This window comes from Pseudoclavibacter sp. Marseille-Q434 (assembly GCF_050315415.1).
In the GTDB taxonomy this organism is placed as follows: domain Bacteria; phylum Actinomycetota; class Actinomycetes; order Actinomycetales; family Microbacteriaceae; genus Pseudoclavibacter.
Map to the genome: position 1 here is coordinate 56,609 of NZ_JBNPQH010000006.1, position 56,180 is coordinate 112,788.

Genomic DNA, 56,180 nt, shown 5'->3' on the forward strand with positions numbered 1-56,180 from the left:
GTCTTCGCGACGAAGAACGGCGTCCGCAACATGCGCCGCTGGTACACCGAGATCCCCGCGCTCCGTGCCGCCTACCCGGAGCTGCAGATCCTCTCCTGCCACGACGAGTACCTGCTGCCCACGATGTTCGACGTCGACGGCCTGCTCGTCGGCTACGGCAACATCGCTCCCGAGGCGCTCGTCGAGCTCATCGAGGCCGGCAAGGCGCACGACTACGACCGGGCGCACGAGATCCACGAGCGCCTGCTCCCCGTCACGAAGAACGTGTACCACCGCGGCTCGCACATGGAGGGCACGGTCGCACTCAAGTGGGGCCTCGTGCACCGCGGCATCCTCGACCACGCGACCGTCCGCACCCCGCTCCTGCCACTCGCGGACGGCGCGGACCGCGAGATCGCCGAGGCGTTCGCCATCGCAGGGCTCGACCGCGTGACGGTCGCCTCCTAGCAGGCAGGGGCAGCGACAACAGGGTCGCTGCCCCATACGCTTGACGTCGACTGCTCGAAGATCGACGACACACGCCGCCACGCACGCCACGGAAGCGGCACCGGTCGCGCCGGTTCCCCCAACCTGCGCGACCCCCAAGTCAATGACGACTTCGCGGCCGGATGCCCCGCATCCGATCAGCCGCACTCCCCGAAGGAGACCCCCATGGGCGACACCCGCCTCCACTCGACGCCGGGCACCGGCCACGCACGCATCTCGACCGAAGCAGTCCGCACGATCGTCGAATCCCGCCGCACTCGCCGCCGCTTCTGGCAGCAGCTGGCCCTCATCGGACCCGCGTTCGTCGCGGGCGCCTGGCAGTTCGGGCCCGGCAACCTCACCACGGCCGTCCAGGCCGGAAGCTCGTACCAGTACGCCCTCATCTGGGTCATCGCCGTCTCGACGGTGCTCATGATCTTCCTCACCGACATGAGCGTGCGACTCGGCATCAAATCGCCCGTGTCCCTCATCGCCTCCATCAAGGACCACCTCGGGAAGCCGCTCGGGGTCGTCGCCGGCGTCGGCGTCTTCCTCATCACGCTGTGCTTCTCCGTGGGAAACGCGGTCGGCTCGGGCCTCGGACTCTCGATGCTCGTCGAGGGCTCGTCGCCCGTCATGTGGACCGCCATCTGCACCCTCGGCGTCGCGGCCGTGCTCTTCATCCGCAGCATCTACAACGTCATCGAGAAGGTGCTCATCGGCATCGTCGCCCTCATGGCGATCTGCTTCGTCGTGAGCGCGTTCGTCGTCAACCCCGACTGGGCGGAGGCGGGCCGCGGGCTCATCCCGACCGCACCCGAGGGCTCCTGGCTGCTCATCGTGGCGCTCGTCGGCACGAACTTCTCCATCAACGCCGCCTTCTACACCTCCTACGGCACGAAGGAGCGCGGCCGCACGGAGGAGGACTACCGCGACGTGACGCTGGTCGACACGATCCCAGGCATCATCGCGCCTGGCATCATGACGGGGCTCGTCATCGTCGTCGCGGCGGGCGCCCTGGGCAAGACCGCCGAGACCGCGACCTCGATCACCGGCCTGGCGGCGATCTTCGAACCGCTCGCGGGACCCGTCGGCGGCTTCATCTTCGCCCTCGGCTTCGCGGGAGCGGCGTTCTCCTCGATGATCCCCAACGCGATCGCCGGCGGCACGATGCTGTCCGACGCGTTCGGCAGGGGTGGATCCGCGAACACCATCACGGCCCGCGTCACGAGCGGCTTCATCCTCGCCTTCGGTCTGGCGGTGACGCTCATCTTCCAGACCTCGCCCGTCGAGCTCATCGTGCTCGCCCAGGCCCTCACCATCCTGGTCGCGCCCATCCTGGCGGCACTCATCATCATCATGGCGAACCGCCGCTCGCTCATGGGCGAGATGCGCAACAAGTGGTGGCAGAACCTGTTCGGCATCTTCGGCCTCGTCGCGGTGCTCGCGCTCTCCGTGCGGCTGCTCATGAGCTTCATCGGCGGGTAGGCGGCGCAGGCGAAGCGCCTCGGCGGCTTGGGCCGACGATCAGGGCCCGTGCTCAGCTCTCTGCTGGGCGCGGGCCCTGACCGATTTCCGTGATGAAACGGGCTCGGATGCGTCCCCGGTGGCCGGTGGGGCGCATCCATCACGGAAGTCGGACAGCGCCAGCCTGTCCGACGGCCTCCTAGGATGACGGCATGGTGAGCTTTGCCGACAAACCCATCCACGAGTTCACGATCGAGCAGTGGGAGGCGTTTCTCGCTGCCGACCCCGACGACGGCGGCGTGCGGCTGAAGCTGCGCAAGAAGCTCTCGAAGGCGCCGGGCATCACCTGGCAGGAGGCGCTCGAAGTGGCGCTCTGCTACGGGTGGATCGACGGCCAGTCGGCGCGATTCGACGACGACTACATGCTGCAGGCGTTCACGCCACGGCGGAAGAACAGCCCGTGGTCGCAGATCAACGTCGGGCACGTGGCCCGCCTCATCGAAGAGGGGCGGATGCAGCCGGGCGGCCTCGCGGAGATCGAGCGGGCGAAGGCCGACGGCCGGTGGGACGCCGCCTACCGGGTCAAGGACGCAGTGGTGCCCGCCGACCTGCAGGCGGCACTCGACGCGAACCCAGCCGCCCTCGCCTTCTTCGAGGCGATGAAGAAGCAGGAGCGCTTCCAGGTCATCTTCCGCATCACCGGCATCAAGACGCCAGCGATCCGCGCCGCGCGCATCCAGGACGTCGTCGAGAAGGCCGCCCGCGCGGAGCACCACTACAAGTAGGCGGCTCGCGGGCGCCCCCGCGCGCGACTGCCTCCCGCACCCGCCCGCTGCGGCGCAGACCTACGAAAAATGCATGCTCCCGGTGCAAGGAGCATGCATTTTCCATACGTGTACGCCCGGATGGGGCTGGGCGTTAGCGCAGCACGCGCTCCGCGATGAAGTCGCGCAGGAGCTGCTCGTCGTCGTCGAGCTCGACGACCCGCTGGGGCGCGTCGAGGAGCGCCCGCGTCTCCGCGTCGACCTCGACCTCGGCGCCGAGCGCCTCGGAGATCGTGTCGGCGAACTTCTGCGGCTTCGCGGTCTCGAGCACGAGCATGGGAACGCCGTCCTCGAGGTGCTCGCGCGCGACCTTCACGCCGTCGGCTGTGTGCGGGTCGATCGTGACACCGGATGCGTCGTGCACGCTGCGGATCGTCGCGAGACGGTCGGCGTGGGTGCTCGTTCCGCTGACGATGCCGAAGAGCGGCTCGAACGTGTGCTGCGCCACCGACAGGTCGATCTCGCCCGTCTCGGCCAGCTCGCTCCACGCGGCTGCCGTGCCCCCGCCGTCGCGACCGAGCAGCTCGAACACGAAGCGCTCGAGGTTCGACGCGCGCGACACGTCCATCGAGGGGCTCGACGTGGCGAGCGTATTCTCGGCGTTGCGCGGGCGGTAGAAGCCCGTGCGGAAGAACTCGTCGAGCACGTTGTTCTCGTTGACGGCGAGCACGAGCTTGCGCACGGGCAGGCCCATGAGCTTCGCGTACAGGCCGGAGAGGATGTTGCCGAAGTTGCCGGACGGCACCGCGAACGACACCTCGAAGCCGTCGCGAGCATCCGCCGACAGCTCGTCGGTGGCTCGCAGCCACGCCCACACGTAGTAGGCGATCTGGGCCGAGATGCGGCCGAAGTTGATGGAGTTGACGGCGCCGATGTTGTTGCCGCGCTTGAAGTCGATGTCTTCAGCGAGGCGCTTCACGAGGTTCTGGCAGTCGTCGAAGACGCCCTTGACGGCGATGTTGTGCACGTTCTCGTCCTGCAGCGAGTACATCTGCGCGCGCTGGAACGCGCTCATGCGGCCCTGCGGGGAGAGCATGAAGACGGAGACGCGCTCGCGTCCGCGCAGGGCGTGCTCCGCGGCCGAGCCGGTGTCGCCCGAGGTCGCGCCGAGCACGTTGAGCACGCGGTCGCGCTTGGCGAGCACGTAGTCGAGGGTCTGGCCCAGGTACTGCATGGCCATGTCCTTGAACGCGAGGGTCGGCCCCTCGGACAGGCCCACGAGCGTGAGCTGCGCATCCAGCTTCTGCAGCGGGACGACATCCTCGGAGGCGAAGCGGCCCTCGCCGTAGGCGTGCGCCGTCAGCTGCTCGAGGTCTTCGCGGGGGATGTCGGTCGCGAACAGCGCGAGCACCTCGGTCGCGAGACCGGCGTAGTCGAGCGGCCGCCACCGCTCGAGGTCGTCGTTCGTGAACTGCGGCAGCAGCTCCGGGACGGCGAGCCCGCCGTTCGGGGCGAGGCCCTCGAGGAGAACGTCGGAGTATGCGCCGAGCGTGCCGCCGCGTGTTGAGATGAATTGCAAGATCTGGCGCCTCAGTCGTCTGTCGTGCCGGGAGTGTGCGTCCCCATCGTATCGGGGCGGGTCAGTCGCGCGGGGTGCCCTTGACTTGCGGCGTAGGCCCGCCGGCCTGCACCTCCACTGCTCGCGTCTCGTCGACGAGGTCGGCGCGGCGCTTGCCGGCCGTGCCGACGGCGAACTGGTAGGCGACGAGCAGCAGCGCCAACCAGACGGCTCCGACCACGAGGGCGACGCGCGTGTTCTCGAACCAGCCGAGCACGCCGAGCACGAACACGAGGAACCCGAGCGTCGCCCACGATGCGTACGGCCACAGCGGCACGGGGAACTCGGATGCGCTGCGGCCGCCGCGTGCGATGTCCCGCTTCATCGCGATGTGCGAGCAGACGATCATGATCCACACCCACACCGTCGCGAACGTCGCGATGGACGCGATCACAAGGAACACGTCCTCGGGGATCACGGCGTTCATCCACGCGCCGACCGCGAGCGCCGCGACCATGAGCGCGACCGTCGCCCACGGCACGCCGTTCCTCGAGACGCGCAGGAACACGCGCGGCGCCTGCCCCTGCTCGGCGAGGCCGTAGATCATGCGGCCGGCCCCGAACACGTCCGAGTTGATGGCCGAGAGCGCTGCCGTGATGACCACGAAGTTCAGGATGTGCGGGGCCGCGGGGATCCCGAGGCCGTCGAAGATCGAGACGAACGGGCTCGCGTCTCCCGTGATCGTGTTCCACGGCGCGAGCATCATGATGACCGCGAGCGCGCCCACGTAGAAGAGGAGGATGCGCAGCGGCACGCTGTTGATGGCCTTCGGGATGACGCGCTTCGGGTCCTGCGCTTCACCCGCCGTGATGCCGATGATCTCGATGCCGCCGAACGCGAAGACCACGATCGCGAAGGAGGCGATGACTCCCTCGATGCCCATCGGGAAGAAGCCGCCCGTCGCCGGGTTGAAGAGCGCGCCGATGCCGGACGCATCCGGTGACTGGTTGCTGAAGCCGAAGATGATGATCGCGATGCCACCCGCGATCATGGCGATGATCGCCGTGACCTTGACGAGGGCGAGCCAGAACTCGAGCTCCCCGAATGCGCGCACGCCGAGCAGGTTGATGGCGGCGATGAAGAGGATGACGGCGACGATCCACACCCAGCGCGCGACGTCCGGGTACCAGAAGCCCATGTAGACGCCGAAGGCGGTGACGTCGGCGATCGCGACGACGATCATCTCGAACGCGTACGTCCAGCCGGTGATGAAGCCCCAGCGCGCGCCGAGGTAGCGGTTCGCGAACTGCCCGAACGAGCCGGTCACGGGGTGACGCACGGTCATCTCGCCGAGCGCACGCATCACCATGAAGACGGCGGCGCCGGCGATCATGTACGCGAGCAGCACGGCGGGGCCTGCGGCCTGGATCGCGGCCGACGAGCCGTAGAAGAGGCCCGTTCCGATCGCCGAGCCGAGCGCCATGAAGCGGATGTGCCGGGCCGTGAGCGCCCGCGCAAGCGGCCGCTTCTGCGTCGCCCCGGTGTCGATGCCGTTGTTCTCGACGGTGTTCATGCGCAGCTCGTGTCTCTCGTGGTTCCGGTGGCGCATCCACCCGACCGTCTCCTGCACCGGCGCGTCACCTGCGCGATCGTAGCGCCTCGGCCGCGCACCGAGCGCGTCGAGTTCCGGTCCTTGTGGAGAAGTTCCCGCGAGAACACCGAACCTGGCGTCGGCATACGGCTGCTTGCCCTAGGTTGGCGTCAAGCATCTGCTCCCGCCTGAGCGGGACGTCGAGGAGGACACCATGCCAGAGACACTTCCGCTGCCCGAATCGCCCCGCCAAGGCGTCGAGCGCTTCGAGCTGACCGCCGTCCCCCTGGCGGTCGCGCGCTACGACAACGTCAGCATGGGCGACCTGCGCGCGCTCTTCGACACGACGTTCCAGGCGATGGGCGCAGCGATCGGGGCCGACAAAGTGCATCCGGCGGGGCCCGCGCTGGCCGTCTACCACGGCGACCCGTCGCAGACCTTCGACGTGGAGATCGGCTTCCCCGTCACCGAGTCGGTGCGGGAGAAGATCATCGTCGGCGACATCGCCATCCAGAATTCCTGGTTGCCAGCCGGTCCGGCGGCCGGTGCCACGCACCTCGGCTCGTTCGATGGCCTCGGCGAATCATGGGGTCGCCTGATGCAGGATGTCGCCGACTCCGGCGAGGCCCCCGGTTCGATGGTGGAGATCTACGTCACCGAGCCGAGCCCCGACATGAACCCCGACGACCTGCGCACCGACCTCATCGTGTCGCTCGCCCCGCGCGAGTAACAGCGGGCGCCCGAGCCGCAGACCTGGGCCGCGCGCATCCGCTTTCCGGCGAGCGGATGCGCGAGCCCGACGTCTGCGCCGAGAAGTCCCGGCAAGGCATCAGACCTGTGGCAAGCGCAGCCGCTCAACCTGCAGCGGATGCGCAAGGCCCAGGTCTGGCAAGCGGCTCCGCTAGACGAGCTGGAGCGGAGGAGCCAGCCGGGCAGGAGCCAGCGGGCGTCGGGGCGCGGCTCAGACGCGGGTAGCGCCCTGGGAGGGGAGCACCTCGAACGTCGCCGGCTCCGTGAACCCCGCGGCGGCAAAGGCCTCGTGGATGCGCTGCGAGATGGAGGCGAGGTCGTCGCGTTCCACGAGCGCGATGGCCGCTCCCCCGAAGCCGCCGCCCGTCATGCGCGAGCCGATGGCACCTGCAGCGACGGCCGTCGATACCGCGAGGTCGAGTTCCGGCACGGAGATCTCGAAATCGTCGCGCATCGATGCGTGGGACTCGGCGAGCAGCGGGCCGATGCTGCGCGGGCCACTGTCGCGGAGCGCGTCCACGACGGCAAGAACCCTTGCGTTCTCGGTGACGATGTGGCGCACCCGGCGGAACGTCTCCTCATCCAGGACCTGCTCGGCGCGCTCCAGGTCGTCGACGGCCACGTCGCGCAGCGATGAGACGCCCAGCCCCGCAGCCCCGCGCTCGCACGAGGCTCGCCGTTCGGCGTAGCCGCCGTTCGCGTGGGCATGCTCGACGCGGGTGTCGATGACGAGCACCGCGAGCCCCTGCGCCTCGAACGCGAGCGGCACGATGGTCGACTCGAGCGAACGGCAGTCGAGCAGCACACCCGAGTCGCGCTGGCCGAGCAGCACCGCCGACTGGTCCATGATCCCGGTCGGGGCGCCGACGGCCTCGTTCTCGGCGAGGCGCCCGATGCGAGCGAGTGTCCGGCGGTCGAGCCCGAGGCCCCACAGCTCGTCGATCGCGACCGCAACGGCCCCCTCGAGGGCGGCGGATGAGGACAGCCCTGCCCCGAGGGGCACATCCGACTCGACGTGCAGGTCGAGCCCCCGGGCTTCGCTGAGGTCTGCGCCCAGCTGGCCCGCGGCCCAGATGACCCCGAGCGCGTACGCGGACCAGCCGCCGAGCGCATCCGGCGCCAGATCGTCGATGGCGACCTCCTCGACGCCGTCGCGGAGGCCGCTCGAGACGCGGACGATCCGGTCGTCGCGCAGCCTCGCGGCGACCACCGTGTGCCGGTTGATCGCGAACGGGAACACGAAGCCCTCGTTGTAGTCGGTGTGCTCGCCGATCAGGTTCACTCGGCCCGGCGACGACCACAGGCCGTCTGGCGCGCCGCCGTGGATGCGCGCGAACGCATCCGTCGCCGCCGTCGCCAGCTCTGGCCGGGTCACGCTGCGTCCACCTTCGCGAGCGCCGCGCGCAGGAGGCCCGCCGTGGCTTCAGGCGGGACGTCGCCGATGAAGGCCCCCATCGCCGACTCGGAACCGGCGAGGAACTTGAGCTTGTCCTCCGCACGCCGAGGCGAGGTGATCTGCAGCATGAGCCTGACGTCATCCCGATGCGAGTTGACGGGCGCCTGGTGCCACGCGGCGATGTAGGGGGTCGGGGTGTCGTAGATCGCGTCGAGGGCGCGCAGCACGCGGCGGTACTCGCGGGCGATCTCGTCGCGCTCCTCTGGCGTCGTCTCGGCGAGGTCGGCGACGTGGCGGTGCGGGAGCATGTGCACCTCCAGCGGCCACCGCGCGGCGAAGGGCACGAAGAACGTGACGTGCTCGCCGCGGATGAGCATCCGCTCGGAGGCCTGCTCGAAGTCGAGGATGTCCTGGAAGAGCGTCGGCCCGTACTTCTCGACAGAGCGGATGAGCGCAGCAGTGCGCGGCGTGACGTAGGGGTACGAGTAGATCTGGCCGTGCGGGTGGTGCAGCGTGACGCCGATGTCCTTGCCGCGGTTCTCGAACGGGAAGACCTGCTGCACGCCGGGCAGCTGCGAGAGCGCGGCGGTGCGGTCAGCCCATGCCTCGACGACCGTGCGAGCGCGCGAGAGCGAGAGCGAGGCGAACGACCCCTCTGATTCGGGGCTGAAGCAGACGACCTCGCATCGGCCGATCGACGGCTTCGTGCGGCCGAGGCCAAGGGATGCGAGTTCCTCGAGCTCGCCCTCGGGGCTGAAGCCGTCGCCGGCGAGCGTCGGGCCGAAGGAGGGCGACTTGTTCTCGAACACGGCCACGTCGTAGTTGCTCGGCACCTCGGTGAGGTTCGCCGGGCTCGAAGGCGCCAGGGGGTCGAGGTGCTTGGGCGGCAGCATGACGCGGTTCTGGCGCGCCGCGGCGATCGAGATCCACTCACCGGTGAGCGGGTCCTGGCGCATCTCGGCGACCGGCGGACGATCGGCAGGGATGCGACTGTCGAGCGCGCGCTCGGGGTCGAGGGTCGTGTCGGCGTCGTCGAAGTAGATGAGCTCGCGACCGTCGGAGAGGAGCGTCTCGCGCTTGACGATGTTGTTGGTGAGGGAGTGCACGCTCCGATTACGCCACTTTCGTTTTCGAAAGTCAAGCGTGAATCTGCTTGCGAAGGCGTAAGCTGTGGATCGTGGTGAACAACGAGACGACCCCAGACCGCCCCGCGGAGGCGCGCAGAGCCGACGTGGTCGCGCTCGTCAAACGTACCGGCTTCGCCAGGGTCGCTGACCTGAGCCGCGAGCTCGGCGTCTCGGAGGTCACCGTTCGCTCCGACCTCACGGCGCTCGAGCGCGCGGGGGTCCTCGGGCGGGTCCACGGCGGTGCGATCTTCGGCCACGGGCCCGCCGGCCTCGAGACCTCCTTCGAGACCGCGCAGCAGAGTGCCGCAGACGAGAAGCGCCGCATCGGCGCCGCCGCGGCAGCGCTCGTCACGAGCGGCTCGAGCGTGCTCCTCGATGTCGGGACGACGACCACGGCCGTCGCCGAGGCCCTGCTCGTGCGGGAGGATCTCGACGACGTCGTCATCATCACGAACGGCCTCTCGATCGCGCTCGCCCTCGAGTCGGCCATCCCCCGCTTCACGGTCGTCGTGACCGGCGGCACCCTGCGCCCGCTGCAGCACTCGCTCGTCGCGCCCTACGCGTCCGCGATGCTCGAGCGCATCCACACCGACCTGGCCGTCATCGGCTGCACGGGCGTGCAGGTCGGCGCGGGCGTCACCAACGTGAACCTGCCGGAGTCCGAGCTCAAGCGGGCCATGCTCCACGCAGCCGACCGCTCGGTGGTCGTCGCCGACGCCAGCAAGCTCGGCCGCGCCCACGTCGGCGTGATCGGCGCCCTCGACGAGTTCGAGAGCCTCATCACGGGCACCGAGGCAGACGCGCGCGAAGTCGAGGCACTGCGCGCTGCCGGCTGCGACGTGCGGCTGGTTTAGCAGCCCCGCGCTCGGTCCGCGCCGCCAGCGTCCATCCACACCCCTTCGCGCGGGCGCCCCCGAACGCCGTAGACTCGTCCGGTGCGGACACGCCCCGACTTCTCCGCATCGCGCCGCCAGAAGGAGCCTCGCCAGTGAGCAGCCAGACCACCCACGTGCCAGACACCGTCGACAACGCGAAGGCGACTCCCGAGAAGGAACAGCCGTACGGCGCCCTCGGACTGAAGCCTGACGAGTACGACAAGATCCGCGAGATCCTCGGCCGCCGCCCCACGTCGGGCGAGCTGGCCATGTACTCGGTCATGTGGTCGGAGCACTGCTCCTACAAGTCCTCGAAGAACTACCTGCGCCAGTTCGGCCAGAAGGTCTCCGACGAGATGAAGAAGAACCTCATGGTCGGCATGGGCGAGAACGCGGGCGTCATCGACGCCGGCGAGGGCTGGGCGGTGACCTTCAAGGTCGAGTCGCACAACCACCCCTCCTACATCGAGCCGTTCCAGGGAGCCGCGACCGGTGTCGGCGGCATCGTCCGCGACATCATCTCGATGGGTGCCCGCCCGGTCGCGGTCATGGATGCGCTGCGCTTCGGCGCCATCGACGAGGCCGACACGGCGCGGGTCGTGCATGGCGTCACGAGCGGCATCTCCTTCTACGGCAACTGCCTCGGCCTGCCGAACATCGGCGGCGAGACGTGGTTCGACAGCGTCTACCAGGCGAACCCGCTCGTCAACGCCCTCGCGGTCGGCGTGCTCCGCCACGAGGACCTGCACCTCGCGAACGCGCGCGGTGCAGGCAACAAGGTGGTGCTCTTCGGCGCCCGCACGGGTGGCGACGGCATCGGCGGCGCCTCCATCCTCGCCTCCGACTCGTTCGACGAGAAGGGCCCCACGAAGCGCCCCGCCGTCCAGGTCGGCGACCCGTTCGCCGAGAAGGTGCTCATCGAGTGCTGCCTCGAGCTGTTCCGCGAGAAGGTCGTCGAGGGCATCCAGGACCTGGGCGCCGCCGGCATCTCCTGCGCGACGAGCGAGCTCGCCGCGGCCGGCGACGGCGGCATGTACATCGAGCTCGACAAGGTGCTGCTGCGTGACCCGAACCTGACGGCTGAGGAGATCCTCATGTCGGAGAGCCAGGAGCGCATGATGGCGGTCGTCGCGCCCGACAAGCTCGACGCGTTCATGGCGATCGTCGACAAGTGGGACGTCGAGACGAGCGTCCTCGGCGAGGTCACCGACACCGGCCGCCTCGTCATCAACTGGCGCGGCGTGGAGATCGTGAACGTCGACCCGCGCACCGTCGCGATCGACGGCCCCGTCTACGACCGCCCCGTCGCCTACCCGGCATGGATCGACGCGCTGCAGGCTGACACCGCATCCGCACTCCCCCGCCCGCAGTCGGGCGAGGAGCTCCGCGAGCAGGTGCTCGCCCTCATCTCGTCGGCGAACCTCGCCGACCCCGAGTGGATCACGCAGCAGTACGACCGCTACGTGCTCGGCAACACGGCCTTCGGCACGCCAGAGGACGCCGGCATGGTGCGCATCGACGAGGAGTCCGGACTCGGCTTCGCGATCAGCCTCGACGCCAACGGCCGCTACGCGCAGCTCGACCCGTCCGCGGGCGCCAAGCTCGCCCTCGCCGAGGCGTACCGCAACGTCGCAGCCACGGGTGCACGCCCGGCCGCCGTCTCCGACTGCCTCAACTTCGGCAGCCCCGAGAACCCCGAGGTCATGTGGCAGTTCGCGCAGGCCGTCGAGGGCCTCGCCGACGCGTGCCTCGAGCTCGGCATCCCCGTCACGGGCGGCAACGTGTCGTTCTACAACCAGACCGGCGACGTGCCCATCCACCCGACGCCTGTCGTCGCCGTGCTCGGCCTCATCGACGACGTGGCCCGCCGCGTCCCGTCCGGCTGGCAGGAGGAGGGCGACAACCTCTACCTCCTCGGCACGACGCTCGAAGAGCTGTCCGGCTCCATCTGGGCCGACGTCGTGCACGGTCACCTCGGCGGGCTGCCCCCGCAGGTCGACCTCGAGCGCGAGAAGGCACTCGCCGACCTCGTCATCGGAGCAGGCCAGCAGGGCCTCCTCACCTCGGCGCACGACCTCTCCGAGGGCGGCCTCGCGGCGGCGATCGTCGAGTCTTCGACCCGCTTCGGCGTCGGCGCGCGCATCGTGCTCGACGGCCTCATGCAGAAGGAGGGGGTGGATGCGGCTACCGCGCTGTTCAGCGAGTCGGCCGGGCGCATCCTCGTCTCCGTCCCGCACGACGACGACGTGCGCTTCCAGGCGATGTGCGAGGCGCGCGACTTCCCCGTCACCCGCGTCGGCGTGAGCGACGGCATGGGTGCCGACGCGAAGCTCGAGGTCCAGGGCCTCTTCGAGTTCACGCTTGCCGAGCTCTCCGAGGCGCGCGGCGCCACGTTGCCGAAGCGCTTCGGCGACGTCGTCGGACCGAACTCCGCGCCGATCTCCGCCGCCGTCGCGGCTGCGATCTCCTGAGGACCGCCGCGCTGTGAGTCTTGGGATGGGTTCCTCGCTTCGGGATGGGTTGCTTCCCATCCCGAAGCGAGAAGCCCATCCCGAAACTGTTGAGGCGGGAGCGAGGCAAGCGGCGGCCGGAGTCTTTGAAGCGGTCGTCGCCTCAGCCGCATCGGCCGGCTTCGCGCTTGACGATGGGCAGCGGATGGTCGCCCTACGTCTCGCGGGCCTCGGCGCGCAGATCGTCGAGCGCGAGGCGCGTGCGGCCGGGGAGACCCATCCCGGTGAGGACGAGGCAGATCACGCCACCACCGCTCCTCCCCATTCGGCGCCCCCGCGCGGGCTCTACCTGTGGGGGCCGGCGGGCCGCGGCAAGTCGTGGCTGCTGGATGCCTTCTACGACGCGGTCCCGATCGAGCGGAAGCTGCGCGTCCACTTCCACTCGTTCTTCAACGAGCTGCACTCCCGCATCTTCGCGAACCGCGGCTCGGACAGCGTCTTCGCGAATGCTGTCGAAGAACTGATCGGCGATGCTCACCTGCTGCTGTTCGACGAGTTCCACGTGCACGACCCCGGCCACGCGACGCTGCTCACCGGCCTGCTGCGGTATGCGCTCGAGCACGGCATCACGGTCGTCGCGACCTCAAACTACCCGCCGCACGGCCTCCTCCCGAGCCCCGTCTACCACCACATCTTCGAGCCGGGCATCGAGCTCATCGAGCGTGAGCTCGACGTCGTCGAGCTGACTGGCGACGTCGACTACCGCCGCTCGCGAGCGGCAACGGTCGAGCGCCGGGGATTCGCGACCGGGTCGTGGACTCACGTGCCGAGCGCCGCATCCACCGCTACCCGCCCGTCGACCGCCGAGGCGACGAGCCTCGAACTCGGGGGCCGAACCTTCGAGGTCACCGCCGTGCGCGGGCGCGAGCTCTGGGCGACGTTCGCGGAGCTGTTCGTCGCGAAGACGTCGTCGCTCGAGTACCTGCAGTGGGCGCGCGACTTCGACACGTGGCACGTGCTCGACGTCCCGCTCCTCGCCTCGGTCGGCCGCGATCCACAGCAGCGCTTCGTCACTGCGATCGACGTGCTCGTCGACTACGACATCGAGGCGCACTTCTCCGCGGATGCGTCGTTCGAGGAGTTCGTGGCCGCCGCCGCGGGCCGCGCCGACGCGTTCCGCATGGTGAGCCGCCTGCACCTCCTGGAGCGCTAGGGCCCGACGTTCGGAGAGTTCCGCGCCCGTCGCGAATCACGATTCGATGCCGGGCCTGCGAGGTGCACCTCGAATTCACTAGGCTCGTCGGGCAAGCAGAGCGCTTGTCGTCGCACGCGCACCCGCTCACGACGCTCTTGGGGGATTCTCAATGACGACATCCACAACAACCGAGGTCAAGCCTCGCGAGCAATGGACCGGCCAGACCGGGTTCATCCTCGCCGCCATCGGCTCCGCCGTCGGGCTCGGCAACATCTGGCGCTTCCCGGGGGTGGCGTATGAGAACGGCGGGGGCGCGTTCCTCATCCCGTACCTCGTCGCGCTCATCACCGCGGGCATCCCGATCCTCTTCCTCGACTATGCGATCGGCCACCGGATGCGCGGGGCCGCACCGACCGCCTTCCGTCGCGTCGCGAAGTGGATGGAGAGCCTCGGCTGGTTCCAGGTCTTCATCTGCTTCGTGATCGGCCTGTACTACACGGCGATCATCGCCTGGGCGCTGAGCTTCTTCGTGCTCTCGTTCAACCTCGGCTGGGGCGACGACCCGGCGGCGTTCTTCACCGGCGACTTCCTGCAGCTCAGCGACCCCGGGGTCTCGATGCAGTTCGTGCCCTCGGTCCTGATCCCCCTCGTCGCCGTCTGGGGAGTGACGATCTTCGTGCTCGCGGCGGGCATCGCGAAGGGTGTCGAACGCACGAACTTCATCTTCCTGCCGCTACTGCTCGTCTCGTTCCTCATCCTCGTGGTCCGGGCGCTCTTCCTGGACGGCGCGGCAGATGGGCTCAACGCACTGTTCACACCCGATTGGGTCGCGCTCGGCGACCCGAGCGTCTGGATCGCCGCGTACAGCCAGATCTTCTTCTCGCTGTCCATCGCCTACGGCATCATGGTGACCTACTCGTCCTACCGGAACCGTCGCTCGAACATGACGTCCCCGGGACTCGTCGTCGCCTTCTCGAACTCGTCGTTCGAGATCCTGGCGGGCATCGGCGTCTTCGCGACGCTCGGTTTCATGGCGCATCAGCAGAACGTCGCGGTGGGCGAGCTGGAGGGGCTGACCGGCCCGATCCTGTCGTTCGTGACCTTCCCGGCCATCATCTCGGAGATGCCAGGCGGGCAGATCTTCGGGGCGCTGTTCTTCGGGTCGCTCGTCATGGCGGGATTCACTTCACTGCTGTCGATCCTGCAGGTCGTCTCGTCAGCGTTCCAGGACAAGTTCGGCTGGTCGCCTCGCAAGGCGGCGGTCATTCTCGGCAGCGTGAGCGCCGTCATCTCGATCCTCCTCTTCTCGACGACGACGGGCCTCATCGCCCTGGACACGGTCGACATGTGGACGAACAACATCGGCATCATCGCGTCCGCCATCGCCACCTGCGTCGGCGTCATCTGGGTCGCCCGCCGCGGCGAGGAGATGCGGCTGCACCTCAACTCCGTGTCGACGTTCCAGGTCGGCAAGTGGTGGCTCGTGCTGACGGGCATCATCGCGCCGGTCGTCCTCACGTACATGCTCATCGAGCAGATCAGGACGCTCATCGTCGACGGCTACGAGGGCTACCCGCTCTGGTACATCGGCGTGTTCGGCTGGGGCGCTGTGCTCGTGATGCTGCTCGCGAGCGCGGTCATGACGTTGATCCGCTGGCGCAACAGCCCAGACAAGTTCACCGCCTGGCCGACGTCGGCTGAGCTGCGCGAGAAGGAGACGGCCCGATGACCCCAGAAGCCATCACGATGCTCATCGTCGCGATCGGGATCGTATGGGGCGGATGCGCCGCCTCCGTCATCGCGCTCCGTCGGCACCCGGAACGCGCCGACTATCCGTCGGGTGGTCACGACGACGGCCGAGCCGAACACGCCCCGGTCACGCACGACACCTGATCGGCGAGCCTCGGTTCTTCTCAGCACCGAGAGAACCCCGCCCGCGAGTCTCTCGCGGGCGGGGTTCTGCTTGTACGACCGCGCCGCTCAGCCCTGCGCCTTGCGCTGCCAGACGCCGAAGCGGTTGCCGAGCGGGTCGCGGAGGTGCGCGAACTTGATGGTGCCGTTGTCGACCAGCGGCATGACGGTCTCCCCGCCGTTGGCGGCCGCCTGCTCGAGCTTCGCCTCGATGTCGTCGACCTCGACGTAGAAGACCGCCCAGCTGCCACCGACGACGGTGCTCGAGTCCCAGAGGCCGCCACCGTTGCCAGCACCGTCGACCATGCCGTAACCGCCCGGCTCGAGCGAGCCGAACGTCCAGCCGAAGGTGTCGCCATAGAAGGCCTTCGCGGCCTCTGGGTCGGTGGTGCCGATCTCGAAGTAGTTCACAGTGTTCGACATGGTCGTTGTCCTCTCGTCCGGATCAGCCGCCGCGCCCTTGCGCTGCGGCGCCGGCCTCGTGCGCCGGTGATCCGATGGTGAGGTCTCACACAGTGTGAGAGTCAAACCGCGATCGGCACGTTCACCTCGGTGACCCAGTTCTCGGGGTTCGGGTCGCGGCCGGGGCCGCGCACGTAGACGTTGAAGATCGGCCCGACTCTCGTGCGCTGCTGATCGGCAACCCAGGCACCCGCGGTGGCAGTCGCCTCGTTGATCGTCTCGAAGCCGCCCCGATGTGTGACCGTCGCGACGCGCTGCTCGGGAAGCTCGACGACCTCATACCCATCCGGCACGGAGGCGCCGCGGTACTCGCGCCAGATCGCCATCTCGACGTCGGCATCGCGGTACTCATCGTCGAAGTAGGTGGCACCGCCCACGTCGCCGAAGGCCTCCGGGTCGCGGGAGGTGAGCTCGGCGACCGGGCCGCGGAAGTTGCCCCAGAGTGACCCCTCAGACGGGTAGTCGGCGACGGTCCGCCGCAGGTAGAGCACGCGCAACGCCGGGAACGTGCGCTCGACGACGTCCAGCCGCCGCGCTCGCGCCTCGAGCTCCCCAAGCAGGTTCACTGCGAGCGCCTGCTGCTCGGCCACCCGTCGTGCCTCTGCCTTCAGCTCGTCGAGGTGCGATTGCAGCCGAAGCCGCAGCAGGTCAGGCGAGTCGAAGAGCGGCAGGAGCTCGGCGATCGCCGGGATCCCGCACCCCGAGTCGCGGAGCATCCGCACCCGCCCCGCGTCCCGCAGCTGACCGGGTGCGTAGCGTCGGTACCCGCTGAACTCGTCGACCTCGGCCGGCGCAAGCACGCCCCGCTCCGCATAATGCCGAAGCATGCGCACGCTCAACCCCGAGTAGCGCGAGAACTCGCCGATGCTCATCAGGGTTCCGGGAAGCTCACGGTTCATGCGCCAAGTCTGGCACCGGGTTCCATCTGCCGCCGATCACTGTCCAACATCAGTGCGATATCTGGCCCCCGGCCCGGTTTCTGCCCCGGATGGGCCAATTCTGCACTCATGTTGGACACGGATCGCGGGTCACCGCACCACCGCTGCCGCCCCGGAACAGATCGCCGCCGCCGCACCAGCGTCCGCAGCCCTCGCCCACCGACCAACATCCGTGACGAACGCCCCGCCGGACGCGGTTTCGGCCCTGGATGCGCCCATCCATCACGCAAGGCGGCCACGATGCGCCAGCCCGCCACGCCTTGCGGCCGCGGTCCCTCGCGGCGACGATCTCGCCGCGCGACCGCGACCCGCTGCGGACGCGCGTCCTACTTCCGCGCGGCCTGCGCGGCCCGTGCCGCTTCGCGTCTGAGGTCGCGCGCAGCGTCGGCCGCGGCGGCTTCCTCCGGCGTGGGGGCCGTGCCGCCGAGCGCGCGCGGCTGCCACCACTTGCCGGTTCCGTCTTCCGGGTAGCTCGACTGGAGCTCGCTCAGCAATCCCTCCATGGTCGTCTTGAGCTTCGCCGTGGAGACGGCGGCGTCATCACCGGCAGTGACGTGGATGGGCGCGCCGAATGAGAAGTGCACGGGAATGCCGAGGCGCTCCCTCAAGCTGATCTTGCGGTTCTTCGTGAGCAGCCGATGCCCGCCCCACACCGCGACGGGGATGATGGGAACCCCGGCCTGCGCCGCGAGGCGCACCGCCCCGGTCTTGAAGTCGCGGATCGTGAACGACGCACTGACGCCCGCCTCGGGGAACACCCCGATGAGCTCGCCGTCGCGCAACGAGGTCGCGGCCGCCGCGAACGCGTCGGCACCCGCCTTCATGTTCACGGGGATGTGCCGCATGCTCCGCATGAGCCTGCCGACGACGGGCTTCTCGAAGACGCTCTGCTTCGCCATGAAGCGGATGCGCCGTCGGTTGTGCATCCACGTGGCGCATTCGACGAGGGCGAACTCCAGGTACCCGAAGTGGGTCATCGCGATGACGGCGCCGCCGGTGTCCGGGATGTGCTGCGCGCCGTGGACCGTCTGGCGAACGCGAAGCGCGGCGAACACCGTGCGGCCGACCCCGATCGCAAATGAGTAGACGGGTTCGCGAGTCATGTGGCTCCCTGATCCAAGTGTGAGGGGCCAGCATATTCGCGGCAGCTGAGACGAAATCGGTGCGAACGGCGCTGCTCGCGAGGTCCGGCATCCGAAGCCTTGCCAGTTTCGTTCCGCGGATGCGATACTTGCCTAACTGCACGTTCGTACGATTCACAGTGCAACTTTGTGCATTCATCCGCTAGGAGCAACTGACAATGGCTGTCCCCATCCCTGTACGGAGCCCGTTTCTCATCGTCAACCCGAAGGCCTACCTGACGGGCAGCGAGCTCATGAAGCTGGCCCACCTCACCGACGAGCTGGCCGGCGCGTTCGACATCGACGTCGTCTTCACCGCGCAGCACATCGACCTGCGGTCCGTCGTCGCCGAGACGACGAACCTCTGCGTCACGGCCCAGCACGTCGACCCGATCGTGCCGGGCCGCGGCATGGGCCACATCCTCGCCGAAGGCCTCGCGGAGGCCGGCGTCAAGGCCGTCGTGCTCAACCACGCCGAGCACCCCCTCACCTTGGCCGACCTCGACGCCACGATGCGCCGTTGCGAAGAGGTCGGTCTTGCAACCATCGTCTGCGCCGACTCCGACCTGCAGTGCCGGGCCGTCGCCGACCTCGACCCGTCGGGCATGATCTGCGAGCCGACCGCGAACATCGGCACCGGGCAGATGGATGCGGGCGACTACATCGAGCGCACCACCCAGATCGTGAAGAACGTCGACCCGTCGATCCTCGTCGTGCAGGCCGCCGGCGTGAGCCGCGGCGCCGACATCACGCGCGTCCTCCAGCAGGGCGCCGACTGCTCGGGCGGCACAAGCGGCATCATCAAGCACCCCGACTGGCGCGAGATCCTCACCGAGATGTTCCAGGCGCTCGCCGACCACCGCGACTCGCAGGCCACCGGCACCAACTCATCCGCTGCCGCACCGGCCAGCTGACTCACCCTCCCAGAGAGAAGAACACCAATGCTCATCGGACTCGACGAAGCGCTCCGCTACGCACAGAAGAACAACATCGCCATCGCGGCGGTCAACACCCCCTACTTCGAGGGGCTGCTCGGCACCATCGCGGCAGCCGAGAAGGCCGGCGTTCCCGTCATCCTGCAGCACGCGCAGGTGCACGAGAGCACCCTCTCCATCGACGACATCGGCCCCGCCATGCTCGCGCTCGCGACGCGCAGCGAAGCCCCGTTCGTGCTGCACGTCGACCACGGCGAGGACATCGACTACATCGCCCGCGGCCTCGACATCGGCTTCAACTCGGTCATGATCGACGGCTCCACGCTCCCCTACGAGGAGAACGTCGCCCGCACAACCGAGGTCGTGAAGCTCGCGAAGGAACGCGGTGTCGGCGTCGAGGGCGAGCTCGGCGTCATGACGGGCAACGAGAACGGCGACCCGAGCCAGGGCATCGCCGACGAGACCCTCTACACCGAGCCGACCCAGGCGAAGGAGTTCGTCGAGCGCACCGGTGTCACGGCGCTCGCCGCCTCGTTCGGCACGGTGCACGGCATGTACCACCAGGAGCCGAAGCTCAACTACGCGCTCATCGAGCAGCTCCGCGACGCGACGGGCGTGCCCATCGTCATGCACGGCGGTTCCGGCCTCACCCTCGACGAGTACCACCGCTCCATCACCCGCGGCGTCCGCAAGATCAACTACTACACGTACGCGGCGAAGGCGGCACTGGATGCTGCGCTCCGGGCCGCAGACGAGCCCAACACGATCCTGTTCCCCAAGGTCGCGAAGGCCGTGTCGGCGCAGGTCGAGAGTGACGTCGCCGAGTTCATCCAGGCGCTGCGACCGGGCGCCTGAGCGACGCCGCGCATCCGCTCACCCACCGCATCCACCGACATCCGCGCGTTCGTCGAAGCACGCGCATCCACGACCACGAAGGAACACCGATGACCGTCACCCAGACCACCCTCCAGCTGCAGTCACACGGCGGCACCCCCAGCTACATCGACGTCACCGCAGAGGTGAAGGAGGCGATCGCGGCGAGTGGCATCACGACCGGCACCGTCACCGTCATCTCGCCCCACACGACGTGCGCCGTCTTCTTCGAGGAGTTCGTGCACGACCGCCTTGACGACGGCACCGAGTTCCTGCAGGCCGACCTCGATGACGTCCTGAACCGCATCGCCCCGAACCAGACGGCCGTACCCCCCGAGGGCGAGTACCGCTACCCGGGGCCCGAGCACTACGCGGACGTCGAGTCGTGGCCGGACGCCGAGGTGTACCTGCCCGGCGGCGACAAGACGGCGCTGCTCAACGCGGAGGCCCACATCAAGGCGACGATCCTCGGCTCGAGCGAGGTGTTCGCCGTCATCGACGGCAAGCTCGGCGTCGGCGTCACCGGCTACATCTACTTCGTCGACTTCGACCGCACCCGCGCCCGCGCGCGCAAATGCCAGGTCGTCGTCATGGGCGAGTAGGCCCCGGCTTCCTCGCTCCTGAACGCCGCCGACGATGTCGGCGCACCAACACCACCGGTCGATCTCGCCCTGACTCCCCCGTCAGCGGCGCGATCGGCCGGCGTCGTTCTGCATCCTGGGCTCTTGGCTCTGCGATCTGCGATCTGCGCTCTGTGCTCTGTGCTCTGCCACGAGCCCCGACTCCGCGCGACTCCGCAGCCTGCGCGCTGGACGCTGCCAGTCGAATGGCCCAAAAGCCCGCGCGAAAAGGGCCACATCGCTGGCAGCGATGGCAGCCAGGCCGCGCAAAAGGGCTACTTGACTGGCAGCGTTCGCACCGAACCCGGAACCGCAGCCACCAGCGCAGATCGACCCGGCAACACTGGCAACCGCAATGCGGTAGCGGCAGCGGCGGCGCGGCAGCGCGGCGCGGCGGCGCGGCAGCGCGGCAGCGCGGCGCGGCGGCGCGGCAGCGCGGCAGCGCGGCGCGGCGGCGCGGCAGCGCGGCAGCGCGGCGCGGCGGCGCGGCAGCGCGGCAGCGCGGCGCGGCGGCGCGGCAGCGCGGCAGCGCGGCGCGGCGGCGCGGCAGCGCGGCAGCGCGGCGCGGCGGCGCGGCAGCGCGGCAGCGCGGCGCGGCGGCGCGGCAGCGCGGCAGCGCGGCAGCGCGGCAGCGCGGCAGCGCGGCAGCAGTAGCGCGGTGCGGCAGCGCGGCAGCAGTAGCGCGGTGCGGCAGCGCTGCTGCGGCCGCTCGCTTACACGAGTTCGACGAGGGCGCGGGCGAGGTCTTCGTCGAGGATGACGCTGTCGAGGGCGCCTGTGTGCAGGGATCCCGCGACACCCGGGGCTTTCTCGGCGCCGGCCGCGAAGCCGACGACCTCGGGGATGGCGGCGAGCTGCTCGAGCGTGATGCCGATGACGCGCTCCGAGACGGGCGAGCCGAGGGCGCGACCGGATGCGTCGAAGAAGCGGCCGCAGATGTCGCCGACCGGCTGCTGCGCGTCGAGGTCCGCACGCTCGTCGTCGCTGAGGCGCATGGCGGAGACGATGTGCCGCGACGCGTGGAGGCCGTACGAGCCGATGCCGACGAACGCGAGCTGCACATCCGTCGCCCGCTTGATCGCGGACGAGATCGACGACTCGCGCGTGAGGGCCGCCCAGGTCTGCGGCGACTCGACGACGGCTGGCGATTCGAAGCGGAACGCCTTCGCACCCGACTTCTGCGACAGGCGCTCGAGGGCGGTGTTGCCGGCGGGCCCGGAGTCGAAGGGCATGCCGCCCACCAGCGGGCACAGGGTCAGCGCGCGCCCCGTGGATTCGACGTGGATCTGCTCGACGAACGCGTCGATCGACTTGCCCCAGCTGAGGCCCACCGAACCGACGGATGGCACTCGTTCCGCGAAGTAGTCGGCGGCCGCGCCAGCTACCACGTCGAGCGGATGCCGGCCGGGCAGGTTCGCGACGACGACGGCGGCGCCCACGCCGAACGCGTCAACGATCTGCTGCTCGAGCTCGCTCACGCGGCCGACGACGTGCGGGTCGTGGATGCGGATCTCGACGATGCCCTGGTCGCGGGCTGCCGAGAGGATGCGGGAGACGCTCGCCCGGGAGACGCCGAGGGCGTTCGCGACGTCGCTCTGGGAGAGCCCGTCGAGGTAGTAGAGGCGCGCCGCTCGGACGAGGGTCTCGGCGTTGCGAGGTGCTGGCATCTCGTCTGCTCCTTCGTCGTGGTGCGGCGGTTCGTGCGGCGTGCGGCGTGCGGCGGCCCGCGCCGGTCCGGCTGCGGAGCGATGCGCGACGCTGCTCGCTCCCGTTCCGCCTGCCCCGGTCTCGTGGTCGACCCGCGTCCTGCGTGCGGGCGGGGCCGGACGACCACGGCTCCCGAGCCGTGCATCCGCACCGTTCGGGAGCCGTCCCGGTGCCGCACGCGAGGCGCGGCACCGGTGGTCCGGTTCACATGATCCTACCGAGCGGCAACGGCGCGGCAGGATGAGGAAGCCTTCAGACGCCGATGACTCCGGCGGCGACGAGCGAGTCCTGCAGGCGGCGCATCGCGATGAGCGGGCGGGTCTCGTCGAGCTCGACGTCGTCGTAGGAGACGATCTCGCCCGCCTTGATGTCGCGCTTCAGGATGCCGCCGGAGATGAGACCGATCGGGATGGAGTTGTTGGCGCGCGCCTCGTCGGCGTCGACGGCCCAGCCGTGCACGTGGTGTCCGCCCATGCCCTCGAGCTTCGTGCCGGCCGTGAGGTCGAACTTCGCCTTCGAGGCGACCTCGGTGCGCCAGGTGATGGTCTGGAAGTCGGCGCGGCGCTCGAGCACGGCCTCGCTGATCGAGAGGATCGCCTCGACGGACGCGAGGTGGTACGGGCGGTAGAGCGCGTAGTAGGGGCCCTTGCCGAGCTTCAGGTAGTCGAGCTCGTGCGTGACGACGTCGTCTTCCGACTTCACGACGACGAAGACGCCTGGTGCGACGTCGCCCTCGACGGTGTACTCGACGGCTGGGGTGGAGGTGAGCACGCCGCCGTCCTCGACGGGGATGAGGGTCGTCGCGAGGGTCGCGATGTCGGCGGCGGGGCCGTGCATGCCCGGCTTGTTGACGGGGAAGCCGGTGGCGTTCGACAGCGACGCCATCTCGATCTGCGTCTTGGTGCCGTCGGTGAACTCGCACAGGATGCGCGGGTTCATGTTCTTCGCCTTCGCCTCTTCCATGACGTCTTCCGGCACGTCGGTGGGGCGGTTGGGGTTGTTCTTGCCCTTGCCCGCTGCGACGACGGTGAGGCCGAGGTCAGTGGCGTGCTCGACGAGCTTGAGCGCTTCGACGGGCTCGTCGCCGCGGCAGATCGTGTAGACCTGCTCGCCGGCGTTGGCGATGCTCGCGAGGAACAGGCCGACGGTCACGTCGGCCTCGACGGTCATGAGCGCGACGTCCTTCTTGCCGAGGAGCGACGCGTAGGCGACCTGCGCGGCGATCTCGGTGACGCCGGAGACCTCGAGGACGACGTCGACGGGGAGCTTCGGGATGAGCAGGCCGTCGTTGATGACGACGGGGCGGCGGGCCTCGATGTGCTCGGCGACGACGGCGAGGTCGTTCTCGACCTGCACGTCGGTGCGGCCGGCGCGAGTGTACGCATCCACACCGCGCTCGACGGCGATGTCGGCGACGACGGCGACTTCCATGCCCTTGGCGCGTTCGATCTGGGCGATGAGGCCTGAGCCCATCTGACCTGCCCCGACCACGCCGACGCGGATGGGTCGGCCAAGCTCGGCTTCGCGCTGGATGAGGCGCTGCGTGTAGTTCATGTGCGTTCCTTTGGTGCTTGGGTCGTGGGCCTGGTGGCTGATACGGGGCTAGTTGCTGACGCGGGAGAGGCCGGCGAATTGCTTCGGCGCCGCGCCCTTGATGGCGGTCGGCTGACCGCGCTTGGCCTTGCCCTTCACGGGCGGCAGCTGGACCTGCGCGCGCACCTGGTGGGGCAGCATGCTGATGGCCTGGCGCACGGCCGTTCCGAGGTGCTTGTGGCGGGCCGCCGCACGGTCGAAGACCGTCTTCAGCGGGCCCTCGAGGTCGGGAGCCGGCTTCAGGCGGCCGAAGACGCTGATGCCGACGAGCGCGCGGGCCTCGACGACCTCAAGGGTCGTGGGGTCGACGAGCAGCACGGCGATCGCGCCGCGGAAGGCGCCCTTGCCGCGGCCGCTCACGAGGTTCAGGTTCTTGCCTGCGTTGGCCTTCGCGATCTCGTTGACCTGCCGCATGTAGGCGCGCATCTGCACGCCGGACATGACCATGCTCAGGACCAGTGCGAGCACGAGGACGGCGGGGAATCTCCAGTCCATGATCTAGGCCTCGTTCCGGCGCACGCTGACGAATGCGCCCTCGGTGGGTGTGGAGAGGGAGCCGGTCGCCTGGATGGCACCGGGGAGGAGCGCGGTGTCGTCCGCGTTCAGGTAGAGCACGACGTGGCCGAGCTCCTGCAGGTTCGGGTTGGCGAGGTCGCCGACCGCGGTGACCGTGACCGCCTCGTCGCCGATCACGAACTCGTCACCCGCCTGCACGGGCACGAACTCTCCCGTGTGCCCCTTGTGCACAAGGCTGACCTCGGCGAGGGCGTCCGGCACGGGTTCGCCGAAGAGGATGTAGACGCCGCCCTCGAACATGTCGTTCGCGTCGGGTCCGATGCGGGCGATTTCTGACTGCCAGATGGTCGTGGACACGTTGTGGTCCCTTTCTTGGTTCAGGGGTGCAGCGGATGCGCGGGCGGGCCGGGTCTCGGCCCGCCCGGCGCCACCTAGACGAGGAGGAAGGAGGCGAAGTAGGCGAGCACGACCGCGAGGGGCGACGTGATCTGCCTGGAGAAGAGCACGGCGGGGACACCGACCGCGACCGTCTCGGGCTCTGCCTCACCGAGGGAGAGGCCGACGGGTATGAAGTCACAGCCGACCTGGCCGTTGACCGCGAAGAGCGTCGGCAGCGCGTACTGCACCGGCAGCGCGCCGGCCGCGATCTGCGTACCCATGAGGACACCGACGACCTGGGCGATCGCGGCACCTGGGCCGAGGATCGGCGACAGGAACGGGAGGCCCGTGATGACGCCGAGCAGGATCAGGCCGATCGGGTTCGACGCGAGCGGGGACACCGCGTTGGCGATGAAGTCCGAGGCACCCGTGTACGTGACGACTCCGATGAGGAGCGAGACGTACGCCATGAACGGCAGGATCGTGTTGAGCGTCAGCTTGATCGCCTGGCGGCCCGAGGAGAGCAGCGTGTTGATGAAGTAGCCGATGGCGTTGCCGAACTTCACGACGAAGCCCGTGAATCCGCTTCCCTGAGCCGCGACCCTGGCGCGTGCATCCGCCTTGGCCTTCGCTGCGATCTCCTCCGGGCTCTGCGCCGGAGCCGCTGCCGCGGCGGGTGCGCCAGCCGCTGCGGTTGCCTCGGCATCGAGCGCGACCACGTCCCGGGGCGCGACGTCGGAGACGAAGATGTCCTCGGTGATGAACTGGGCGAGCGGGCCGCCCGGTTCGCCGGGGTACACATCCACGGTCGGGATGCGCTTCTTCGGGTAGACGCCGATGCGCGCCGTGCCGCCGCAGTTGATGACCGCGCAGAGCACGTTCGCGTCCGGCACGTTGTTCTTGAAGCCGTCGACCGCCTCGGCGCCGGTCAGCTCCGCGATCTTCTGCGCGACGGGGTGGATGCCGCCGCCGGTGACCGAGAGGACGATGTTCTTCTCGGCGTTCGGAACGAGGGTCAGACCGTCGCCCCAGCCGCCGCGACCGCGGTTGACCTTGACGCCCTTGTAGTCGGCCGTGCCCGCGCCACCCTTGTCGGCAGCGCCTGCGTTCGTGTTGTCAGCGTCTGTGCTCACAGGACACCACCTTCGGTCTTGGAGCCCTGGAGGTGGCCCTCGGCGTACATCTCGTCGAAGCGAGCGAACGCCGCCTCGTGGCCACCGCGCTTGATGAGCACCTTCGTGATCCACTGCGTGGTTATGCCGCGGATGAAGATGACGACGATGCCGACCATGAAGTAGAGGGCGGCGAGGGTCGCGTACTTGTCGGGCGCGATCGAGAGGACTCCGGCGGAGATGCCGGTCCAGACGAACAGCTCACCGACGTTGGCGTGCGGCAGGAACGCCGTGACGGGGTGCACGAACGACACCGCGGAGTCGTAGAACGCCGGCTTGTAGCGTTCGGGGAGGAAGCGACCGAACGTGTACGCCATGGGGTTGGTCAGCATGATCACGGCGATGATCGGCATGACCGTGTAGCGCGTGATCGCGTACTTGCCTGCCCAGCGGACAGCGCGCGTGACGCGCTCTTCGCCGATCCACGTGGTGACGGCGTACATTGCCGTGAGCAGCACGAGGAGCAGGGGGAGGATGCCGGTGATGAGACCCATGAGGCTCTCGGCGGAGGCATTGAAGAGGCCGATGAAGTTCTCGGCGATCCAGGTGATTACTTCCATGCCGGCTTCCCTCCCGACGTGTTCGCCGAGCTGTGCTCGGCGGTGCTGGCCGCGAGGGCGGCGAGCGGCGACTTAGACCGCATGTTCTGACTCCTTTGTCGGGGTGTGCACGAAGTTGCAAATAGATCTGATCGTTTGTGCACCTGCCGAAAGTGTAGGCACGAGCGCCCCCATGCGCAAGAGGAGATTTACTGCCGTTCGAAACGGCTTCGATTCCCCTGACGGGCCCTGACAGAACCCTGTCTCCCATCAGCCCCGCGACGTAGCGTTTCCAGCATGAGCACCACGAACCTGACCCTCAACAACGGCGTCGAACTGCCCACGATCGGCTTCGGCGTGTACCAGTCAGCGCCAGAGGAGACGGCGGCCGCAGTCGCCGAAGCCCTGCGCGTCGGCTACCGACACATCGACACGGCCGCCGCCTACGGGAACGAGCGGGAAGTCGGTCAGGCGATCGCCGCGTCCGGTCTCCCCCGCGACGAGATCTTCATCGAGACCAAGATCTGGATCAGCGACTACGGCTTCGAAGAGACGCTGCACGCCTTCGAGAAGTCGGCCCGCAAGCTGGGTGTCGAGCAGATCGACCTCCTGATCCTCCACCAGCCGCTCCCAACCGCCTGGGAGAAGACGGTTGGCGCCTACCGGGCCCTCGAACGCCTCCTGGCCGACGGCAAGGTGCGCGCCATCGGCGTGAGCAACTTCATGCCCGACCACCTCGCGGCGCTGCTCGAGGCGACCGACGTCGTTCCAGCCCTCAACCAGATCGAGCTGCACCCCTACTTCCAGCAGCGGGACGTCCAGGACGCGGATGCGCGCCACGGCATCCTCGACCAGGCCTGGTCGCCCATCGGCGGCATCACGTTCTACCGCGACGGGGACGGCGCAAGCACCCTCGAGGACACGACCATCGGCGCCATCGCCGACGCTCACGGCAAGAGCCCGGCGCAGGTCATGCTGCGCTGGCACGTGCAGGAGGGCCGCTCGGTGATCCCGAAGTCGGTCAAGCCGCACCGGATCGCCGAGAACTTCGACATCTTCGACTTCGAGCTCACCGCCGACGAGGTCGCCCAGATCGACGCCCTCGACAAGGCAGTGCGCCGCGGGCCGGAACCGGAGTCGCTGACTCTCGAGGCGTACGGGATGCCCATCCCCGAGGCCTGACCGGCTGCGGCACGCGCCTGAACCCGGGGCGCGGCGCTGGCTCCTCCGCGGGGGTCCAGCTTCCGGGACGAGACCTCAAGAACATGCCCGAACCCTGCGCCTGCACCGGTCTAGTCCCGGAAGTTGGCCAGCAAGCGTGGCCCCCGTCAGCCCGACCTCGACCCCGTCTTCGCAGCCTTGCAGGCAGACGCCGAAGGCGCGCTCGACGCAGCCCTCGACCCCGACACGCTCCCCCTCGACCGGGAGCCTGCCGCCTTCCCGGCGGAAATCGCCGAGGTCGCACGCCGCGGGCAGTCAGCTTCCGCGAACTGACGCTCAGGGCGTGCCTTGAAGGCGAGAGTTCCACGAGGCTGCTCCGCGGCGGCCTCGCTCCTGACACTTACGGGCCGACAGGTGCGCACAAGTGCAGCACCTTTCGCAGTGCGGGCCGCAGTTCGATGCGGCCCGCACTGATTCGTTGTCGCTGCTGAGTTCCCCCGTTGCCGAGTTCACGCACTGTTGCGTTTACGCACTGTTGCGTTCCCATACTGCTGACGGTCAAGGTGACGTGAGCGAAGGCATGCGCAGCTGCCTGGCCGCACGCAGACCCACGTCACCCTGGCTGTCGGCTCACGAAGGCTCCGACGTCTGGGCCTTCGGTTGGAGATGCCTCCGACCTCGGCAGCCCCAACCACAGCCTCTCGTTTTCCGGTCGTGACAGTGAAGGTGACGTGAGCGGGAGATCCCACCATCCCGTACTCTCGATGCCCCTGACGTCACCCTGGCTGTCAACTCACGAGGAACCCCTCACTCGCCCGGGTGACAGGTACTCGCGGGACCTCCCCCTTGCGGCGCCGCCAGGCGTAGCTTGGAGCTATGAACGACGTGCGCGAGCAGGTGAAGGAGTTCCTCAGCTCCCGCCGGGCGAAGATCACCCCCGAACAGGCCGGCCTGCCCGCGTACGGCGGGAATCGCCGTGTCGCGGGGCTGCGCCGCGAGGAGGTCGCGATGCTCGCGGGCGTCTCAGTCGACTACTACGTGCGGCTCGAGCGCGGCAACCTCTCCGGCGCATCCGAGAGCGTGCTCGACGCGATCGCCTCGACCCTGCAGCTCGACGAGGCTGAGCGCGAGCACCTCTTCAACCTCGCCAGGGCGAGCGCACCGTCGCGCCGAGCGTCGAAGAAGCAGAGCGGCGGCGAGCTGCGTCCGGCTGTGCGCCAGATGCTCGACGCGTTCTCCGAGGCTCCCGCGTGGGTGCGCAACGACCGGCACGACGTGCTCGCAGCCAACCGTCTCGGTCGGGCGCTGTACTCCCCCGTCTTCGACGACCCGCGCCGCCCGGTGAACACGACGAGGTACATCTACCTGAACCCGGCCGCCCGCGACTTCTGGCCGGACTTCGACCGCATCGCCGCCGACGCCGCATCGATGCTGCGTATGGAGGCGGGCCGGAACCCGCACGACCCCAAGCTGCACCAGCTCATCGGCGAGCTGTCGACGCAGAGCGAGCTCTTCCGCGAGATGTGGGCGGCGAAAGACGTGAAGTTCCATCGCAGCGGCGTCAAGCGCCTGAACCACCCGGTCGTCGGTCTGCTCGAGCTGAACTTCGAGTCACTGCCGCTGCCGAGCGAGCCGGGCCTGACGATGAACGTCTACACGGCCGCGGAGGGCAGCCCGAGCGCCGACGGGCTGCGGATGCTCGCGTCCTGGGCGGCCACGGAGCTCCCCGCCGGCGTCTCGCTGACCCACCAGCAGCAGTAGCGGGAGCACGGAGCGGCGCGCCTCCTGCCCGGTGCCCCCTCAGGCAAGAAGAGTGAGCCAGAAGCATCCGGAGTCGCTGCTTCCGGATGCTTCTGGCTCACTCTTGCTCGGCGAAGTCCGGCGAACGGAGCATTGGTGCCAGCGTTATCCCCACCCTCGTCGCTGCTCCTGAGCCACTAGGGCTACGGGTACTCCTCCGGCGTCAGCAGCTCGCCCCAGACCGTCTCGGGCTCGTCGGAGTCAGCCCCGGGTGCCTCCCACAGCGCGAGGTGGCACATGAAGTTGTCGGCGGATGCGCCGTGCCAGTGCCACTCGCCGGCTGGCGTGTAGACGGTGTCGCCGGGCCGCAGCTCGATGAGCTCTTCGCCCCGCGACTGCACGTACCCGTAGCCCTCGGTGACGTGCAGCGTCTGGCCAACCGCGTGGCGGTGCCAGGCCGTGTGCGCACCAGGTGTGAAGCGCACCAGGTTGAGGCGGGTGCGCGACGGCTCGGTGCCCGCGTAGTAGGCGTTGAAGTAGACGTCGCCGGTGAACCACTCGGCTGGCCCCTTGTTGGTCGGGCTCTTCGGCTGGAGTTCTGTGCTCACGAGGAGGTTCCTTTCTCGGGTTGTGGTGCGTACGGCCGCGGGGCGACTACATCTGGACGAGCACCTTGAGGGCTTCGCGTGCATCCATGGCTGCGTAGCCGGCCGGCACCTCGTCGATGCCGATCGTGCGGTCGAAGACGCGACCCGGGTTGATGTCACCGTTCAGGACCTGCTGGATCGCGGGTTCCATGTACGCGCGCACGGGAGCTGGCCCACCCGTGAGGGTGACGTTCTTGCCGAAGAGCGACCCGAAGCCGATGGGCGCTTCCTCGTACTGGGGCACGCCGACGCGCGAGATGACGCCGCCGGGACGGACGATGCCGTACGCCTGCTCGTAGGCGGGCATGTGGCCGACTGCCTCGAGCACGACGTGGCTGCCTTCGCCGTTCGTGAGGTCCATGACCTGCGCGATGCCGTCGTCGCCGCGCGCGGCGACGACGTCGGTCGCGCCGAACTCGACGCCGAGGTCGGTGCGCGAGGTGTGCCGCCCCATGAGGATGATGCGCTCGGCGCCGAGCTGCTTGGCGGCGAGCACCGCGGAGAGGCCGACGGCGCCGTCCCCGATCACGGTGACGATCTTGCCGCCCTCGACGCGGCCCATGTGGGCCGCGTGGTAGCCGGTGAGGTACACATCGGACAGCGTGAGGAGGCTGGCCGCGAGGTCTGCGTTCTCGCCGCGGGCGAGCGCGTTCGCGTCGACGCCGGGCACGACGACGAGGCTGCCGTCGGCTTGCGGGATGCGCGCGAGCTCGGCCTGCAGGCCGCCGATCTCGGTGCTGCCGTAGAAGCCGCCGTGGATGCACGACGTCTGCACACCCTCGCGGCAGAACACGCACGTGTTGTCCTGGAACGCGAACGGGGCGATGACGAAGTCGCCGACTTTGAGGGTCGTGACGGCGGCGCCGATCTCCTCGACGATGCCGATGAGCTCGTGGCCCATCGGGGAGCCCTGCTCGCTGGCCTGCATCGAGTGATACGGATGCAGGTCCGAGCCGCAGATGCACGCCTGCGTCACCCGGACGATCGCGTCGGTCGGCTGCTTGATGGTCGGGTCGGCGACGGTCTCGACTCGGACGTCGCCTGCTGCGTACATGAACGTGGCCTTCATGGGTGCCTCTCGTTGCGCTTCCGGGAACTGCGGCGGGCCACGCCGCCCTCTCGAGAGCGCCGGCCGCCGCCGTTCCTCCATTGGATCGATTCCAGCCTGCGCCGGGAAGGGGCGGTCGTGCCAGGTACTGGCATGCCCTGCCTGGGACGGTGGGCCGACGACGCGTGTCCAACATCAGTGCAGATTCGGGCTCCAGGCGACGTTTTTGCGACTCAGGGGCTGATATTGCACTGACGTTGGACAGGCAGTGCGGGGCACGGCGCTGCGCGTCGGGGCGGGCGACGGCGACGGCGACGGCGGCCAGCGTCCGTGTTGATGCGAGCTCCCCGGGGGCGAAGGGCGCATCCGGGGCCGTCTCACCCCGGAAGGTGGCCAGCAGGGGCGGGCGGACGCGGTGACTCGGGCCAGAACAGCGCCTGCCACCACGCCTACGCCTCTGCGGTGAGGCCCTCGTGGATGCGGCGGAGGTCTTCGATGAGCGAGCCGATCAGCACCCAGCTGCCGCCCTTCGGCGCTGAGACGACCAGCGGCGCGGTGAGGGCCGGCGGCTCCAGGATGAAGGACTGCGGCTCCCCCGGTTCGCTCGGGATGAGGATGCGCGTGTCATGCGCGGCCCGTCGCAGCTGCTCGGCGATGGCGATGGCCTGCGGTTCGTCGGCGAGCGTCGGCTCCAGTGTTCGGCGACGGCGCGGGTCATACCGGTGAGCTGCGTGACGATGGGGCGGAAGCGGTCGAGCAGCTCTTCGCATTCGACAAGCTCTTCGTGGTGCCTCGACTTCCGCGGGTTGAAGGTGAGCGACTCGAGCCCGTCGGCGATGGAGTTCTCGGCGGCCCCCGCCATGGGACGCAGGAGGCGCGCCTTGAGGAGCAGCTCGGTGAGGCTCGCGGGGGTCTGCGGCTGCTCGATGGCGTCGGCGAGGCGCTCGAGCGACGCGGCGATCTCGTTGCCGAGCATCGCGGTGTCACGCTGGGCCGGACCGACGAGCACTGGCGGCAGGATCACGGCGTTGATGAGCAGCCCGAAGGCGGCGCCGATGAGGGTCTCGAGGATGCGGTCGAGCGCGTACTCGGGGGTGGATGCGCCGAGCGCCAGGACGAGCATGGCGCTGATGGCGACCTGGTTGCTGGTTGTGGAGGTCATGCGCAGCAGCCAGGCGACGATCATCGCGACGACGATCGCGAGGAGGATCACCCACGACTGCGGGCCGAGGACCAGCGAGATGGCGCTCGCGACGGCGACGCCGATGACCACTCCGGCGCTTCGCTCGAGGGCCTTCGCGAACGACTGGTTGACACTCGGCTGCACGACGAGCAGCGCGGCGACGGCCGCGAAGACCGGCAGGGGGCCAGGGATGAGCCAGCCGGCCAGCAACCACGCGCCGACCGCAGCGACGGCGGTCTTCGCGACCTGCAGGGCGGGCACGCGCTTGCTCGCCTGAATCCGGTCGAGGCCGGTGAGACGGGTGAGGGAGCGCACGTGCTCAGCGTAGGACGCCGGGCGGGGCCAACGCCCAGGCGTCGCCCAGCGGCGGGTTCAGCCCATGACCGCCGTGAAGACGACGAAGGCCACGACGGTGATGAGGATGATCACGAAGACGAAGCTCGCACCGGCGATCAGCAGCGCGAAGGCGACGGGATGCGCCTGCCACCAGGGCACGAGGCGCGGGTCGCGGTCGCGCAGCTGTGGAGGGGTGATCGGCTCGGGGACGGAGATCCACGGCACTCCGCGGCTCGCGAGGTCGTGCATGATCGCGGTGAGCTGCTGCTGAGTCCACATCTGTCCGACGAGGATCAGCAGCCTTCGGTCGCGGCCCGTGACGATGAGGTGGTGCGTGGGGGCGCCCATCAAGCCGCCGAGCGTCATCTGGTCGACCGTGACGACGCTGGTCGCCTCGGCCGCCGCGAACCGGCGTGTGCGGAACATCCACCTGTGCTCGATCCAGCCGTCGCCGAACCGGATGTAGGTCTCGCGCATCGATGTGCGGGCGAGCCAGATCGAGAGCGGCACAGACCCGCCGATGAGCACGACGACGAGCACGCCGTAGCCGAAGCCGAGCCAGAAATCCTGGAGGGAGAAGACGACGACGAGCATCAGGAGGATGGGCGCGAGCATGGCCAGGCTGATCCAGGACTGCCTCATGTTCAGAGCGATGGCCCGACGCTGGGTTTCCGGGGAGAGGCGTAGCTCGTGCATCAGAAGAGCCTAGGGCGTGTGGCCGTATTGTGGGCGGATGCTGAGACGCTCGCCGACTGCACCGCATGGGGTGGATGCGACGAAATCCGCCGTTGCCGGACCGCACGGCCAGGTCCCGGTGCGGACCTACGCCCCCGCCGACGGCAGTGCTGCGCGCTCGCCGATTCGCCCCGTCATCTGGCTGCACGGGGGCGGCTTCTACTCTGGCGGCCTCGACCAGCCGGAGACGCACGAGGTCGCGGTTGCCCTGGCACGGGCGGGGTTCGAGGTGACGACCGTCGACTACCGGCTCGTGACCCTCGGCGGGAGAGAGCGGGCGGGGCGCAGGGGCGCACCGGTTCCGAGGAGCTCCCGCCGCCAGCGTCGGCCGGAGATCCGCTTCCCGATCCCGCTCGACGATGTGATGGCGGTCATCGACGGGGTCAGCGCACGGAGCGACGATGGGGTTGTGCTCGGCGGTGCGAGCGCCGGGGCGTGCCTCGCGGCGGCGGCGGCCTACCGCTACGAGCGTGCTGGGGCGTCGCCCCTACGCGGGCTCTTTTTCACGTACGGCACGTTCCACGCTGAGCTGCCCGAGCGCTCGCCCGAGCTGATGAGTCGTCTGCGCGGCAGCCGCCGTTACGTCCACACGCCGTGGCTGATCGGTGCGATGAACCTCAACTACGCGGGCAGCGAGGAGGTCCTGCCGCTTCCCGATGCGTTCCCCGGAGGCCACGACCTGAGCGGCTTCCCGCCCTGCCTGGTGGTGGATGCGGACCGCGACGCGATGCGCGCATCCGGTTCCCTCTTCGCCCGCGAGCTCGCCGAGGCGGGTGTCGACACCGAGTACCGCGTGCTGACCGGCAGTACGCACGCGTTCTTGAACCGGCCGCGCGACCCCGCGTTCACGCGCGGCATCGACTTGATTTCCGAGTGGATGCGCGGGCTGGGCTGAGCTGTCAGCGCGCCTTCCCGCAACCCGGGCACTCGGCTGGCCGAGCCGGTCAGCGGCGCGGCGCGCGCGGCGGGTTCGGGTCCCTTGCCGCACCGACCCGCGTGACGAAGAGCGGCACGTCGCGGCGCGAGAGCCCGAGTCGGTAGCGCAGCTCGCCCTGCGCGAGCGACGAGTCGATGATCTCGGAGGCTGGCGCGAATGCCGCTCCGCGGGCCGTGGCCATCAGCCACAGCCGCATGAGCGCCTGGCCGGCCTCCAGCACCCGTTCCGGTGGGAGTCCGAGCGGGGAGTTGAGCACGCGGGTCACCTCTGCGCCCGATCCGAGGTCGAGCAGCTTGCTGTCGGCCACCAGCACGAAGGCGGTCGCCGCGGCGGGCGCGTCCTCGCCCGCCGCCGAGACCGGCACTTCGAGCAGCGCGCGGCGCCACAGCTCCCCGACCGGGGTCACGATGCGCACCGCGGCCTCGCGCAGGCGGCGATTGCGCGTGAAGGGCGACACGAGGCGCGAGGCGACCGCGGGTAACCCGAGCACCCGGTCGTTGAGCCCATCGACGTGGTAACGCGGATGCGTGGGGTGCAGCCGCAGCCAGTGCGCGAGCTCGCGCGCAACGGCGGGATCCCGCAGAGTGTCGGCGGTGCCGAGCGACGAGAAGTGCCGCAGGTCGTCGGCGTCGACGGGCACGAGCCGCAGCCAGTCGGGCAGCGAACTGGCGAGCTCGATCACGAGCCCCTTCGCTGGCGCGAGATCGCTGCGCACCGTCTTCCGCGACGCCAGCAGCTGTCGGTCGGAATCCGGACCTGCCGAAGATGCAGGTGTCGCGCCCCCGGCGGCCGCGCTCCTGCTGTCAGGCGTATGCACCGCGGTGCCGTGCTCGTGGGCGCCGGTGCCGCTGGCGCTGCCGCTCTCGCTGGCGTTCTCGTTCGGGGTGCCGCTCCCTTGGCCGTCGCCACCGTCGTCCGGGGCTTGGCGCAGCTGGATGCGGAGCACGGGCTCGTCGCTCCTCGCGTGCACGATGGCCTCCGGGTCCGCGAGCGCGGGCAGGAGCTCGACATCGAAGTCCACTCGGTGCGCGGCCGCGCTGACGCTGAACGCTTCGAGCCACGCGCCCAGGCCGAGCAGGGTGTCACGCCCGGTTGGGTCCGAGGCCGGCAGGGTCCGCGTGCGCGCGACTCGGAGCTCGACCGCTTCTCCGTCGCCGATCATCCGCGGCGACCAGGGCTGGGTGTTGTGGGCCGATGGCGCCGACGCCGCGTCGGCGATGATCTGGTTCAGCGTGTGGATGCTGGTCATCGCTGCTCCCCCTCGTTGCTTGTGCGCGGACCGGGCACCGCGCCCACCTGCTTCCTGTAGAACACGGTCTTGTGCAGCACCTCGCCGCCCATTCGGCTGAGCTGCCGCGCCGACGCCGGGTTGTCGTGTCCGATGTAGGTCGAGCGCAGCGCCGTGTACCCGCCCTCGATGAGCGCCTCCCCGACGGTCCGACCGAGGAGCGTGCTGATGCCGCGCCCCCGCGCCTCGGGGACGGTGCCCTGGATGGTGAGGACGGCTTCTCTCGGCTCCCGCTTCGACCGCCAGATCTCGAGCAGCTGCCTCGGGCCGATGCGGCCGGAGGAGCGCTGCACGATGCGCGTGACGTCGGGGACGCAGAGCAGGAACCCGAGCGGCTCGCGGGTCTTCGCGTCGAGCGCGAACGCCCAGATGCTGGGATCGATGATGGCGACGAGCCCGCTGGTCGCCTCGCGCATCTGGGCCGGAGAGATCTGCGTGTAGTAGGGCAGCTCGGCAAACGCGGCGTTGACCAGCTCCCGCTGGCGCGCGACGTCGCGCGGGAAGCGCAACCGCGACGCCCGCTCGATGACGACGCCGGCGGCTGCGAGCTCCGCATCGGTGGGGGCAGTGAAGGCGTCGCCCTCGATCTGTCCGAGGCGCCCCTGCTCGAGGCGCGCGATCCAGGTCGCCGACTCGTTCCAGGTCGTGAAGCCGAGCCGCTCGTAGGCGGCGGGCACCCAGTCGGGGTTCCAGGCGCCCTCCACGAAGCCCCGCTCGCCGAAGCCGCTCGTGATGACGCCGCCCACCTGGTTCGGGAGCAGAGTGACGGGGCCGAGGAGTTCCCGCCGCCCGACCTTCCCGGCACGCCCCTCGAGGGCGGTGATGATCGCACCGAGCGCCTCCGCATCGGCGGCCGCGACGGCTCCGAACAGCTGCAGACTCGAGTCGAGCTTCGCGTCCAACGCGGCGCTCGTGTGCGCGACCGTACGGGCGACCGGCTCGCCGCCCCGGTAGGCGATGAGCAGCTCGACCGTCGACTCGTGCGCCCCCTTGCCCTTCCACCAGGAACGGAGCGTCGACTCGAGCACTGGCACCTCGCGGCTCGGGTCGGACACACGTCCCGGCAGCTCGACGAACTCCAGGAACTCGAGCTCGGACTCCACGCGCCTCACCTCGATGAAGTGCTGGCGCGCGGGCCGGTCGGCACCGCTTGTCACAGCGGGAGTGCGGGCACGGGCCGCGTCTGCCCCCCCCCGCGTCGCCGCCGTCACCCCCATCAACGCCGCCACGACCGTGGTCGTCTGCACCCGGCCCCGCCGAGTCAGCCGCCTGCGTCGCGCCACCCTCGACGCTCGCCAGTTCCTCCTCGCTGGCGAAGAGGCGGATGAACCCGGCGTCGGCGTTCTTCGTGTCCTTCACGATCCACTGCATGAGGTGGCGGTGCTCGGGCATCCTGGCGAAGCGGATGAGGGCGTCGCGCGTCGAGAAGTTCGCGAGGGTCCCGAGCGTCCATGGCGCCTCCCAGTAGATGCCGTGCCAGCAGTAGTCGGGCATCCGTCGCATCTTGCCGGTCATCTGCCCCCAGATGCGGCCCGTCACGGCCCAGGCGAGGGGGGTCGTGTAGCGGGTTGCACCGACGAACATCGATGCAGTGTCGAAGATCGTGTGCGACGGCGGTGGGATGGGGGTGGTCAGCTTCTTCGGCTTGCGCGTGGGCTCGGCGACGAGCGGCGGAGTGCGACCCTGTTCCCGTTCCTTTGTGACCGGCGCGAAGTGCGGGTTGTGCGCCATCTCGCCGGGCGGCGGCTCGGGGTCGGCCCGCCAGATGCCGTTCGAGTAGCCGCGGGCCTCTGCGAGCAGCAGCTTCGTGCGTCCCCGATGCGAGGCGGCGACCTCCCGCGCTCGCTCGATGCTCTCGAAGAGCAGGAGCTCACCGACGACTCGTCGGTCGCGGAAGCGCTGCCGCCAGATCACGCCGTCGTGGTCGGCGCTGCGCCCCTCGACGATGACGAGCGCCTCGGCCCGTCCTTGAATGGGCGCCTTCGAGAAGTCTGTCGTGAACACGGCCTACTCGGCGTTCTTGACGACGTAGACGTTCTTGATCTTCGCGTTGCCTCCCGTGAACGGCCCCGTGCCGAAGGGATGCACCTCGATGCGGAGGTCGCCCGTCGACGGGTCCTCGTCGAGCGACTGCGCGAAGTCGCGCGAGACCGAGGCCAGGTGCTCGACGATGCCGAGCCTGGTCGTCTCGCTGAGCTTCGCGACCTCGTCGTCGGTCAGCATCGCTCCGTCGCGCAGCTGGAGGTGCACGACGGGCCGCTGCTCGTGCCCGTCGAGCTCGAGCAGGCCGAGCTTGAACGACTCGATGTCGCCGGCGTGCGGGTTGTCGCGGTAGAGCCCGTTCTCGATGTCGATCGGGTACAGGTTGGCCCCCATGTAGGAGATCGTCGAGTCCTTCCGACCGAAGAGCAAGAGGAAGGGCAGCTTCATCCGCTGCACCGCGAACGCCCGGTGGAATGCCCTCGACAGCGCCGGGTCGAGCTCGGCGATCTTCTCTCGCACCTCGGGGAACGAGAGGATCTTCGCCTCGTCGCCGATGTTGTAGCGCAGCTTCGGGCTGAGCACTGCGGAAGAGTTCAGCGTCACGACAAGCTCGTTGCTCGCGTTCGTCTCGAGGTAGGTCTCGAGGGGGTTGTACTGGAAGACCATCGGGATGCGCGACTCGTCGTCGCCGAGGAGAACCCGCCGCAGCCGCTCGTCGGCGAACATCGCGCGGCGCAGCCACACGCACGCATCCGACTCCCCGGCCATGCCGATCGTGAGGTCGGAGGCCCCGTACCCCGAGTAGACGCGGCCGAAGCGCTCCTCGAGGTAGTCGCGCAGACCCTCCGTCATCGCCTCCCCGCCGACGAAGCCGTTGAGGCGGTGCTTCGACCAGTCGAACCACTCCTCGCCGTCGAGCCGGTCGCGGAGGTGCTTCAGGAAGGGCGGGTAGGCGCTCACCAGGTACTGGTACTTCGGCCCGAAGTGGCGGATGGTGTCGACGATCTTGTCGATGTCTGGACCGGTGTTCTTCACCATGGAGATCTTCGAGAGCGCATGCCCGGTATTTGTGCCGGTCGCCCAGGCGCCCATCGAGAAGGCGTTGATGCCGAAGAGCTTCTTCGTGCCGAACAGCAGCGTGATGTATCCCGCCACGTTGTTGTGGATGGTCTTGAGCTCGTGCCGCCCGCGGATCCAGTTGAAGGGTGACCCGCTCGACCCGCTCGATTCGTCGACGACCGTGCCGATCGTGTCGATCTCGCCGCCCCAGCAGCGCTCGTCTTCCGTGTAGCGCTTGACGTAGTCGTCCTTGTTCGTCTCCGGGTAGCTGGAGAGCTGCCACCACCGGAACCTGAAGTCGTTCTCGTGCAGCCACCGCTGGTAGGCGGGCACGTCGAGGTTCGCGCGCTGGCAGATCATCCACGCGTTGAACTTCGCGAAGTCGCCCATCGCGGGCACGTAGTGGCGGGCGGTCCACCGCCAGACGGCCGGATGCAGGTGGTACAGGTCGTAGGTCTTCGTGAGCGCCCCAGACCCGAGCCGGAGGAGGGACTGCCGGAGCTTCGACGCACGCTGCAGACCGGCTGGTCCCGGCGCCGCCGTGCTGCCTGATCTCTCTTCCCGGACATCGAGCTGCTGAGTCACGTCGCTCCCCCGTTCACGTCTTCCCTGAAGTGTGCGCATAGCTAAGCACGAGCCACGGACATTCGGCCTGGGATCTCCGCCATAGCTCAGACATAGCTGCGCCATAGCCCCCTGCCTGAGGAACAACCGAGGCTGTCCGAAGTTCCGTGAAACAGACCAGGAGAGTCACCATGATCAAGATCCCCGAGCCCGACCTCACGCCGGACGGCCCCGCCTACGAAGGCAGGCTCCTCGACCGCGCAGACGAGGAGGTCGTCGACCAGGGCGTCGCGTTCGACCTCGGCACGCTCATGTCGCGGCGGGGACTGCTCAGCGTCTTCGGCGTCGGAGTCGGGACGGTCGCACTCGCCGCCTGCGCGCCGACGAGATCAGGCGCCTCGAGCACGGCCACCGCCAGCGCCACCCCCTCCGCGAGCGCCACAGCGACGGCAGGCTCCCTGCCAGCGAGCGAGATCCCCGACGAGACGGCCGGCCCCTACCCCGGCGATGGCTCGAACGGTGCCGACGTGCTCGAGCAGTCCGGGGTCGTGCGCAGCGACATCCGCACGAGCATCGGCAGCACCATGGCCGCGGCCGGCGTGCCCATGACCCTCACCCTGACGGTGCTCGACATGGCGAACGGCGACCGGCCCTTCGAGGACGTCGCCGTGTACGTCTGGCACTGCGACGCGACCGGCGGCTACTCCATGTACTCGGAGGGTATCGAGAACGAGACGTTCCTGCGCGGCGTGCAGGTCGCCGACGGTTCTGGCAGCGTCACCTTCACCTCGATCTTCCCCGCCTGCTACACGGGGCGATGGCCGCACATCCACTTCGAGGTGTACCCCACGATCGACGACATCACCGAGTCGACGAACGCCATCTCGACCTCGCAGGTCGCCCTGCCCGAGTACGCCTCGAGCGCCGTCTACGCGCTCGCCGGCTACGAGGGATCCGCGTCCAACCTGGCGCAGGTCAGCCTCGACTCCGACAACGTGTTCGGCGACGACGGCGGTGCGCTGCAGCTCGCGACGGTCACGGGCGATGCGACAAGCGGTTACAACGTCGCACTCACCGTGCGCGTCGACACCGCGACCGCCCCGACCGCGGGAGCCGCGCCGTCAGGCGGCGGGGGCGCAGGTGGGCCTGGCGGTTCCGGCGGCCCCGGAAACTCTGGAGGCCCCGGCAGCTGAGCCCCGCGCATCCCATCTGGCGGAGCACTTCAAGCGCCCGCGACCCCGACAGACCCACAGAAAGGAAGGCGACCATCATGCTCGCGAACCTCACGGGCTGGCACGGCATCGCCGTGCTCGCCATCATCGTGCTCATCTTCGGCGCATCGAAGCTGCCGGCCCTCGCGAAGAGCGTCGGTCAGTCGATGCGCATCCTCAAGACGGAGGTGCGCGACCTCGACACGGAGCTGACGCCAGAGGCCGGCGGTGCGGACGGTTCAGCCCCGCGCGGGCGCTGAGACCCTCGTGACGACAGGATGCGCCGGTCGGCCGAATCCCTCACGGTCGCCGACGCATCCGCGCTCGCCAGCAGAGCCTCGCCCGCGCATCCGTCGCCCTCACACCCCAGTCGCCGCGAGCCGATCCACCGCCGCCTTCAGGTACGCGGACGTCGCGCTGCCCTCGACCGCGGCGACCTCTTGCGGGGTGCCCTGCGCGACGATCTCGCCGCCCTCATCCCCCGCGCCCGGCCCCATGTCGACGACCCAGTCGGCCCCCGCGACGACGCGCATGTCGTGCTCGACCATGATGACGGTGTTCCCCAGGTCGACGAGGTCGTGCAGGTGCCCGAGCAGGCGATCGGAGTCGGCGGGGTGGAGCCCGGATGTCGGCTCGTCGAGCAGGTAGAGCGTGTCCCCCTGCTGCGCGCGGCGCAGCTCCGAGGCGAGCTTCACCCGCTGCGCCTCCCCTCCCGACAGCTCAGGCGCGGGCTGGCCGAGCGAGACGTAGCCGAGGCCCACATCCGCGAGGGCGTCCAGGTGCTGGAGCACGTCGGCGCGACCGGCGAACTTCTCTCGCGCCGCGGTGACGCTCAGGTCGAGCACGTCGGCGATCGAGGAGCCCTCGAACTCGACCTCCAGCGTCTCGGCGTTGTAGCGCCTGCCGCCGCAGGTCGAGCAGGGCGCCTGCACCGTGGGCAGGAAGAGCAGCTCGACCTCCATCGTGCCCTCGCCCTTGCAGGTCGGGCACCTGCCGCTTGGCAGATTGAACGAGAAACGGCTGGCGCTGTAGCGGCGCCGCTTCGCCTCATCCGTCGACGCGAACAGCGAGCGGATGCGGTCGAACAGCCCCGTGTACGTCGCGACGTTCGAGCGCGAGGTGCGGCCGATGGGCGCCTGGCTGACCTGCACGATCCGCTTGAGTCGGTCGGCTGGCCCGACGGCCCGACCCTGTGTCGCCGACGCTTCGATGGCGAGCATCGGGTCGTTGCGGTCCGGCTCGTCGGTGGCGGTCGTCTCGCCGACCTCGCTGGCGAGACTCGCGCGCAGCAGGTCGGGGAGCGCCTGGTTGACGAGCGTCGTCTTGCCCGACCCCGAGACACCGGTGACCGCGGTCAGGCAGCCGAGCGGGAACTCCACCGAGAGGCCGCGGATGTTGTTGCGCACGACCCCGTCGAGGGCGACGCGCTGGTCGCGGGGCCGCGGCGCGCGGATCGTCGGCCTGGGAGAGTCGGGGCCGTCGAACAGGTAGCGACGCGTCACCGATTCCTCGGCGCCGCGCAGGCCGTCGAGACCCCCGGAGTAGACGATTCGGCCGCCGGTAGCGCCGGCCCCCGGGCCGATGTCGACGATCCAGTCGGCCTCGCGGATGACGTCGAGCGAATGCTCGACGTAGAAGACGGTGTTGCCGCGGTCCCGGAGGCCCCGAAGGATCCCCAGCAGCGCCTCGGTGTCCGCGGGGTGCAGGCCGGCCGAGGGCTCGTCGAGCACGAAGACGACGCCGAAGAGCCCGGCGAGGAGCTGGTTGGCGAGGCGCAGCCGCTGGAGCTCGCCACCGGACAGCGTGCCGGTCTGCCGGTCGAGGGAGAGGTAGCCGAGCCCGAGGTCCGAGAGCGGCGCGAGGCGAGCGCAGAGCTCGCCCGCCAGGCGTCGGGCGGCGAGCACCTGCTCGGGCGCCAGCGCTGCTCCCCGCGAGCGGTTCCACTCGGGGCCAAGCACCTGCTTCATGAGTGCGGCCAGCTCACGAAGCGGCATCGCCGCGATCTGCGTGATGTCGCGCCCCTCGAACGTCACTGCGAGCGCATCCGGCTTCAGCCTCGTTCCGCGACAGTCTGGGCAGATCACGCTCTCCATGAACGCGGCGGCCTTCTCGCGCATCCGCTCGCTCTTCGAGTTCGCGAACGTGTCGAGCACGTACCGCTTCACGCCGACGAACGTGCTCATATAGGAGGGCTCGTCTCCCGCCGCGACAGCCGCGCGCACCTGCGCCGGCGACCTGCCCGTGAACACCGGCACCTGCGGCTTCTCGGTCGTGTGCAGCAGCCACGACCGCTGCTGGGCGGGCACCTCGCGCCACGGGATGTCGATGTCGTAGCCGAGCGAGACGAGGCTGTCGCGCAGCTGCTTGCCGTGCCAGGCAGTCGGCCAGGCGGCGATCGCCCCATCGCGGATGCTGAGCGACGCATCTGGGACCATGAGCGATTCCGGCACCTCGTAGACACGGCCGAGGCCGTGGCAGTTCGGGCAGGCACCCTGCACAGTGTTCGCCGAGAAGTCCTCCGCGAGCAGCATGGGCGCGCCCGCCGGGTACTCGCCCACCCTCGAGAAGAGCATCCGCACGACGTTCGCGATCGTGGAGGTGCTGCCGACCGTCGAGCGCGCACTGCCACCGCCCCGCTGCTGCGGGAGCGCGACCGCCGGCGGCAGGCCCTCGACCGAGTCGACGTCGGGTGGGGAGACCTGGTTCATCAGGCGGCGCGCGTACGGAGCGACCGACTCGAAGTAGCGGCGCTGCGCCTCCGCGTACAGCGTGCCGAAGGCGAGCGAGCTCTTCCCCGAACCGGAGACGCCGGTGAATGCGACCAGCGCGTTCCTCGGGATGTCCACGTTCACGCCGCGAAGGTTGTGCTCGCGCGCGCCCCGCACGACCACTCGATCCGGTGCCCCAGCTGACATCTGTCCCTCGGCGAAAACCATCGACCCAGCATGACGGCCGTGCGTGCGCCGAAACTGGGCGCCTTCAGGTAACGCAAGGTTACGCAGAGCTACGACGGGAGCGAACGGAGTAGAAATGTCTCGTTGTCCGAACATATGACAGCTCCAACCTGGACAAAGGAGTTCCCATGACAGACCAGACCGCCACCAGCCCCCGCACCATCGGGGTCGGCCTCATCAGCGTCGGCTGGATGGGCCGCCTCCACTCGCGCGCCTACCGCGCCGTGCCAGACCACTTCCCAGAGCTCGGCATCAAGACGCGCCTCGTCGTCGCCGCCGACCCCGTGCCAGAGGCACGCGCGCAGGCCGAGGAGCGCCTCGGCTTCGAGCGCACCGTCGCCGACTACCACGAGGTGCTCGCCGACCCCGAAGTCGACGTCGTCTCGATCTGCTCGCCCAACTTCCTCCACGCAGAGATGGCGATCGCGGCCGCCGAAGCAGGCAAGCCGTTCTGGATCGAGAAGCCCATGGGACGCTACGCGTCCGACTCGCGGCGCATCGCATCCGCAGTGGATGCAGCCGGCATCGTCACCGCCGTCGGGTTCAACTACCGCAACGCCCCCGCGATCGCGCACATGAAACAGCTCATCGAAGAGGGCGCGATCGGCCGGGTCACGAACGTGCGCGGCGCGCTCCTCGCCGACTACTCATCCGACGCCCTCGCGCCGCTCACGTGGCGGTTCGAACGCGAACGCGCCGGCTCTGGCGTGCTCGGAGACCTCCTCTCGCACGGCCTCGACCTCGCCCAGCACGTCGTCGGCCGCATCGGCAGCGTCTCGGCGACGGCGGAGACGTTCATCACCGAGCGCCCCGCGCCGGGCACGGGCATCGTCGACCGTTCGGCGCCGGGTACGGGCGAGCTGAAGCCCGTCGAGAACGAGGACTACGCGGCACTGCTCATGCGCTTCGACAACGGCGCCATCGGCATCATGGACTCCAGCCGCATCATGCGCGGGCCCCGCGCCGAGTACGCCCTCGAGGTCTACGGCACGAACGGTTCGCTGCGGTGGGACTTCCAGCGCCTCAACGAGCTCGAGGTCTGCCTCGACTCATCGAACCCCTACGGCTACACGACCGTCTACATGTCCCCCGGCCACGGCGAGTTCCACCGCTTCCAGCCGGGCGGCGGAACCGGCATGGGCTTCGACGACCTCAAGACCATCGAGGCCGCCCGCTTCCTGGAGAGCGTCGTCACCGGCAAGCAGGTCGCGCCGTCGGTCGCCGATGGGCTCGTCGCCGCGCAGATCGTCGAGGCCGCAGAGGCCTCCATCGAAGACGGCCGCTGGCACGACGTCCCCGCCCGCGCGTAGCTGCCGACTGCCGACTGCCGACGAGACTCGGGCTGGCGAACTCGCTTCGTTGCCGAAAGTTCTCCAGCACGTAGCGACTTTCCCATCCCGAAACCCCGTGGCACTCCCCCAACGAGACTCGGGCTGGGGAACTCACTTCGTTGCGGGAAGGTTCCCATCACGAGGCGAGTTCTCCAGCCCGAGACCTCAGTCTGGCCGAGAGCGGCGGCCGCGCCGCCGCTAGAAGGTCGTCGCGTCGATCACGAAGCGGTAGCGGACGTCAGACTTCAGGACCCGCTCGTAGGCCTCGTTGATCTGGGCCGCTTCGATGAGCTCGACCTCGGGTGCGATGTCGTGCTCGGCGCAGAAGTCGAGCATCTCCTGCGTCTCGCGGATGCTGCCGATCGTCGACCCCGCGAAGGAGCGGCGGTTGTTGAACAGCGTGAACGCGGTCACGGGGATGGGCTGGGCTGGTGCGCCGACGTAGACCATGGTGCCGTCGAGCGTCAGCAGGTTCAGGTACTGGTCGATGTCGAGGTTCGCGCTGACCGTGTTGATGATGAGGTCGAACGTGTTCCGCAGCTCGGAGAACGTGGCCTCGTCGCTCGTCGCGTAGTAGTGCTTGGCGCCGAAGCGCAGCCCGTCTTCCTGCTTGCTGAGGGTCTGCGAGAGCACGGTCACCTCGGCGCCCATGGCGACGGCGATCTTCACGGCCATGTGGCCGAGGCCGCCCATGCCGACGACGGCGACCTTCTTGCCTGGGCCCGCCTGCCAGTGCGCGAGGGGCGAGTAGGTGGTGACGCCGGCGCAGAGCAGCGGCGCGGCCTTCTCGTAGGGGATGCTCTCGGGAACGCTGAGCACGAAGTCGGCGTCGACGACCACGTTCGTGGCGTAGCCGCCCTGCGTGATGCTGCCGTCGCGGTCCTTGCCTCCGTACGTCATGACGTTGCCGTTGGTGCAGTACTGCTCGGAGCCGGCCTTGCAGTTGTCGCACTCGCGGCAGGAGTTGACCATGCAGCCGACGCCGACACGGTCGCCGACCTTGTGCTTGGTGACGCCGCTTCCGACTTCGGCGACGGTTCCGACGATCTCGTGGCCGGGGGCGAGCGGGTACGGCACCTTGCCCCATTCGCCGCGCACCGTGTGGATGTCGGAGTGGCAGATGCCGGAGTATGCGATGTCGATGAGCACGTCGTTCTCTCCGACGGCGCGGCGCTCGATGGTGGTGGGCTCGAGCGGCTCGGTTGCTGAGGGGGCGGCGTATGCCTTCGCGGTCGTCATTCGTGCTCCTTCGGGTTGTGCTTGGAGGTCGTTCGCTCGCCTGCTCCGGTTCTCAGAGCGCGGCGGGACCGAGGAGACTCTATGCCTCGCCTCCGACAGTCATTCCCCGCGGGCGCTCAGGTCGCCTCGTTTGAGGGCGACGTTGGGATGCGGACGGGCTGAAGGCGCGGGAGGCGCGGCGGCTTCGGCGTCCGCCTGCCCTGCATCCACGACCTCGTCGACCGAGACGATGCGCAGCATGCCGGTCTCGAGGCCGACGGCGACCTCATCGGGGATCATGTACAGCGCGCGTGTCTCCGGTCCGGCACTTGCGGTGCCGCGGAACTGCCGCTTGGACATGACCTTCGCTTCCGGCGTCGCGTTGCGGCGGCGACGGCGGGTCCTGAACTGGCGGGCGAGGAAGCGGCCGAGGGTGACGCCGCCGGCGATTCCGATGCCGATGGAGCCTGCCTGCACGAGTCGCAGCACGCCGTCGTCGGAGGAGTCGCTCGAGGTGATGTCGAGCATGCCCTGGTAGATGGCGAGGCCTGGCAGCAGCGGCACGGTGCCGCAGACCGTTGTGATGGTGGCGGGGATGTGCAGCTTGCGGGAGAGGCCTTCGCCCAGGATGCCGATGATCAGCGCTGGCACGGCGGTCGCGACGAGCGGCTCCGTGCCTGCGGTGACGAGCACGTCGTAGCCGAGGTAGGCGATGCCGCCGAAGATCATGACGACGAACGCGGTGCGCATGGTCGCGTAGGAGGCGAGCGCCCAGGCGGCGGCCGCGATGGCGGCGCCGATGACCTGCACGGCAGACGGCCAGGGCTGCACGGACCGTTCGACGAGACGCAGGTCGATGCCGAGGCCGCGGGCCACGTCGAGCACGATGGCGATGCCGACGATGAGGCCCAGCGTGAGCAGCACCACTTCGAGGAGCCGCCCCATGGCGGTGATGGGGAAGCCGTTGATGGCATCGTCGGCGGCGCCGACGAACGACATCCCGGCGAGCAGCACGACCAGGCCGGATGCGACGACGAGCGCGGGCGGGAGGGCGGCGAATTCGCCGGGGAGCACGGGGAGCGCCGCGAGGAGGCCGACGGCGACGCCAGTCGCGATGGCGGCGCCGGCGATCTGCAGGAAGAAGGCGGGCAGGCCCCAGCGGCCGAGGGCCTGCAGCACGAGGTCGACGACCACCGTCGTCGCTGCTGAGAGGAGGCACACGAGGGGGCCGCCGCCGAGGAGGAAGCCGACGCCTCCCGCCATGAGCGCAAGCCAGAGGGTGACCATCGAGCGGCGGAATCGCTGCGGGGCGACGAGGATCTCGTCGAGGCGCTGGTGGAACGACTCGAGCTGGTTGAGGGCCTCCTCGAGCTTGGCCGGGTCGTCGATCGTCTCGGCGACGTCGATGTCGTTCGGGTCGGCGGCGATCTCGCGCGACAGCTCCATGACGCGGGTGAGGCGGTCGTAGTCGGGCAGGCGGCTGTTGACGACGCGCAGCAGGCTGATGCCGGCCCCGTCGTTGACACCGTCGTGGACGACGAGAATCGACGTGAACGTGAGGTCGATCTGGCAGTCGACGCCGAAGGCCTTCGTGGTGCGGCGGATGGCGTCGGTCACATCGGTCGCCGACGCGCCGAGGGCGAGCATCGTCTCGCCGACGCGCACGGCCAGTTCGAGGACTTCGCGGATGCTGCGTTCGGCGAGGAGGGCCCGCTGCGCGCGGCGCCCGACAGTCGTCGACGGGGTCTTGCCGCCGACCTTTCTGGCCAGGTTGTCGAAGAAGTTCTTACCGCGCACGGCGGGAGTCTAGTTGCGGGATGGGGTCCGCGTCAGCGCCCTGTGACGATGTGCACGAGGCCTCTCAGCGCCGCGCCGAGCGGCTCGACTTCCTCGGCGGTGTTGTGGACGTGGAAGGAGAGTCGCAAGTTACCGGCGCGGTTCGCGGCCATGACGTCGAGCCGCTCGAGCGTGTCCCTGATCTCGTCCGCAGCTCCCTCGACGGGGGCGAGGGCGAGGATCGCGGAGCGTGCATCCGGGAGCCCCGCCGCAGACGCGAACGCGGCGCTCACTTCGAGCGCGTGCGCCTCCAGTTCGGGCGCACCGATGCTGAGCAGGAATTCGAGCGAGGCCTCCGTACCGACCCACGCGTGCCAGGCGGGCGAGACGTCGAAGCGGCGTGCGTCGGCGGCGAGACGGAGCGGCAGCCCGTAGATGCTCGACCAGGGGTCTTCGCCCGCGTACCAGTTCGCGGCGAGGGGGCGGATGCGCTCGTGCAGTTCCGGGGTGAGCGTCAGGAACGCGGTGCCGCGTGGGCAGAGCAGCCACTTGTAGGCGGCGCACACGGTCGCATCGAACCGGCTCGCGTCGACGTCCTTCCACCCGGCGGACTGCGTGAGGTCGATGAGGGTGCGTGCGCCGTGCCGCTTAGCGGCGGCGTCGATGGCGTCGAGGTCGGCGACGGCGCCGGTGCGCGACTGCACGGCCGACACGACAACCCACACCGTCTCCGGTCCGATTTCCTCCGCGATGCGGTGCACGGGCACCTCGCGCAGGCGCAGCCCCCGGTCGGCGTGGGCCGCGAACGGGAAGCTGATGCTTGTGAAGTCGTTCTCCGCGAAGAGCACCTCGGCGCCATCGGGCACGGATGCGGCGATGAGCCCCACGAGGGGTGAGACCTGATTGCCGATCGCCACCCACGGGGCGGGCACGTGCACGAGCTCCGCGTAGAGCTGCCGCGACCGACTGACGGTGCCGTCGTAGTCGTTCGCCTGCCTGCGCCCCGCACTCCAGCCGACCAGTTCACGCGTCAAGGCTTCCGTCGTCGCCTGCGGCGGCAGACCCATCGACGCGGTGTTCAGGTAGAGGGGCTCCGCAGAGAAGGCGGCCGAGTAGATCCAGGACATGTCGCCAGGCTAGCGACCCCGCGCGGGGCATCCCGGAAACTCCGCATATCCACCGCGCACCGCTGCCGATCACGCGCTAGCCTCTGGCCATGAAATGCCGAGACAGCGACGCTCATCTCGTCACGGTCCGGACCCGGTCGCGACACGCAGGCGCGAGCATCGTGGCGCTTACCGCAGCAATCAGCCTTGGCGCCTGCGCGGCACCTCCGATCGCCGCCTGCCCTGCGGTCGGCTGGCATGACACGCTCACGCTCGTTTTCGTGGGCGACCACTCCGGCATAGCCGCCGTCGAGGTCTGCCCCGAGGGGACGTGCATCTCCACGCTTGGGGACGATCTCGCGCTCACTGGCGGAGTGCTACCCACGAGCGGCGACGCGAGCGGAGGCATCTGGAAATTCTCGGTCGACATGTACCATCCTGAACAACTCACCGTGCGCCAGTTCGACATCGACGGCGCAGTGATCACCGACACGCTCATCCCACCGGAATGGCAGCGCGTCGACACGGACATCTGCGGAGGCCCTTCGAACGCTGAGGTCATGATCAATGCCTGAGGCGGCAGAGCTTGCCACCATCGAGCCAGCCGCCTCATGAGAACGTTAGGCGTATGAAACTCGCCGAAGCGCTCCTGGAGCGCGCCGACCTGCAGAAGCGCATCGAGTCGTTGCAGGCTCGCATCGTCGCGAACGCCTCCTACCAGGAGGGTGAGCAGCCGACGGAAGACGCCGCCGAGCTCCTCGACGAGTGCGCGACGCGCCTGCTGCAGCTCGAGCGACTCGTCACATCGATCAACATCACGAACGCCACCGCGCCGACGGAGGACGGGCGCACGATAACGGCCCTCCTCGCGGCGCGCGAGACGCTGCGCAGTCAGCACAGCATCCTGGTTCGGGCGGCGGATGCGGCGGCGGGGTCGTGGGGGCAGCGGCAGATGCGCAGCGAGCTGCGGCAGATGTCGGCCCTGCCTGTTCGCGACGTGCGAGCCAAGGCGGACGGTGTCGCTCAGGCGCTGCGCGAGCTCGACGTCGTCATCCAACGCACGAACTGGGAGGTCGAGCTCCTCGAGGCCTGAGCCCCGAGGACCAGCATGCGAACGAAGACGCGGTGAGTCGGTAGGCGAACGGCGCGAGCACACACCGAGGGCTGGCGGTTTCCAGTCCACCTGTCGACGCGGTGGGCAGCGTCACGGCTTCGGCCGTCACACTTCAGCCCAGCACCCCTCACCGGGAACCGCGCACGCAGGACACCTCATCACCATGTGCTGGCCGGACGCCGAGGGCGGGATCGGGGACCTCACCGCGTCTGGCCGGGGCAACGGCGCCTCAGACCTGCGTGCCTGACTGCACGGAGACAGCGAACCACTGCCCGTAGCCGTCTTGAGCGAACGTGAGGGTGGAGCCTCGCTCGACGACCGTCGTGTCGTGCGTCCCGCACATGGACACGTCTTGCGTGTTGTAGGACACCCCCGGACGCACCTTGCCGTCGATGACCGGCAGCAGGGCGATCGGGCCGTCGGTGTTGAGCCCGGGCAGGTGGCGGTCGCCGATGCGGAACAGGTTGCGGTCGATGCCGGAGTCCGCGGCGAGCGTGTCCACGTTGCTGTATGGGCAGCCGAGCACAAACGCGGATGCGTCGTCGGGGAGCAGCTCGTCGATCTCCATCGTGGCCGAGAGCTCGTTCACCGAGAGGTGGTCGAGCAGCCGCACGGGCTCTGGCGTCGCGCACGCCGAGAGCGATGTCGCGGCGAGCACGCTGAGGGCGGCGAAGGCGACGGCTCGACGGGGGTGCACGTCATCGACCCTAGGTGTTGGACCGGGTCGAACGCGTCATCCGAAGTGGTGAACTTGGTCATCCCGAAGATGGATGCGGGGCGGCCGGACCGCGTGCGCGCACTCACGCACGAGCGGATCGCGCCGGGGCGCTCGCGATCGTGTGCGAGATGGGTGCTGGGAAGAGGGAGCGAGCTTCGAGCAGCTCGGCCCGGTGCGCCCCGCAGGTTGCGCATTCGCTGTAGATCACCGTGCCGAGCGAGGTCGAGTGGCGCGATGCCGTCGTCCAGCCGTGCTCGACGCAGCCCGTTGCGGATGCGCGGGAGTCCTGGTGAAGGCGGGAGTCCTGGTGGCCGCGGCGGGCCGAGTTCGGGAGTCGGATGGGGCGTGTTGCGGAGTCGCCTGCGGGGGTCAGCTTCTTCATACCCTCGAGCCTGGTGTAATAGCCTTATGCATCTCAACCCTTACGGTGAATACGCGGTCGAACTCGCCGCATCCCTCGCCAACGACTGGCCAGCGGACCGCCCTGCCCTGCTCGCCCGAACTCGCGAACACGGCATGACGATGCCGTTCCCGCCCGAGGCCGACGACCACACGCGCACACGCGCGGTGGTCGACGACTGGCTCAGGGTCGTGGATGCGCCCACCGACGAGCAGCGCGCTGACGTGCTGAACACCCTCATGGCCTCCGCGACGGCCTACCCGCGCCTCACGAACCACGACAGCGAGGGGTGGCACCTCCACTACCGGGACTGGGACATGTCGCTGCCCGAGATCCTGCTGGCGGTGATCACCGTGGGCACGGCACTGCACCTCACCACCCGCGGGATGCACCGCCTGAGCAGGTGCGCAGCCGGACTGGACGCCGGCGACGAGTGCAGGAACGTGGTCGTCGACACGACTCGCAACGGGCGCCAGCGGTACTGCTCGGTGCGATGCGCGAACCGGGCCGCCGTTCGCCGGCACCGGGCCCGCGAACGTGCGTGATGGGGCAACCGGTGCGACCGGCAGGCGGGATGCGCGCGCCCGGTTACGCCCTGGTCGCCGCGAGTCCCCGCTCGAGGTCGGCGAGGATGTCGTCGATCCCCTCGATGCCGATGGAGAGGCGGATGAGCCCTGGCGTCACCCCGGCCTCGTCGCGCTGCTCCTGCGAGGAGCGCTTGAAGATCGTCGACTGCATGTGCAGCGCGAGCGTCCGCACGTCGCCGATGTGCGTCATGTGGCTGACCAGCTCGAGAGCCTCAACGAACTTCCGCGCCGCTTCCGGCCCACCCGGCAGGTCGAACGAGACGACCGAACCGGCCCCATCCGGGAGGTACTTCTGCGCGAGCTCGTAGTAGGCGTTCGACGACAGGCCCGAGTAGTCGACCGAGCCGACCTCGGGACGCGCCTCGAGCCACTCCGCGACGCGTTGCGCGTTCTCGACGTGCCGCTCCATCCGCAGCGACAGCGTCTCGATGCCGTGCAGCAGCAGGAACGTGCTCGTGGGCGGCACCGTGGGGCCGTAGTCGAGCACCGTCACCGACTTCACGTAGCTGATGAACGTGTCGGCGCCGTATCGCTCGATGAACGACGGCGCCCCCTCGAAGGAGCCTTTCGTAAAGTGCGGGAACCGTTCCGAGTTCGCCGCCCAGTCGAACTTGCCGGCGTCGACGATGACGCCCCCGATGACGGAGCCGTGGCCTGACAGCCACTTCGATGTCGAGTGGATCACGATGTCGGCGCCCCACTCGATGGGCCGACACAGGTAGGGCGTCGCGACCGTGTTGTCGACGATGAGCGGAACGCCAGCCTTCGCCGCGACACGGCCGAGGAGCTCGAGGTCGACGACGTCGTTCTTGGGGTTGGGGATCGACTCGGTGTAGACGGCGCGCGTCTCCGGACGCACCCGGGCGAGCCAGTCCTCTTCGGTCGCCTCGGCCGTGAGGAACTCGAAGTTCAGGCCCTGCCGAGTGAGGCTGCCATCGAAGAGCTGACGCGTGCCGCCGTACAGGCTGGCCGTGGAGAGGATGTGGTCACCGGATGCGGCCAGCGAGAAGAGCGTCATCGCGATGGCCGCCTGCCCGCTCGAGACGACGAGGCCGTTTCGTCCACCCTCGAGGTTCGCGATGCGCTTGCCGGCGACGACGTTCGTCGGATTGTCGCCGCGCGAGTACGCCCGCCCGACGCTCTCACCGGAGAAGCGCGCCTCTGCCTCGTCGTACGACGGGAAGACGTACCCCGCGCTCTGGTAGATCGGGGTCACACGCGCGCCGACGTCGCTGTCGACGACTGCGCCGGCGTGGATCTGCCTGGTCGCAAAGGTCTGTTCGTTTCGCTCTTCAATGGCCACACGGTCAACGTACGGAAGTCGCGTCGGCTTTTGGAGCCGCGGCGAAACCTTTGGAAATACGCGGAGGGCCCCGAGCGTTCACGTGGCTACGCTTCCCCCATGCCCTCGCCCACCAGCACGACCGAGTCCACCTCGCGCTTCGACGCGATCACCCGCGACGAGCTCGATCGCCCCGACAGTCGCAAGTGGAGCCTCAACGAGGGCACGATCGGCGCGTGGGTCGCCGAGATGGACTTCGGGACGGCCCCGAACGTGCGCGAGGCGATCCTCGGCGCCGTCGCCAAGGACGAGCTCGGCTACCTCGCCCCGCCGACCTGGGCGCGGACCACGGCCGCGGCATCCGCCTACTTCGAACGACGCTACGGGTGGGCGGTCGAACCCGAGCGCATCCACCACATCGCCGACGTCATGGGCGCCTTCGACGTGTTCGTGCGCCACTTCACCGCGCCGGGCTCCCCCATCATCGTGCCGACGCCCGCCTACATGCCGTTCCTCGTGACCGAGGCGCTGCAGGGGCGCGAGACCATCGAAGTGCCCGGCGTGATCGAGGGCGCCCGGTGGACGCTCGACTTCGACGGCATCGAGCGCGCCTTCGCGAACGGGCCTGCGAACGTCGTCCTCGTCAACCCGCACAACCCGACCGGCGCGATCTACACGCGCGAGGAGCTGCTCCGCCTGGCCGACATCGTCGAACGCGGCGGCGGCCGCGTCTTCGCCGACGAGATCTGGGCGCCCCTCACCCTCGACGGGCCGCCACACATCCCCTACGCATCCATCTCCGCCGAAGCCGCGCGTCACTCCGTGACGTCGACGGCCGCCTCGAAGGCCTGGAACGTCGCCGGCCTCAAATCCGCCCAGATCATCTTCACGAATGACGACGACCTCGAGCACTACCGAACGTTCGGCTTCGGCGTCGTCTGGGGGTCCTCGATCCTCGGCGCCTTCGCGGCCGAAGCCGCGTACAGCAGCAGCGACGAGTGGCTCGACGACGTCAACGGGGCGCTCATCGAGAACCGAGAGCTCCTCTTCGCGCTCATCGCCGAGCACCTCCCCGGCGTGCGCACCATCGTGCCCGAGTCGACCTACGTCGCTTGGCTCGACGTGTCAGCGCTCGGCATCGAGGGCCCGCCTGCGAAGTTCTTCCTCGACAACGCCGGCGTCACCCTCACGGCGGGCGCCTCCTGCGGGGCCGGCTTCGAGCAGTACGTGCGCATCGTCTTCGCGACCCCCAAGCCGGTGCTGGAGGAGATCATCCAGCGCATGGCGGATGCGCTCGCCGCTCGCTAGGAGCCGGCGCGAGCGACCCCTCGACCGCTAGCCCTGCTCGGCGATGCGCTCGTGGTGGCGGATCACCTCGGCGATGATGAAGTTGATGAAGGTCTCCGCGAACTCGGGGTCCAGGTGCGACTCCTCCGCGAGCTGACGCAATCGGAGGATCTGACGACGCTCCCGGTCGGGGTCCGCGGGCGGGAGGCCGTATTCAGCCTTCAGCTCACCGACGAGGGTGGTGAACTTGAAGCGCTCCGCGAGCATGTGCACCAGCGCGGCGTCGATGTTGTCGATGCTTCCCCGGATCGAGGTCAGGCGACGCAGTGCCGCGTCATCCGCCGCGTGCTCTGCGTGAGTGGGGGCGTCGGTCGAAGAAGGCATGGGACGAGCCTAGCGGGGGTCACGAACCGACGAGAAGTCATCGAGCCACTGATTGTCAACAATCGACAGTCGGACTACCCTGAGCACATGCCCCTCCCCCACGAGCCAGACGACGCCAGCCACCACGGCGACCACCCGTCCGAGCACGACCACGCGGGCGGCGAGGCGTTCAGCCCCGCACATCCGTGCGTCGACCGCGCGACCGAGGGTGATGACGGGCACGGTCACAGCCACGGCCTTGGCGACCACACCACAGCAACGGGCAAGCACCGCAAGAAGCTCGTCATCGTGCTCGCGATCACCGCAAGCGTGTTCCTCGTGCAGGTGGTCGGCGCCTTCGCCTCGAACTCGCTCTCCCTGCTCGCCGACGCCGGACACATGCTGACCGATGCGGCCGGCGTCACCGTCGCGCTGCTCGCGAGCTACGTCGCGACACTGCCCGCATCCTCGCGCCGGACCTTCGGCTTCCAGCGCGCCGAGGTGCTCGCCGCCCTCACCAACGGCCTCATCCTCGGCGTCATCGCCGTGACGATCTTCATCGAGGCGATCCGACGATTCGGACAGGAGGTCGAGATCGAGTCGGGCATCATGCTGGCCGCCGCCGTCATCGGCGCCCTCGCGAACCTCGTGTCCCTGCTGGTGCTTCGCTCTGGACAGAAGGAGAGCCTCAACGTGCGCGGCGCGTACCTCGAGGTGCTCGGCGACCTGCTGGGGTCCGTCGCCGTCATCATCGCCGCCATCGTCATCTGGGTGACGGGGTGGATGGTCGCCGACCAGATCGCATCCATCCTCATCGCCTTCCTCATCTTCCCCAGGGCGATCAGCCTCCTCCGCGAAGTCGTCGACGTGCTCATGGAGGCGACGCCGAAGAACGTCGACCTCGATGCCACCCGCGAGCACCTCCGCTCCGTTCCGGGGGTCGTGGATGTGCACGACGTCCACGCGTGGACCATCACCTCCGGGGTCCCCATGTTCTCGGCCCACGTCGTCGTCGCGCCAGAGGCCCTCGACGAGCGTGGACTCGACGCCGTGCTCTGCGAACTCGACGCGTGCTTGAAAGAGCACTTCGAGACGAGCCACAGCACGTTCCAGGTGGAACCGGCCGCCCACGTCGGGCACGAGGCGCACTCGGGGCAGCTGCACTCATGACATCCACAGGCCTGCAGAGTCAGCCGACCTCGGCGATCATCGCCGAGCATCTCCGCGAACGCGTCGTCGATGGCAGCTACGCGCCCGGCGCTCAGATGAACGAGGCGCGCCTCGCCGGCGACTTCCAGGTGTCCAGGGGACCGGTCCGCGAAGCCCTGCAGCGACTCGTGCAGGAGGGCCTCCTCGAGAGCAGACGCAACCGCGGGGTGTTCGTCCGCGAGCTGACCGACGATGACGCAGCGGAGATCTTCGCGGCCCGCGAGGTGCTCGAATGCGCCGCGGCAGCCGTGATCGCCGCCAAGCCAGCGGGCGAGCGCGCACGCATCGCAGCCGCACTGTCCTCGATTGCCGCCGAACTCAGCGCCGCCATCCGAGCGGACCAGGAGGCGCGTTCGCTGCGCCTCGACTACGAGTTCCACAGCCGCTTCGTGGACAGCGCCGGCAACTCGCGACTCTCCCGCGCGTACGCGACGATCGCCACCGAGTCGCTGATCTGCTCGTCGCACGGCGTCGGCGCGCATCCATCCCACGGCGACTTCAGCACACACCACGAAGCCCTCGTCGAACTCACAGAGCAGG

The 56,180-nt window shown here is 69.2% G+C and carries 54 protein-coding genes (2 of these 54 running past the window's edge); 26 read left to right on the plus strand and 28 right to left on the minus strand.

Annotated features, from left to right (window positions below; genetic code table 11):
• The 3 genes from ACQFZP_RS17570 to ACQFZP_RS17580 form a co-directional block, all read left to right on the plus strand.
• Positions 1–447: the 3' portion of a dihydrodipicolinate synthase family protein gene (locus tag ACQFZP_RS17570; protein WP_179555962.1), read on the plus strand. Its footprint begins 489 nt before the window's first position; the window shows 447 of its 936 coding nt (coding positions 490–936); the start codon falls outside the window, past its left edge; its stop codon occupies positions 445–447.
• A 204-nt stretch (positions 448–651) separates the two neighbouring features.
• Positions 652–1,953: an Nramp family divalent metal transporter gene (locus tag ACQFZP_RS17575; RefSeq protein WP_211892259.1), complete on the plus strand. Its 1,302-nt coding sequence runs from the start codon at positions 652–654 to the stop codon at positions 1,951–1,953.
• 191 nt (positions 1,954–2,144) lie between these two features.
• Positions 2,145–2,717: a YdeI/OmpD-associated family protein gene (locus tag ACQFZP_RS17580; protein WP_211892260.1), complete on the plus strand. Its 573-nt coding sequence runs from the start codon at positions 2,145–2,147 to the stop codon at positions 2,715–2,717.
• 133 nt (positions 2,718–2,850) lie between these two features.
• On the opposite strand, the gene thrC is transcribed toward ACQFZP_RS17580, so the two are convergent.
• Entirely contained in the window at positions 2,851–4,275 is a 1,425-nt protein-coding gene (thrC, locus tag ACQFZP_RS17585) for a threonine synthase (RefSeq protein ID WP_211892261.1), read from the minus strand.
• A gap of 61 nt (positions 4,276–4,336) precedes the next feature.
• The gene (locus ACQFZP_RS17590; protein ID WP_104310595.1) at positions 4,337–5,827 is read right to left on the minus strand and encodes an amino acid permease; all 1,491 of its coding nucleotides are present in this window, start codon (positions 5,825–5,827) and stop codon (positions 4,337–4,339) included.
• 232 nt (positions 5,828–6,059) lie between these two features.
• Between ACQFZP_RS17590 and ACQFZP_RS17595 the strand changes: the two genes are divergently transcribed.
• Positions 6,060–6,575: a GyrI-like domain-containing protein gene (locus ACQFZP_RS17595; protein WP_211892262.1), complete on the plus strand. Its 516-nt coding sequence runs from the start codon at positions 6,060–6,062 to the stop codon at positions 6,573–6,575.
• Positions 6,576–6,806: 231 nt separating this feature from the next.
• Here the strand turns inward: ACQFZP_RS17595 and galK are convergent, their stop codons facing one another.
• Positions 6,807–7,970: a galactokinase gene (gene galK, locus ACQFZP_RS17600; protein ID WP_374100777.1), complete on the minus strand. Its 1,164-nt coding sequence runs from the start codon at positions 7,968–7,970 to the stop codon at positions 6,807–6,809.
• A complete protein-coding gene (gene galT / locus ACQFZP_RS17605; protein WP_258067828.1) occupies positions 7,967–9,097 on the minus strand; it encodes a galactose-1-phosphate uridylyltransferase in 1,131 nt (376 codons plus the stop codon). The genes galK and galT overlap by 4 nt, the downstream gene beginning before the upstream one ends.
• Positions 9,098–9,168: 71 nt before the next feature.
• Between galT and ACQFZP_RS17610 the strand changes: the two genes are divergently transcribed.
• The 5 genes from ACQFZP_RS17610 (at position 9,169) to ACQFZP_RS17630 (ending at position 15,531) form a co-directional block, all read left to right on the plus strand.
• A complete protein-coding gene (locus ACQFZP_RS17610; protein ID WP_307852981.1) occupies positions 9,169–9,972 on the plus strand; it encodes a DeoR/GlpR family DNA-binding transcription regulator in 804 nt (267 codons plus the stop codon).
• Between the two features lie 134 nt (positions 9,973–10,106).
• The gene (gene purL / locus ACQFZP_RS17615; RefSeq protein ID WP_211892263.1) at positions 10,107–12,464 is read left to right on the plus strand and encodes a phosphoribosylformylglycinamidine synthase subunit PurL; all 2,358 of its coding nucleotides are present in this window, start codon (positions 10,107–10,109) and stop codon (positions 12,462–12,464) included.
• Between the two features lie 25 nt (positions 12,465–12,489).
• Complete coding sequence (gene zapE / locus ACQFZP_RS17620) at positions 12,490–13,656, plus strand: cell division protein ZapE (protein ID WP_211892264.1); 1,167 nt, start codon at positions 12,490–12,492, stop codon at positions 13,654–13,656.
• A gap of 151 nt (positions 13,657–13,807) precedes the next feature.
• Positions 13,808–15,367 (plus strand): sodium-dependent transporter, encoded by a 1,560-nt coding sequence (locus ACQFZP_RS17625; RefSeq protein ID WP_104310367.1) that lies wholly within the window; start codon positions 13,808–13,810, stop codon positions 15,365–15,367.
• Positions 15,364–15,531 carry a methionine/alanine import family NSS transporter small subunit gene (locus ACQFZP_RS17630; protein ID WP_104310366.1) on the plus strand — a complete coding sequence of 56 codons (168 nt, stop codon included), beginning with the start codon at positions 15,364–15,366 and terminating at the stop codon, positions 15,529–15,531. The genes ACQFZP_RS17625 and ACQFZP_RS17630 overlap by 4 nt, the downstream gene beginning before the upstream one ends.
• Positions 15,532–15,618: 87 nt before the next feature.
• Here the strand turns inward: ACQFZP_RS17630 and ACQFZP_RS17635 are convergent, their stop codons facing one another.
• From ACQFZP_RS17635 to ACQFZP_RS17645, 3 genes are all read right to left on the minus strand, one after another.
• On the minus strand, positions 15,619–15,972 hold the full coding sequence (locus ACQFZP_RS17635) for a VOC family protein (RefSeq protein WP_211892265.1): 354 nt from the start codon (positions 15,970–15,972) through the stop codon (positions 15,619–15,621).
• Between the two features lie 101 nt (positions 15,973–16,073).
• Positions 16,074–16,910, minus strand: a complete 837-nt coding sequence (locus ACQFZP_RS17640) for a MerR family transcriptional regulator (protein WP_211892266.1) — start codon at positions 16,908–16,910, stop codon at positions 16,074–16,076.
• Positions 16,911–17,275: 365 nt separating this feature from the next.
• A complete protein-coding gene (locus ACQFZP_RS17645) occupies positions 17,276–18,052 on the minus strand; it encodes a lysophospholipid acyltransferase family protein (protein ID WP_211892267.1) in 777 nt (258 codons plus the stop codon).
• Positions 18,053–18,249: 197 nt separating this feature from the next.
• Here ACQFZP_RS17645 and ACQFZP_RS17650 point away from each other — a divergent pair, with 197 nt between their 5' ends.
• From ACQFZP_RS17650 to ACQFZP_RS17665, 4 genes are all read left to right on the plus strand, one after another.
• Positions 18,250–18,984 carry a triose-phosphate isomerase gene (locus tag ACQFZP_RS17650; protein ID WP_104310362.1) on the plus strand — a complete coding sequence of 245 codons (735 nt, stop codon included), beginning with the start codon at positions 18,250–18,252 and terminating at the stop codon, positions 18,982–18,984.
• A 27-nt stretch (positions 18,985–19,011) separates the two neighbouring features.
• Positions 19,012–19,860, plus strand: coding sequence for a class II fructose-bisphosphate aldolase (locus ACQFZP_RS17655; protein ID WP_211892268.1), 849 nt, complete (start codon positions 19,012–19,014; stop codon positions 19,858–19,860).
• A gap of 89 nt (positions 19,861–19,949) precedes the next feature.
• Entirely contained in the window at positions 19,950–20,480 is a 531-nt protein-coding gene (locus ACQFZP_RS17660; protein ID WP_104310360.1) for a YjbQ family protein, read from the plus strand.
• Between the two features lie 123 nt (positions 20,481–20,603).
• Positions 20,604–21,152, plus strand: coding sequence for a hypothetical protein (locus ACQFZP_RS17665; protein ID WP_211892269.1), 549 nt, complete (start codon positions 20,604–20,606; stop codon positions 21,150–21,152).
• Between the two features lie 59 nt (positions 21,153–21,211).
• Here the strand turns inward: ACQFZP_RS17665 and ACQFZP_RS17670 are convergent, their stop codons facing one another.
• From ACQFZP_RS17670 to srlA, 6 genes are all read right to left on the minus strand, one after another.
• Entirely contained in the window at positions 21,212–22,165 is a 954-nt protein-coding gene (locus ACQFZP_RS17670; protein ID WP_104310359.1) for a sugar-binding transcriptional regulator, read from the minus strand.
• Positions 22,166–22,457: 292 nt separating this feature from the next.
• Entirely contained in the window at positions 22,458–23,759 is a 1,302-nt protein-coding gene (locus ACQFZP_RS17675) for an NAD(P)H-dependent oxidoreductase (protein WP_104286711.1), read from the minus strand.
• Positions 23,760–23,807: 48 nt separating this feature from the next.
• Complete coding sequence (locus ACQFZP_RS17680; protein WP_211892270.1) at positions 23,808–24,293, minus strand: transcriptional regulator GutM; 486 nt, start codon at positions 24,291–24,293, stop codon at positions 23,808–23,810.
• Positions 24,294–24,296: 3 nt separating this feature from the next.
• The gene (locus ACQFZP_RS17685; protein WP_104310356.1) at positions 24,297–24,671 is read right to left on the minus strand and encodes a PTS glucitol/sorbitol transporter subunit IIA; all 375 of its coding nucleotides are present in this window, start codon (positions 24,669–24,671) and stop codon (positions 24,297–24,299) included.
• Between the two features lie 74 nt (positions 24,672–24,745).
• Complete coding sequence (gene srlE, locus ACQFZP_RS17690; protein WP_104310355.1) at positions 24,746–25,825, minus strand: PTS glucitol/sorbitol transporter subunit IIB; 1,080 nt, start codon at positions 25,823–25,825, stop codon at positions 24,746–24,748.
• Positions 25,822–26,424, minus strand: coding sequence for a PTS glucitol/sorbitol transporter subunit IIC (srlA, locus tag ACQFZP_RS17695; protein WP_211892271.1), 603 nt, complete (start codon positions 26,422–26,424; stop codon positions 25,822–25,824). Before srlA ends, srlE begins: the two co-directional genes overlap by 4 nt.
• 276 nt (positions 26,425–26,700) lie before the next feature.
• Between srlA and ACQFZP_RS17700 the strand changes: the two genes are divergently transcribed.
• The 3 genes from ACQFZP_RS17700 to ACQFZP_RS17710 all read left to right on the plus strand — a co-directional run bounded on the left by ACQFZP_RS17700 (position 26,701) and on the right by ACQFZP_RS17710 (position 29,325).
• Positions 26,701–27,585, plus strand: a complete 885-nt coding sequence (locus ACQFZP_RS17700) for an aldo/keto reductase (protein WP_211892272.1) — start codon at positions 26,701–26,703, stop codon at positions 27,583–27,585.
• Positions 27,586–27,708: 123 nt separating this feature from the next.
• Complete coding sequence (locus ACQFZP_RS17705) at positions 27,709–27,897, plus strand: hypothetical protein (RefSeq protein ID WP_211892273.1); 189 nt, start codon at positions 27,709–27,711, stop codon at positions 27,895–27,897.
• Positions 27,898–28,440: 543 nt separating this feature from the next.
• A complete protein-coding gene (locus ACQFZP_RS17710) occupies positions 28,441–29,325 on the plus strand; it encodes a helix-turn-helix transcriptional regulator (protein ID WP_211892274.1) in 885 nt (294 codons plus the stop codon).
• A 182-nt stretch (positions 29,326–29,507) separates the two neighbouring features.
• On the opposite strand, the gene ACQFZP_RS17715 is transcribed toward ACQFZP_RS17710, so the two are convergent.
• The 4 genes from ACQFZP_RS17715 to ACQFZP_RS17730 all read right to left on the minus strand — a co-directional run bounded on the left by ACQFZP_RS17715 (position 29,508) and on the right by ACQFZP_RS17730 (position 33,214).
• Entirely contained in the window at positions 29,508–29,912 is a 405-nt protein-coding gene (locus ACQFZP_RS17715) for a (R)-mandelonitrile lyase (RefSeq protein ID WP_307852985.1), read from the minus strand.
• A 46-nt stretch (positions 29,913–29,958) separates the two neighbouring features.
• Positions 29,959–31,020, minus strand: coding sequence for a zinc-binding dehydrogenase (locus tag ACQFZP_RS17720; RefSeq protein WP_211892276.1), 1,062 nt, complete (start codon positions 31,018–31,020; stop codon positions 29,959–29,961).
• Positions 31,021–31,507: 487 nt separating this feature from the next.
• Positions 31,508–32,497 carry an FUSC family protein gene (locus ACQFZP_RS17725; protein WP_307852986.1) on the minus strand — a complete coding sequence of 330 codons (990 nt, stop codon included), beginning with the start codon at positions 32,495–32,497 and terminating at the stop codon, positions 31,508–31,510.
• A 57-nt stretch (positions 32,498–32,554) separates the two neighbouring features.
• On the minus strand, positions 32,555–33,214 hold the full coding sequence (locus ACQFZP_RS17730; RefSeq protein ID WP_211892277.1) for a hypothetical protein: 660 nt from the start codon (positions 33,212–33,214) through the stop codon (positions 32,555–32,557).
• 37 nt (positions 33,215–33,251) lie between these two features.
• Between ACQFZP_RS17730 and ACQFZP_RS17735 the strand changes: the two genes are divergently transcribed.
• Positions 33,252–34,148: an alpha/beta hydrolase gene (locus ACQFZP_RS17735; protein WP_211892278.1), complete on the plus strand. Its 897-nt coding sequence runs from the start codon at positions 33,252–33,254 to the stop codon at positions 34,146–34,148.
• Between the two features lie 49 nt (positions 34,149–34,197).
• Here ACQFZP_RS17735 and ACQFZP_RS17740 read toward each other — a convergent pair whose 3' ends face one another.
• The 3 genes from ACQFZP_RS17740 to ACQFZP_RS17750 all read right to left on the minus strand — a co-directional run bounded on the left by ACQFZP_RS17740 (position 34,198) and on the right by ACQFZP_RS17750 (position 39,105).
• On the minus strand, positions 34,198–35,439 hold the full coding sequence (locus tag ACQFZP_RS17740; protein ID WP_211892279.1) for a hypothetical protein: 1,242 nt from the start codon (positions 35,437–35,439) through the stop codon (positions 34,198–34,200).
• On the minus strand, positions 35,436–36,581 hold the full coding sequence (locus ACQFZP_RS17745; protein ID WP_211892280.1) for a hypothetical protein: 1,146 nt from the start codon (positions 36,579–36,581) through the stop codon (positions 35,436–35,438). Before ACQFZP_RS17745 ends, ACQFZP_RS17740 begins: the two co-directional genes overlap by 4 nt.
• Before the next feature lie 904 nt (positions 36,582–37,485).
• Positions 37,486–39,105 carry a phenylacetate--CoA ligase family protein gene (locus ACQFZP_RS17750; RefSeq protein ID WP_307852988.1) on the minus strand — a complete coding sequence of 540 codons (1,620 nt, stop codon included), beginning with the start codon at positions 39,103–39,105 and terminating at the stop codon, positions 37,486–37,488.
• 170 nt (positions 39,106–39,275) lie between these two features.
• Here ACQFZP_RS17750 and ACQFZP_RS17755 point away from each other — a divergent pair, with 170 nt between their 5' ends.
• Entirely contained in the window at positions 39,276–40,277 is a 1,002-nt protein-coding gene (locus tag ACQFZP_RS17755; RefSeq protein WP_104310345.1) for an intradiol ring-cleavage dioxygenase, read from the plus strand.
• Positions 40,278–40,354: 77 nt separating this feature from the next.
• Positions 40,355–40,555, plus strand: a complete 201-nt coding sequence (locus ACQFZP_RS17760) for a twin-arginine translocase TatA/TatE family subunit (protein ID WP_179555932.1) — start codon at positions 40,355–40,357, stop codon at positions 40,553–40,555.
• A gap of 99 nt (positions 40,556–40,654) precedes the next feature.
• On the opposite strand, the gene ACQFZP_RS17765 is transcribed toward ACQFZP_RS17760, so the two are convergent.
• A complete protein-coding gene (locus ACQFZP_RS17765; RefSeq protein WP_249312710.1) occupies positions 40,655–43,231 on the minus strand; it encodes an excinuclease ABC subunit UvrA in 2,577 nt (858 codons plus the stop codon).
• 146 nt (positions 43,232–43,377) lie between these two features.
• Here ACQFZP_RS17765 and ACQFZP_RS17770 point away from each other — a divergent pair, with 146 nt between their 5' ends.
• A complete protein-coding gene (locus tag ACQFZP_RS17770; protein ID WP_104310342.1) occupies positions 43,378–44,559 on the plus strand; it encodes a Gfo/Idh/MocA family protein in 1,182 nt (393 codons plus the stop codon).
• A gap of 219 nt (positions 44,560–44,778) precedes the next feature.
• On the opposite strand, the gene ACQFZP_RS17775 is transcribed toward ACQFZP_RS17770, so the two are convergent.
• From ACQFZP_RS17775 to ACQFZP_RS17785, 3 genes are all read right to left on the minus strand, one after another.
• On the minus strand, positions 44,779–45,819 hold the full coding sequence (locus ACQFZP_RS17775) for an NAD(P)-dependent alcohol dehydrogenase (RefSeq protein ID WP_104310341.1): 1,041 nt from the start codon (positions 45,817–45,819) through the stop codon (positions 44,779–44,781).
• 99 nt (positions 45,820–45,918) lie between these two features.
• Entirely contained in the window at positions 45,919–47,595 is a 1,677-nt protein-coding gene (locus ACQFZP_RS17780; RefSeq protein WP_211892281.1) for a threonine/serine ThrE exporter family protein, read from the minus strand.
• Between the two features lie 32 nt (positions 47,596–47,627).
• Entirely contained in the window at positions 47,628–48,701 is a 1,074-nt protein-coding gene (locus ACQFZP_RS17785; RefSeq protein ID WP_211892282.1) for an aminotransferase class V-fold PLP-dependent enzyme, read from the minus strand.
• 161 nt (positions 48,702–48,862) lie between these two features.
• Here ACQFZP_RS17785 and ACQFZP_RS17790 point away from each other — a divergent pair, with 161 nt between their 5' ends.
• Positions 48,863–49,255 carry a hypothetical protein gene (locus tag ACQFZP_RS17790; RefSeq protein WP_211892283.1) on the plus strand — a complete coding sequence of 131 codons (393 nt, stop codon included), beginning with the start codon at positions 48,863–48,865 and terminating at the stop codon, positions 49,253–49,255.
• A gap of 53 nt (positions 49,256–49,308) precedes the next feature.
• Positions 49,309–49,773, plus strand: a complete 465-nt coding sequence (locus tag ACQFZP_RS17795; RefSeq protein WP_151421980.1) for a DIP1984 family protein — start codon at positions 49,309–49,311, stop codon at positions 49,771–49,773.
• 250 nt (positions 49,774–50,023) lie between these two features.
• Here the strand turns inward: ACQFZP_RS17795 and ACQFZP_RS17800 are convergent, their stop codons facing one another.
• Both ACQFZP_RS17800 and ACQFZP_RS17805 read right to left on the minus strand, forming a co-directional pair.
• The gene (locus ACQFZP_RS17800; RefSeq protein WP_211892284.1) at positions 50,024–50,491 is read right to left on the minus strand and encodes a hypothetical protein; all 468 of its coding nucleotides are present in this window, start codon (positions 50,489–50,491) and stop codon (positions 50,024–50,026) included.
• A 103-nt stretch (positions 50,492–50,594) separates the two neighbouring features.
• Positions 50,595–50,894, minus strand: a complete 300-nt coding sequence (locus ACQFZP_RS17805) for a hypothetical protein (protein WP_211892285.1) — start codon at positions 50,892–50,894, stop codon at positions 50,595–50,597.
• A gap of 26 nt (positions 50,895–50,920) precedes the next feature.
• Here ACQFZP_RS17805 and ACQFZP_RS17810 point away from each other — a divergent pair, with 26 nt between their 5' ends.
• The gene (locus tag ACQFZP_RS17810; RefSeq protein WP_211892286.1) at positions 50,921–51,457 is read left to right on the plus strand and encodes a CGNR zinc finger domain-containing protein; all 537 of its coding nucleotides are present in this window, start codon (positions 50,921–50,923) and stop codon (positions 51,455–51,457) included.
• A 43-nt stretch (positions 51,458–51,500) separates the two neighbouring features.
• On the opposite strand, the gene ACQFZP_RS17815 is transcribed toward ACQFZP_RS17810, so the two are convergent.
• Entirely contained in the window at positions 51,501–52,802 is a 1,302-nt protein-coding gene (locus tag ACQFZP_RS17815) for an O-acetylhomoserine aminocarboxypropyltransferase/cysteine synthase family protein (RefSeq protein WP_307852990.1), read from the minus strand.
• A 99-nt stretch (positions 52,803–52,901) separates the two neighbouring features.
• On the opposite strand from ACQFZP_RS17815, the gene ACQFZP_RS17820 reads away from it, so the two are divergent.
• Positions 52,902–54,089: a MalY/PatB family protein gene (locus ACQFZP_RS17820; protein WP_211892287.1), complete on the plus strand. Its 1,188-nt coding sequence runs from the start codon at positions 52,902–52,904 to the stop codon at positions 54,087–54,089.
• A gap of 27 nt (positions 54,090–54,116) precedes the next feature.
• On the opposite strand, the gene ACQFZP_RS17825 is transcribed toward ACQFZP_RS17820, so the two are convergent.
• Positions 54,117–54,452 (minus strand): chorismate mutase, encoded by a 336-nt coding sequence (locus ACQFZP_RS17825; RefSeq protein WP_104251534.1) that lies wholly within the window; start codon positions 54,450–54,452, stop codon positions 54,117–54,119.
• 87 nt (positions 54,453–54,539) lie between these two features.
• Here ACQFZP_RS17825 and ACQFZP_RS17830 point away from each other — a divergent pair, with 87 nt between their 5' ends.
• Together ACQFZP_RS17830 and ACQFZP_RS17835 are read left to right on the plus strand one after the other, a co-directional pair.
• On the plus strand, positions 54,540–55,601 hold the full coding sequence (locus ACQFZP_RS17830) for a cation diffusion facilitator family transporter (protein ID WP_211892288.1): 1,062 nt from the start codon (positions 54,540–54,542) through the stop codon (positions 55,599–55,601).
• A protein-coding gene (locus ACQFZP_RS17835; protein WP_211892289.1) for a GntR family transcriptional regulator crosses the window boundary here: on the plus strand, positions 55,598–56,180 show its 5' portion. It continues 53 nt past the right edge of the window; 583 of the gene's 636 nt are visible here — the first part of the coding sequence; the start codon lies at positions 55,598–55,600; its stop codon lies off the right edge, out of view. The genes ACQFZP_RS17830 and ACQFZP_RS17835 overlap by 4 nt, the downstream gene beginning before the upstream one ends.

Coding starts and splice junctions, on each gene's coding strand:
- ACQFZP_RS17730 (WP_211892277.1), bottom strand. CDS start 33,214: ATGCACGAGCTACGCCTCTCCCCGGAAACCCAGCGTCGGGCCATCGCT.
- ACQFZP_RS17810 (WP_211892286.1), top strand. CDS start 50,921: ATGCATCTCAACCCTTACGGTGAATACGCGGTCGAACTCGCCGCATCC.
- ACQFZP_RS17765 (WP_249312710.1), bottom strand. CDS start 43,231: ATGGTTTTCGCCGAGGGACAGATGTCAGCTGGGGCACCGGATCGAGTG.
- ACQFZP_RS17775 (WP_104310341.1), bottom strand. CDS start 45,819: ATGACGACCGCGAAGGCATACGCCGCCCCCTCAGCAACCGAGCCGCTC.
- ACQFZP_RS17720 (WP_211892276.1), bottom strand. CDS start 31,020: ATGAAGGCCACGTTCATGTACGCAGCAGGCGACGTCCGAGTCGAGACC.
- ACQFZP_RS17710 (WP_211892274.1), top strand. CDS start 28,441: ATGAACGACGTGCGCGAGCAGGTGAAGGAGTTCCTCAGCTCCCGCCGG.
- ACQFZP_RS17805 (WP_211892285.1), bottom strand. CDS start 50,894: ATGAAGAAGCTGACCCCCGCAGGCGACTCCGCAACACGCCCCATCCGA.
- ACQFZP_RS17655 (WP_211892268.1), top strand. CDS start 19,012: ATGCTCATCGGACTCGACGAAGCGCTCCGCTACGCACAGAAGAACAAC.
- ACQFZP_RS17575 (WP_211892259.1), top strand. CDS start 652: ATGGGCGACACCCGCCTCCACTCGACGCCGGGCACCGGCCACGCACGC.
- ACQFZP_RS17820 (WP_211892287.1), top strand. CDS start 52,902: ATGCCCTCGCCCACCAGCACGACCGAGTCCACCTCGCGCTTCGACGCG.
- ACQFZP_RS17640 (WP_211892266.1), bottom strand. CDS start 16,910: ATGAACCGTGAGCTTCCCGGAACCCTGATGAGCATCGGCGAGTTCTCG.
- ACQFZP_RS17680 (WP_211892270.1), bottom strand. CDS start 24,293: ATGGACTGGAGATTCCCCGCCGTCCTCGTGCTCGCACTGGTCCTGAGC.
- ACQFZP_RS17740 (WP_211892279.1), bottom strand. CDS start 35,439: ATGACCAGCATCCACACGCTGAACCAGATCATCGCCGACGCGGCGTCG.
- ACQFZP_RS17580 (WP_211892260.1), top strand. CDS start 2,145: ATGGTGAGCTTTGCCGACAAACCCATCCACGAGTTCACGATCGAGCAG.
- ACQFZP_RS17645 (WP_211892267.1), bottom strand. CDS start 18,052: ATGACTCGCGAACCCGTCTACTCATTTGCGATCGGGGTCGGCCGCACG.
- ACQFZP_RS17630 (WP_104310366.1), top strand. CDS start 15,364: ATGACCCCAGAAGCCATCACGATGCTCATCGTCGCGATCGGGATCGTA.
- ACQFZP_RS17830 (WP_211892288.1), top strand. CDS start 54,540: ATGCCCCTCCCCCACGAGCCAGACGACGCCAGCCACCACGGCGACCAC.
- ACQFZP_RS17700 (WP_211892272.1), top strand. CDS start 26,701: ATGAGCACCACGAACCTGACCCTCAACAACGGCGTCGAACTGCCCACG.
- ACQFZP_RS17590 (WP_104310595.1), bottom strand. CDS start 5,827: ATGAACACCGTCGAGAACAACGGCATCGACACCGGGGCGACGCAGAAG.
- ACQFZP_RS17785 (WP_211892282.1), bottom strand. CDS start 48,701: ATGTCCTGGATCTACTCGGCCGCCTTCTCTGCGGAGCCCCTCTACCTG.
- ACQFZP_RS17635 (WP_211892265.1), bottom strand. CDS start 15,972: ATGTCGAACACTGTGAACTACTTCGAGATCGGCACCACCGACCCAGAG.
- ACQFZP_RS17670 (WP_104310359.1), bottom strand. CDS start 22,165: ATGCCAGCACCTCGCAACGCCGAGACCCTCGTCCGAGCGGCGCGCCTC.
- ACQFZP_RS17795 (WP_151421980.1), top strand. CDS start 49,309: ATGAAACTCGCCGAAGCGCTCCTGGAGCGCGCCGACCTGCAGAAGCGC.
- ACQFZP_RS17760 (WP_179555932.1), top strand. CDS start 40,355: ATGCTCGCGAACCTCACGGGCTGGCACGGCATCGCCGTGCTCGCCATC.
- ACQFZP_RS17770 (WP_104310342.1), top strand. CDS start 43,378: ATGACAGACCAGACCGCCACCAGCCCCCGCACCATCGGGGTCGGCCTC.
- ACQFZP_RS17675 (WP_104286711.1), bottom strand. CDS start 23,759: ATGAACTACACGCAGCGCCTCATCCAGCGCGAAGCCGAGCTTGGCCGA.
- ACQFZP_RS17660 (WP_104310360.1), top strand. CDS start 19,950: ATGACCGTCACCCAGACCACCCTCCAGCTGCAGTCACACGGCGGCACC.
- ACQFZP_RS17735 (WP_211892278.1), top strand. CDS start 33,252: ATGCTGAGACGCTCGCCGACTGCACCGCATGGGGTGGATGCGACGAAA.
- ACQFZP_RS17595 (WP_211892262.1), top strand. CDS start 6,060: ATGCCAGAGACACTTCCGCTGCCCGAATCGCCCCGCCAAGGCGTCGAG.
- ACQFZP_RS17650 (WP_104310362.1), top strand. CDS start 18,250: ATGGCTGTCCCCATCCCTGTACGGAGCCCGTTTCTCATCGTCAACCCG.
- srlA (WP_211892271.1), bottom strand. CDS start 26,424: ATGGAAGTAATCACCTGGATCGCCGAGAACTTCATCGGCCTCTTCAAT.
- ACQFZP_RS17755 (WP_104310345.1), top strand. CDS start 39,276: ATGATCAAGATCCCCGAGCCCGACCTCACGCCGGACGGCCCCGCCTAC.
- ACQFZP_RS17825 (WP_104251534.1), bottom strand. CDS start 54,452: ATGCCTTCTTCGACCGACGCCCCCACTCACGCAGAGCACGCGGCGGAT.
- zapE (WP_211892264.1), top strand. CDS start 12,490: ATGGGTTCCTCGCTTCGGGATGGGTTGCTTCCCATCCCGAAGCGAGAA.
- ACQFZP_RS17625 (WP_104310367.1), top strand. CDS start 13,808: ATGACGACATCCACAACAACCGAGGTCAAGCCTCGCGAGCAATGGACC.